The organism is Streptomyces sp. NPDC048257, from assembly GCF_043201855.1.
Taxonomy (GTDB): Bacteria; Actinomycetota; Actinomycetes; order Streptomycetales; family Streptomycetaceae; genus Streptomyces.
Genome location: NZ_JBICZI010000028.1, coordinates 1 through 56,356 on the forward strand (window position 1 = coordinate 1; position 56,356 = coordinate 56,356).

The 56,356-nt window shown below is 71.5% G+C and carries 51 protein-coding genes (1 of these 51 cut by a window edge); 29 read left to right on the forward strand and 22 right to left on the reverse strand.

Going from position 1 to position 56,356, the window contains the following annotated elements; translation table 11 throughout:
* The first annotated feature begins 1,335 nt into the window (after nt 1–1,335).
* Nucleotides 1,336–3,033 carry a lytic transglycosylase domain-containing protein gene (locus tag ACGFZK_RS32855; protein ID WP_393852508.1) on the forward strand — a complete coding sequence of 566 codons (1,698 nt, stop codon included), beginning with the start codon at nt 1,336–1,338 and terminating at the stop codon, nt 3,031–3,033.
* A gap of 177 nt (nt 3,034–3,210) precedes the next feature.
* Here the strand turns inward: ACGFZK_RS32855 and ACGFZK_RS32860 are convergent, their stop codons facing one another.
* Nucleotides 3,211–3,414: a cold-shock protein gene (locus ACGFZK_RS32860; RefSeq protein ID WP_030012116.1), complete on the reverse strand. Its 204-nt coding sequence runs from the start codon at nt 3,412–3,414 to the stop codon at nt 3,211–3,213.
* Nucleotides 3,415–3,651: 237 nt separating this feature from the next.
* Between ACGFZK_RS32860 and ACGFZK_RS32865 the strand changes: the two genes are divergently transcribed.
* The 4 genes from ACGFZK_RS32865 (at nt 3,652) to ACGFZK_RS32880 (ending at nt 8,511) form a co-directional block, all read left to right on the forward strand.
* Nucleotides 3,652–4,515: a menaquinone biosynthetic enzyme MqnA/MqnD family protein gene (locus tag ACGFZK_RS32865; protein ID WP_393852509.1), complete on the forward strand. Its 864-nt coding sequence runs from the start codon at nt 3,652–3,654 to the stop codon at nt 4,513–4,515.
* 209 nt (nt 4,516–4,724) lie between these two features.
* Nucleotides 4,725–6,572, forward strand: coding sequence for a serine/threonine-protein kinase (locus ACGFZK_RS32870; protein WP_393852510.1), 1,848 nt, complete (start codon nt 4,725–4,727; stop codon nt 6,570–6,572).
* Nucleotides 6,573–6,650: 78 nt separating this feature from the next.
* Nucleotides 6,651–7,850, forward strand: a complete 1,200-nt coding sequence (mqnC, locus tag ACGFZK_RS32875) for a cyclic dehypoxanthinyl futalosine synthase (protein WP_393852511.1) — start codon at nt 6,651–6,653, stop codon at nt 7,848–7,850.
* 16 nt (nt 7,851–7,866) lie between these two features.
* Complete coding sequence (locus ACGFZK_RS32880) at nt 7,867–8,511, forward strand: hypothetical protein (protein WP_393852512.1); 645 nt, start codon at nt 7,867–7,869, stop codon at nt 8,509–8,511.
* Here the strand turns inward: ACGFZK_RS32880 and ACGFZK_RS32885 are convergent.
* Both ACGFZK_RS32885 and ACGFZK_RS32890 read right to left on the reverse strand, forming a co-directional pair.
* Complete coding sequence (locus ACGFZK_RS32885; protein WP_393852513.1) at nt 8,477–8,929, reverse strand: LuxR C-terminal-related transcriptional regulator; 453 nt, start codon at nt 8,927–8,929, stop codon at nt 8,477–8,479. The genes ACGFZK_RS32880 and ACGFZK_RS32885 overlap by 35 nt on opposite strands.
* Nucleotides 8,930–8,975: 46 nt before the next feature.
* Nucleotides 8,976–9,875 (reverse strand): DUF3152 domain-containing protein, encoded by a 900-nt coding sequence (locus ACGFZK_RS32890; RefSeq protein WP_393852514.1) that lies wholly within the window; start codon nt 9,873–9,875, stop codon nt 8,976–8,978.
* A gap of 266 nt (nt 9,876–10,141) precedes the next feature.
* On the opposite strand from ACGFZK_RS32890, the gene ACGFZK_RS32895 reads away from it, so the two are divergent.
* Nucleotides 10,142–10,834: a demethylmenaquinone methyltransferase gene (locus ACGFZK_RS32895; RefSeq protein WP_393852515.1), complete on the forward strand. Its 693-nt coding sequence runs from the start codon at nt 10,142–10,144 to the stop codon at nt 10,832–10,834.
* A gap of 38 nt (nt 10,835–10,872) precedes the next feature.
* The gene (locus tag ACGFZK_RS32900; protein ID WP_393852578.1) at nt 10,873–11,769 is read left to right on the forward strand and encodes a glutaminase; all 897 of its coding nucleotides are present in this window, start codon (nt 10,873–10,875) and stop codon (nt 11,767–11,769) included.
* Nucleotides 11,770–11,811: 42 nt separating this feature from the next.
* Here ACGFZK_RS32900 and ACGFZK_RS32905 read toward each other — a convergent pair whose 3' ends face one another.
* The gene (locus ACGFZK_RS32905) at nt 11,812–12,396 is read right to left on the reverse strand and encodes a GNAT family N-acetyltransferase (RefSeq protein WP_393852516.1); all 585 of its coding nucleotides are present in this window, start codon (nt 12,394–12,396) and stop codon (nt 11,812–11,814) included.
* 59 nt (nt 12,397–12,455) lie between these two features.
* Here ACGFZK_RS32905 and ACGFZK_RS32910 point away from each other — a divergent pair, with 59 nt between their 5' ends.
* The gene (locus tag ACGFZK_RS32910; RefSeq protein WP_393852517.1) at nt 12,456–13,739 is read left to right on the forward strand and encodes a geranylgeranyl reductase family protein; all 1,284 of its coding nucleotides are present in this window, start codon (nt 12,456–12,458) and stop codon (nt 13,737–13,739) included.
* A 54-nt stretch (nt 13,740–13,793) separates the two neighbouring features.
* Here ACGFZK_RS32910 and ACGFZK_RS32915 read toward each other — a convergent pair whose 3' ends face one another.
* From ACGFZK_RS32915 to ACGFZK_RS32935, 5 genes are all read right to left on the reverse strand, one after another.
* Nucleotides 13,794–14,099 (reverse strand): hypothetical protein, encoded by a 306-nt coding sequence (locus tag ACGFZK_RS32915; protein WP_393852518.1) that lies wholly within the window; start codon nt 14,097–14,099, stop codon nt 13,794–13,796.
* A 61-nt stretch (nt 14,100–14,160) separates the two neighbouring features.
* A complete protein-coding gene (locus ACGFZK_RS32920; RefSeq protein WP_393852519.1) occupies nt 14,161–15,438 on the reverse strand; it encodes an ABC transporter permease in 1,278 nt (425 codons plus the stop codon).
* Nucleotides 15,435–16,148 carry an ABC transporter ATP-binding protein gene (locus ACGFZK_RS32925; protein ID WP_393852579.1) on the reverse strand — a complete coding sequence of 238 codons (714 nt, stop codon included), beginning with the start codon at nt 16,146–16,148 and terminating at the stop codon, nt 15,435–15,437. Before ACGFZK_RS32925 ends, ACGFZK_RS32920 begins: the two co-directional genes overlap by 4 nt.
* 5 nt (nt 16,149–16,153) lie before the next feature.
* Complete coding sequence (locus ACGFZK_RS32930; RefSeq protein WP_393852520.1) at nt 16,154–17,698, reverse strand: peptidoglycan-binding protein; 1,545 nt, start codon at nt 17,696–17,698, stop codon at nt 16,154–16,156.
* Nucleotides 17,695–18,147, reverse strand: coding sequence for a hypothetical protein (locus ACGFZK_RS32935; RefSeq protein ID WP_393852521.1), 453 nt, complete (start codon nt 18,145–18,147; stop codon nt 17,695–17,697). The genes ACGFZK_RS32930 and ACGFZK_RS32935 overlap by 4 nt, the downstream gene beginning before the upstream one ends.
* A gap of 252 nt (nt 18,148–18,399) precedes the next feature.
* Between ACGFZK_RS32935 and ACGFZK_RS32940 the strand changes: the two genes are divergently transcribed.
* Both ACGFZK_RS32940 and ACGFZK_RS32945 read left to right on the forward strand, forming a co-directional pair.
* A complete protein-coding gene (locus tag ACGFZK_RS32940; RefSeq protein WP_393852522.1) occupies nt 18,400–18,810 on the forward strand; it encodes a hypothetical protein in 411 nt (136 codons plus the stop codon).
* 23 nt (nt 18,811–18,833) lie between these two features.
* On the forward strand, nt 18,834–19,793 hold the full coding sequence (locus ACGFZK_RS32945) for a hypothetical protein (RefSeq protein ID WP_393852523.1): 960 nt from the start codon (nt 18,834–18,836) through the stop codon (nt 19,791–19,793).
* A 115-nt stretch (nt 19,794–19,908) separates the two neighbouring features.
* Here ACGFZK_RS32945 and ACGFZK_RS32950 read toward each other — a convergent pair whose 3' ends face one another.
* Nucleotides 19,909–20,736: a C40 family peptidase gene (locus ACGFZK_RS32950; RefSeq protein WP_393852524.1), complete on the reverse strand. Its 828-nt coding sequence runs from the start codon at nt 20,734–20,736 to the stop codon at nt 19,909–19,911.
* Between the two features lie 836 nt (nt 20,737–21,572).
* On the opposite strand from ACGFZK_RS32950, the gene ACGFZK_RS32955 reads away from it, so the two are divergent.
* From ACGFZK_RS32955 to nuoN, 14 genes are read left to right on the forward strand one after another with little or no spacing between them, the layout of a single operon-like run.
* Complete coding sequence (locus ACGFZK_RS32955; RefSeq protein ID WP_030010013.1) at nt 21,573–21,932, forward strand: NADH-quinone oxidoreductase subunit A; 360 nt, start codon at nt 21,573–21,575, stop codon at nt 21,930–21,932.
* A gap of 15 nt (nt 21,933–21,947) precedes the next feature.
* The gene (locus tag ACGFZK_RS32960) at nt 21,948–22,502 is read left to right on the forward strand and encodes an NADH-quinone oxidoreductase subunit B family protein (RefSeq protein ID WP_123079911.1); all 555 of its coding nucleotides are present in this window, start codon (nt 21,948–21,950) and stop codon (nt 22,500–22,502) included.
* Nucleotides 22,499–23,218, forward strand: coding sequence for an NADH-quinone oxidoreductase subunit C (locus ACGFZK_RS32965; RefSeq protein ID WP_393852525.1), 720 nt, complete (start codon nt 22,499–22,501; stop codon nt 23,216–23,218). Before ACGFZK_RS32960 ends, ACGFZK_RS32965 begins: the two co-directional genes overlap by 4 nt.
* A complete protein-coding gene (locus tag ACGFZK_RS32970; protein WP_393852526.1) occupies nt 23,218–24,558 on the forward strand; it encodes an NADH-quinone oxidoreductase subunit D in 1,341 nt (446 codons plus the stop codon). Before ACGFZK_RS32965 ends, ACGFZK_RS32970 begins: the two co-directional genes overlap by 1 nt.
* The gene (nuoE, locus tag ACGFZK_RS32975) at nt 24,555–25,310 is read left to right on the forward strand and encodes an NADH-quinone oxidoreductase subunit NuoE (protein ID WP_393852527.1); all 756 of its coding nucleotides are present in this window, start codon (nt 24,555–24,557) and stop codon (nt 25,308–25,310) included. Before ACGFZK_RS32970 ends, nuoE begins: the two co-directional genes overlap by 4 nt.
* Nucleotides 25,310–26,686, forward strand: coding sequence for an NADH-quinone oxidoreductase subunit NuoF (gene nuoF / locus ACGFZK_RS32980; RefSeq protein WP_393852528.1), 1,377 nt, complete (start codon nt 25,310–25,312; stop codon nt 26,684–26,686). Before nuoE ends, nuoF begins: the two co-directional genes overlap by 1 nt.
* Complete coding sequence (locus tag ACGFZK_RS32985) at nt 26,683–29,187, forward strand: NADH-quinone oxidoreductase subunit G (RefSeq protein WP_393852529.1); 2,505 nt, start codon at nt 26,683–26,685, stop codon at nt 29,185–29,187. The genes nuoF and ACGFZK_RS32985 overlap by 4 nt, the downstream gene beginning before the upstream one ends.
* Entirely contained in the window at nt 29,184–30,551 is a 1,368-nt protein-coding gene (nuoH, locus tag ACGFZK_RS32990) for an NADH-quinone oxidoreductase subunit NuoH (RefSeq protein WP_393852530.1), read from the forward strand. The genes ACGFZK_RS32985 and nuoH overlap by 4 nt, the downstream gene beginning before the upstream one ends.
* Nucleotides 30,552–30,554: 3 nt before the next feature.
* Complete coding sequence (nuoI, locus tag ACGFZK_RS32995) at nt 30,555–31,151, forward strand: NADH-quinone oxidoreductase subunit NuoI (RefSeq protein ID WP_393852531.1); 597 nt, start codon at nt 30,555–30,557, stop codon at nt 31,149–31,151.
* A complete protein-coding gene (locus tag ACGFZK_RS33000) occupies nt 31,148–31,954 on the forward strand; it encodes an NADH-quinone oxidoreductase subunit J (protein WP_393852532.1) in 807 nt (268 codons plus the stop codon). Before nuoI ends, ACGFZK_RS33000 begins: the two co-directional genes overlap by 4 nt.
* On the forward strand, nt 31,951–32,250 hold the full coding sequence (nuoK, locus tag ACGFZK_RS33005; RefSeq protein ID WP_030864698.1) for an NADH-quinone oxidoreductase subunit NuoK: 300 nt from the start codon (nt 31,951–31,953) through the stop codon (nt 32,248–32,250). The genes ACGFZK_RS33000 and nuoK overlap by 4 nt, the downstream gene beginning before the upstream one ends.
* Nucleotides 32,251–32,259: 9 nt before the next feature.
* Complete coding sequence (gene nuoL, locus ACGFZK_RS33010) at nt 32,260–34,173, forward strand: NADH-quinone oxidoreductase subunit L (RefSeq protein ID WP_393852533.1); 1,914 nt, start codon at nt 32,260–32,262, stop codon at nt 34,171–34,173.
* Between the two features lies 1 nt (nt 34,174).
* Complete coding sequence (locus ACGFZK_RS33015) at nt 34,175–35,767, forward strand: NADH-quinone oxidoreductase subunit M (RefSeq protein WP_393852534.1); 1,593 nt, start codon at nt 34,175–34,177, stop codon at nt 35,765–35,767.
* A gap of 5 nt (nt 35,768–35,772) precedes the next feature.
* Nucleotides 35,773–37,419 (forward strand): NADH-quinone oxidoreductase subunit NuoN, encoded by a 1,647-nt coding sequence (gene nuoN, locus ACGFZK_RS33020; RefSeq protein WP_393852580.1) that lies wholly within the window; start codon nt 35,773–35,775, stop codon nt 37,417–37,419.
* A gap of 68 nt (nt 37,420–37,487) precedes the next feature.
* Here the strand turns inward: nuoN and ACGFZK_RS33025 are convergent, their stop codons facing one another.
* The 9 genes from ACGFZK_RS33025 to fahA form a co-directional block, all read right to left on the reverse strand.
* Nucleotides 37,488–38,102 carry a Uma2 family endonuclease gene (locus ACGFZK_RS33025; protein ID WP_393852535.1) on the reverse strand — a complete coding sequence of 205 codons (615 nt, stop codon included), beginning with the start codon at nt 38,100–38,102 and terminating at the stop codon, nt 37,488–37,490.
* 129 nt (nt 38,103–38,231) lie between these two features.
* Nucleotides 38,232–38,837 (reverse strand): hypothetical protein, encoded by a 606-nt coding sequence (locus ACGFZK_RS33030; RefSeq protein ID WP_393852536.1) that lies wholly within the window; start codon nt 38,835–38,837, stop codon nt 38,232–38,234.
* Between the two features lie 122 nt (nt 38,838–38,959).
* On the reverse strand, nt 38,960–41,683 hold the full coding sequence (locus tag ACGFZK_RS33035; RefSeq protein WP_393852537.1) for a fumarate reductase/succinate dehydrogenase flavoprotein subunit: 2,724 nt from the start codon (nt 41,681–41,683) through the stop codon (nt 38,960–38,962).
* 11 nt (nt 41,684–41,694) lie between these two features.
* On the reverse strand, nt 41,695–42,444 hold the full coding sequence (locus ACGFZK_RS33040) for an ABC transporter ATP-binding protein (protein ID WP_393852538.1): 750 nt from the start codon (nt 42,442–42,444) through the stop codon (nt 41,695–41,697).
* Nucleotides 42,441–43,280, reverse strand: a complete 840-nt coding sequence (locus ACGFZK_RS33045) for an ABC transporter permease (protein ID WP_393852539.1) — start codon at nt 43,278–43,280, stop codon at nt 42,441–42,443. The genes ACGFZK_RS33040 and ACGFZK_RS33045 overlap by 4 nt, the downstream gene beginning before the upstream one ends.
* A complete protein-coding gene (locus ACGFZK_RS33050; RefSeq protein WP_393852540.1) occupies nt 43,277–44,623 on the reverse strand; it encodes an ABC transporter substrate-binding protein in 1,347 nt (448 codons plus the stop codon). Before ACGFZK_RS33050 ends, ACGFZK_RS33045 begins: the two co-directional genes overlap by 4 nt.
* A gap of 14 nt (nt 44,624–44,637) precedes the next feature.
* Nucleotides 44,638–44,865, reverse strand: coding sequence for a ferredoxin family protein (locus ACGFZK_RS33055; RefSeq protein WP_393852541.1), 228 nt, complete (start codon nt 44,863–44,865; stop codon nt 44,638–44,640).
* Nucleotides 44,866–44,910: 45 nt separating this feature from the next.
* Entirely contained in the window at nt 44,911–45,681 is a 771-nt protein-coding gene (locus ACGFZK_RS33060; protein WP_393852542.1) for a GntR family transcriptional regulator, read from the reverse strand.
* 139 nt (nt 45,682–45,820) lie between these two features.
* Nucleotides 45,821–47,044 carry a fumarylacetoacetase gene (gene fahA, locus ACGFZK_RS33065; protein ID WP_393852543.1) on the reverse strand — a complete coding sequence of 408 codons (1,224 nt, stop codon included), beginning with the start codon at nt 47,042–47,044 and terminating at the stop codon, nt 45,821–45,823.
* Nucleotides 47,045–47,383: 339 nt separating this feature from the next.
* On the opposite strand from fahA, the gene ACGFZK_RS33070 reads away from it, so the two are divergent.
* A complete protein-coding gene (locus tag ACGFZK_RS33070; RefSeq protein ID WP_393852544.1) occupies nt 47,384–48,202 on the forward strand; it encodes a Cof-type HAD-IIB family hydrolase in 819 nt (272 codons plus the stop codon).
* A 211-nt stretch (nt 48,203–48,413) separates the two neighbouring features.
* Here ACGFZK_RS33070 and ACGFZK_RS33075 read toward each other — a convergent pair whose 3' ends face one another.
* Nucleotides 48,414–50,417, reverse strand: coding sequence for a CocE/NonD family hydrolase (locus ACGFZK_RS33075; protein WP_393852545.1), 2,004 nt, complete (start codon nt 50,415–50,417; stop codon nt 48,414–48,416).
* Nucleotides 50,418–50,464: 47 nt separating this feature from the next.
* Nucleotides 50,465–51,961, reverse strand: coding sequence for a peptide MFS transporter (locus tag ACGFZK_RS33080; RefSeq protein WP_393852546.1), 1,497 nt, complete (start codon nt 51,959–51,961; stop codon nt 50,465–50,467).
* 211 nt (nt 51,962–52,172) lie between these two features.
* Here ACGFZK_RS33080 and ACGFZK_RS33085 point away from each other — a divergent pair, with 211 nt between their 5' ends.
* The 4 genes from ACGFZK_RS33085 (at nt 52,173) to ACGFZK_RS33100 (ending at nt 55,380) form a co-directional block, all read left to right on the forward strand.
* Nucleotides 52,173–53,183 carry a polyprenyl synthetase family protein gene (locus ACGFZK_RS33085; protein ID WP_393852547.1) on the forward strand — a complete coding sequence of 337 codons (1,011 nt, stop codon included), beginning with the start codon at nt 52,173–52,175 and terminating at the stop codon, nt 53,181–53,183.
* A 224-nt stretch (nt 53,184–53,407) separates the two neighbouring features.
* Nucleotides 53,408–54,616 (forward strand): outer membrane lipoprotein carrier protein LolA, encoded by a 1,209-nt coding sequence (locus tag ACGFZK_RS33090; protein ID WP_393852548.1) that lies wholly within the window; start codon nt 53,408–53,410, stop codon nt 54,614–54,616.
* Nucleotides 54,617–54,763: 147 nt separating this feature from the next.
* Nucleotides 54,764–54,967 carry a ribbon-helix-helix domain-containing protein gene (locus ACGFZK_RS33095; RefSeq protein WP_229337077.1) on the forward strand — a complete coding sequence of 68 codons (204 nt, stop codon included), beginning with the start codon at nt 54,764–54,766 and terminating at the stop codon, nt 54,965–54,967.
* Complete coding sequence (locus ACGFZK_RS33100) at nt 54,964–55,380, forward strand: hypothetical protein (protein WP_393852549.1); 417 nt, start codon at nt 54,964–54,966, stop codon at nt 55,378–55,380. The genes ACGFZK_RS33095 and ACGFZK_RS33100 overlap by 4 nt, the downstream gene beginning before the upstream one ends.
* Before the next feature lie 67 nt (nt 55,381–55,447).
* Here ACGFZK_RS33100 and ACGFZK_RS33105 read toward each other — a convergent pair whose 3' ends face one another.
* On the reverse strand, nt 55,448–56,356 hold the 3' portion of the coding sequence (locus tag ACGFZK_RS33105) for a M28 family metallopeptidase (protein ID WP_393852550.1). 408 nt of this gene lie beyond the right edge of the window; the window shows 909 of its 1,317 coding nt (coding positions 409–1,317); its start codon lies off the right edge, out of view; its stop codon occupies nt 55,448–55,450.

The following is a 56,356-nucleotide window of genomic DNA, read 5'->3' on the forward strand; positions in this document are numbered from 1 at the left end:
TTGGGGGGTGGAGGCGCGTCAGACGGCGGCTATGTCGAGGTGAGCTCGGGTCAGTGAGTGTGTGCGGCCCAGAAGGCTGACCGTTTGCCCCAATTACCCTTGTTTGTGGGTAGGTTTGTGGTGCCGTCCTCGCGTTGACCCGCCCCCACCTCGGCTGAGCCGAGGAACAAGCCGACCGCTCCTCTCAACGACCCCCTGACGGCTGCCGGTCGCAGTCAAAGAGAGAGTGCTGATGCTGCGGGCGGCTTTTGCCCAGCCACAGACGGTCGTCGGTCGCATGTCGCGCGTCGAGCCGAGGTCGTGGGCGGCTTTTGCCCAGCCACAGACGGTCGTCGGACGCATGTCGCGCGTCGAGCCGAGGTTGTGGGCGGCTTATGCCCAACCCAAGGCGGTCGTCGGACGCATGTCGCGCGTCGAGCCGAGGTTGTGGGCGGCTTATGCCCAACCCAAGGCGGTCGTCGGACGCATGTCGCGCGTCGAGCCGAGGTCGTGGGCGGCTTATGCCCAGCCCCAGGAGGGTCGCTGACGCTGAGAGGTGAGGAGCGCGTAGCGATTGGACGCGCTCACCGACCCGGCCGATGGCGGGCATGGGCCCCGCCTGTCGGTCGTGCCTCTTGCGCCCGACCGGGCCGGGCATCTCTGACCGCCCCGTCCCTGAAAGCTTGGACCGGCTCGTTCTTTTGGGGGCTTCCCGACAGTCTTCGACTTTCCGGGGCGGGACGGTCGGTCAAGGGTGGCCGAAGGCCATCGCGTAGCGACGCGAGGAACGAGCGCCCTTGAGGGACCGGCCCGAACCGGAGAGACGATGAGACTGACGGGAAACCCCCATACCCATCCCTGATGCCGATCAACTGGCTCCCGCCCACCCGAAGCCCCCGACCCACGTCATCACCCCGCCCGGCCGGCTCCTGCCCTCCGAAGCCCCGGGCCCCGCCTCTCGATGCCGCCCGGTTGGGACCCCGCCTCCGAAGCCCCGGGCCCTGTCTCCCGACCCCGCCCGGCCGGCTCCTGCCCTCCGAAGCCCCCGGGCCCCGCCCCGACCCCGCCCGCCCCGACCCCGCCCGCCCCGACCCCGCCCGCAGGGGTCCCGGTGAGTGAGTACGGTCACACCGTCGGCGGCTCGGTGGGGTGGAAATGGCGCCCATCGGGGTAATTCGGGCGGGGAGTTGGGAGGTCTGTTCGTTCGGCCATGAGATCCCGGTGAAGCCGAGACGAATGGTGCGTCACATATCCCGACGGGACGGCGAGTCGGGTTCGAATACCTGATAGACAGTGGATATTCACGGCTAGACCGGCCGTATACCTTTGACGGCTCCTTGGGGGGATCGCCGCACTGTGAAGCCGCTTCACCGTCACCTCGTCAACACCTCGCGCAAGGTCCTGTGCACGGCCGCGCTCGCGGCCAGCCTGACCACCGCCGCGGTCGTGACCAGCCCGTCGACCGCCGACGCGGGAGAGTCCGAGCCCACGCCGGACAGTCCGCAGGCCACCGACCGCGGTGACGCCCGGCTGGATCTGCCCGACATCGTCGCCGACCCGCCGCCCAGCGGGACGGGCGCGCAGGAGGGGGCCAGCGGGATACCCGCGACCGCCCTCGACGCCTATCACCGTGCCGAAGTGTCGGTGGCCGCCGCACTCCCCGGCTGCAAGCTGCCCTGGCAGCTGCTCGCGGGCATCGGCCGGGTCGAGTCCGTCCACGCCTCGGGCTACGGCCTCAAGGCCGACGGCTACACCGAGAAGCCCATCCGCGGCCCGCGCCTCGACGGCAACGGCTTCGCCGAGATCCGGGACACGGACAAGGGCGAGTGGGACGCGGACGCCGTGTACGACCGGGCCGTGGGCCCGATGCAGTTCATCCCGTCGACCTGGGCCACCTGGGGCGCCGACGGCAACGGCGACTCCAAGCGCGACCCGAACAACATCTACGACGCGGCGCTGGGCGCGGGTCTCTACCTGTGCGCGGGCGACCGGGACCTGTCGGTCGCGGCCAAGCTCGACGCGGCGATCCTCAGCTACAACAACTCCCGCGAGTACGTGAACACCGTGCTCGGCTACATGCGCCAGTACCAGGCCGGCGGCGCCGCCGAGGTGCCGAACCCGCCCGCCGGGGAGTACCCGGTGCAGCCGTCGGGCCCGCTGCCCACCCCGCGCGTGCCGTCGCACACGCCTCCGGTGACGCCCAAGCCGACGCCGACGCCCACGCCGACGCCCACGCCGACCCCCACGCCCACTCCGACTCCGACGCCGGAGCAGCCCAAGCCGCCCGCCCCGCGCCTGGCGGAGCTGACGGTCCTCGGCGGTCCCGGCCTCACGGCCGAGGCCGGCGGGTCCTTCGCGGAGGTCCCGCGGGTCAAGCTGCTCCTGAGCGACGGCAAGCCCGCCGTCAGCCGGGAGGTCGTCTTCGCGGTCGAGGGGGACACCACCGGAGGTACCCGCTTCGGGACGGCGGACTCCCTGGTGGTCAAGACGGACGCCGAGGGCATCGCCGCCGCGCCCGGGCTGAAGGCGGGCCCCAAGGCCGGCGCCTTCACGCTGCGGGCCGCGGCCTACGACCAGCAGGGCCGGTTCGCCGTGCAGTTCGACGGCAAGGTCACGGTGACGGTCGCGGACCGGCTGGCCCGCGCGGACGACGCGAAGCCGCTGGAGGCGGTCGCCGGTACGAGCGTCAAGGACGTGGAGGTCTTCGCGACCTCCGCCGGGAAGGCCGTCGCCGGTACGGAGACCGTGGCCGACCTGGTCGTGAAGGACTCGAACGGCAAGTGGGTCCCGGTGGACCCGGAGACCGCGAAGGGCCCGTACTTCAAGGACGAGGCCGGGAAGAAGGTCTTCGGCCGGCTGCTGGCCAAGACCGGCGCCGACGGCAAGATCGTCCTGCCGGAGCTCTTCACCACGGACGTGGCCCCGGGTACCTACTTCGTGCGCCTGACCACGAAGGAGAAGGTCACCCTGGTCCTGGAGCTCAAGATCACGGCTCCTCCGGTCACGACCCCGGCCCCGGACCCGGCCCCCGCGAAGACGGCGGCTCGCCCCTGAGGTCGCAAGCCGGTCACACCAGTGGCCCCCGGCGCCGTTCCCACGGCGCCGGGGGCCACTGCCTTTTCCCCGCCGCGGCGGGAAAAGGCAGGAGCCCTGCCGGGTCTGCTCGCGCAGAGGGGACAGGGCTCCTTGGGTACTGCATTTCCAACCCGCGATTTAGGTTGGCCCAGGCGACTAGGCCGGGGTGACGTTCTCCGCCTGCGGGCCCTTCGGACCCTGCGTGACGTCGAAGTTCACCGTCTGGTTCTCCTCAAGGGAGCGGAAGCCAGAGGCGTTGATCGCGGAGTAGTGGACGAAGACATCCGGGCCGCCGCCGTCCTGGGCGATGAAGCCGAAGCCCTTTTCAGCGTTGAACCACTTCACGGTTCCGGTAGCCATGAGCCCTCCTATGGGCCAAAGGGTCGCCCTGCTCCAGAACCTGCTAAGAAGTCTGAAAACTACAAAAGCCTGCGGGTCACATTCTCCGCAGGCCTCGTACTGCAAGGGAAACCAAACTGCAACTTGCGACGAGCCTAGCACGCACCCTGCGGCCGAGACCAGAGGGAAAGATCACGTCACCCGGACGTTTGAGACCCGCTGGAAGGCTGACGCGAACACGGGGGCTAGTGTCACGATGTGGACGTCTATCGCAGCCGGCCCCGCGTCGGCCACATTCAGTTCCTGAACTGCCTGCCCCTCTACTGGGGGCTGGCCAGAACCGGCACGCTGCTGGACCTGGAGCTGACCAAGGACTCCCCCGAGAAGCTCAGTGAGCGCCTCGTCCAGGGGGACCTGGACATCGCCCCGATCACCCTCGTGGAGTTCCTCCGCAACGCCGACCAACTCGTCGCCTTCCCCGACATCGCGGTCGGCTGCGACGGTCCGGTGATGTCCTGCGTGATCGTCTCGCAGGTCCCCCTGGAGCAGCTCGACGGAGCCCGCGTCGCGCTCGGTTCCACCTCTCGTACGTCCGTACGCCTCGCCCAGCTGCTGCTTTCCGAGCAGTACGGGGTGCAGCCCGACTACTACACCTGCCCGCCCGACCTGAGCGTGATGATGCAGGAGGCGGACGCGGCGGTACTGATCGGGGACGCCGCGCTGCGCGCCTCGCTGCACGACGCGCCCCGCCTGGGGCTGACCGTGCACGACCTGGGTCACATGTGGAAGGAGTGGACCGGGCTGCCGTTCGTCTTCGCGGTCTGGGCGGCCCGCAAGGACTACCTCGCCCGCGAGCCCGGCGTCGTGCGGGAGGTCCACGCGGCCTTCCTCTCCTCCCGGGACGTCTCCCTGGAAGAGGTCACCAAGGTGGCCGAGCAGGCGGCCCGCTGGGAGGCCTTCGACGCGGAGCTGCTGGAGCGGTACTTCACGACGCTCGACTTCCGCTTCGGTCCCGACCAGCTGGCCGGCGTACGGGAATTCGCACGCCGTACCGGACCGACGACGGGCTATCCCGCGGATGTCTCCGTGGAGCTGCTGAGCACGGTGGTCCAGGAGTGCTGACCGGGTTTACCCGGCCGTAGTCCGGAGGCCGGACGACCGAATGTGCGGTTTACCGGGAATTCCCCGCCTTTTTGCATTTCTCGCCTTGGGGTGGAAATGCAAAAGGGTGACCGTGCACCCTCCCCGCCACGCCCCGGACAGGGCCTAGGCTGCTGCTGCTCGGCGGGGCGCCACAAGGAGCCCGCGATCACGGGGAATTGGGGGACGCGATGCAGCCGCTCGAAGCCGGTGAGCCGCGGACCATCGGCGCGTACCGGTTGCTGGGCCGGCTCGGCGCGGGTGGCATGGGCCGGGTCTACCTGGGGCGCAGTGCGGGCGGCCGGACCGTCGCCGTCAAGATCGTGCACCCCCACTTCGCCACCGACGAGGAATTCCGGGCCCGGTTCCGCCGCGAGGTCGAGGCGGCCCGCCGGGTGGGCGGCGAGTGGACCGCGCCGGTGCTGGACGCGGACCCCGAGGCCCCGGTGCCGTGGGTGGCCACCGGGTACGTGGCCGGTCCCTCCCTGGACCGCGCGCTGGCCGGGCACGGCCCGCTCCCCGAGACCTCGGTCCGGGCCATCGGCGCGGGGCTGGCCCGCGCCCTGGTGGCGGTGCACGGCCTGGGCCTCGTACACCGGGACGTGAAGCCGTCGAACGTGATGCTCACCCTCGACGGGCCGCGCCTGATCGACTTCGGGATCGCGCGGGCCACGGACGGCACGGCCTCGCTCACCTCCACCGGGGTCTCCGTCGGCTCGCCCGGCTACATGTCGCCCGAGCAGATCCTCGGCAAGGGGATCACGGGGGCGGCCGACGTGTTCTCGCTCGGCGCGGTCATGGCCTTCGCGGCGACCGGGCGGCCGCCCTTCACCGGGGACAACTCGGCCACCCTCCTCTACAAGGTGGTCCACGAGCCGCCGGAGCTCGGCGCGCTCCCGGACGGCGAGCTGCGCGGGCTGATCGAGGCCTGTCTGGCCAAGACGGCGGCGGAGCGGCCGGCCCCCGAGGCGATCGCGGCGGCCCTCGGCGGGGCGCTGGGCGTCCCCGGCTGGCTCCCCGGGCCGCTGGTGGAGGAGGCCAGCCGGGCCGCCGTGGCGCTGCTGGACCTGGACGCGGATTCCTTCGAGGGCGGGTCCGGCGCACCGGCGGGCCGGGGCTTCGGTGCGCCCCACCAGCCGTACGCGGACGGCCCGTCCGGGCCGGTGCCGTTCACGGCTGCCTCGTACGGAGGCGCGGCCGGGGCCGGCTTCGGTCCTCCCGACCCCGCGTACGGGGGGCCGCGACCGGGCGCCGGCTCGCCGTACGGCGCCGCGGAGAGCGGCTCCGGCCCGGCCGGTACGGGCGGCGGGGCGGCCGGTGCCGCGACCGCGGGCTCGCCCGGCGGAGCCGGTCCGTACGCAAGCCCCGGCCGGGGAACCGGCGGTGGGGGGCTACCCGGACAGCGGGCCGGGGCGGAGGACTCGGGGCGGCAGGTCACCGTCAGGGCGGCCGGGCGCCGGTTCAGCTGCACGCTGGTCCTGGCCGCGGCGGCCGCGCTCGCGGTGCTGTCCGGCGGGCTGTTCTGGATGGACCTGCTGCCGGGCCAGGGCGGCAGGCAGCAGGACCTGGCCGACTCCGGGGCGAGGCCCTCCGCCTCCTCGCCCGCCCCCGCGGCCTCCTCGGCCCCGAACCCGGCCGGAACCCCGAGCGGGAGCGCGGCCGCGCCCAAGGGGACCAGGGAGGACGTCCCCAAGGAGTTCGTCGGCACCTGGAAGGGCGCGGTCACCACCGCCCGCCTCGGCCTCTCCTCGGAGTTCGAGATCACGATCAAGGCCGGCAAGGTCGGTGAGGTCGTGGCCCGGGACAAGTCGGTCCTGGCCCTCCTGGGCACCGACTGCAGCGGCGACTGGGAGCTGTCCTCCGCCACCGACCGCTCGCTGGTCCTGGACACCTCGGGCGGCCCCAACCCGGCCCCCGGGGTCTGCTCCAACGGCTCCGCCGACGAGCGCTTCAGCCTGAACGCCGACGGGACGCTGCACTACAAGTCGGGCGACACCCCGGCCGGAAACCCCGAGGGCGACCTCACGCGCAGCCCCTGAAATCCGCCGGTCCGCCCTGGCGTACGCTGGATCGGTCCGGACCTTGACACAGACACACCGCCGAAAGGTGACGCACCGGTGACCGACCAGGCCGATCTCCAGTCTGTCCTCGACCGCGCAGCCGCGGGGGGCCGGATCACCAGGGAAGAGGCGCTCGACCTCTACCGCCACGCGCCGCTGCACGCGCTCGGCCAGGCGGCCGACGCGGTGCGCCGCCGTCGCTACGCCGGTACCGAGCACATCGCGACGTACATCATCGAGCGGAACATCAACTACACCAACGTGTGCGTCACGGCGTGCAAGTTCTGTGCCTTCTACGCGGCTCCCAAGGACGCGAAGAAGGGCTGGTCCCGCGACCTCGACGACATCCTGCGCCGCTGCGCGGAGACCGTCGAACTCGGCGGCACGCAGATCATGTTCCAGGGCGGGCACCACCCGGACTACGGCGTCGAGTACTACGAGCACCACTTCGCCGCCATCAAGAAGGACTTCCCGCAGCTGGTCATCCACTCCCTCGGCGCGTCCGAGGTCGAGCACATGGCCCGCATCTCGGGCGTCTCGGCGGAGGAGGCCATCCAGCGCATCCACGCGGCCGGCCTCGACTCCTTCGCGGGCGCCGGCGCCGAACTGCTGCCGGCCCGCCCGCGCAAGGCGATCGCCCCGCTCAAGGAGTCGGGCGAGCGCTGGCTGGAGATCATGGAGATCGCCCACAAGCTGGGCGTGGAGTCCACCTCCACCATGCTGATGGGCACCGGCGAGACCAATGCCGAGCGCATCGAGCACATCGCGATGATCCGGGACACGCAGGACCGTACGGGCGGCTTCCGCGCCTTCATCCCGTACACCTACCAGCCCGAGAACAACCACCTCAAGGGCCGCACCCAGGCGACGATCTTCGAGTACCTGCGCATGATCGCCATCGCGCGCCTCTTCCTCGACAACATCGCCCACATCCAGGGCTCCTGGCTGACCGTGGGCAAGGAGGCGGGCCAGCTCTCGCTGCACTACGGCGCGGACGACCTCGGCTCGATCATGCTGGAGGAGAACGTCGTCTCCTCGGCCGGGGCCAAGCACCGCTCCAACCGCCAGGAGATCATCGACCTGATCCGCAAGGCGGGCCGGACCCCGGCGCAGCGCGCGACGACGTACGAGCACCTGCTCGTGCACGACGACCCGGCGAACGACCCGGTGGACGAGCGCGTGGTCTCGCACATCTCCTCCACCGCCCTCGAAGGCGGCACGGCGCACCCCGAGCTGAAGCTCATCTCCACGAACTGACGACGCCCGCCGACCGATGCTGACGCTTCACACCGCCGAACTTCTCGTCCCCGGGCGGGGTTCCGCGCCGCTCCCGGGCGGTGCGGTCCTCGTCGACGGCGACCGGATAGCCCGCGTGGGGCCGTACGAGGAGGTCGCCGCGGCCCACCCGCACGCCCGCACCCGCCGCTGGCCCGGGGTGATCACCCCGGGGCTGCTGGTGCGCGGGGCGGACGAGCTGCTGGAGCGCACCTACTATCCGGACGACCCGTACGAGGTCACCGAGCTCGGCGCCGACCCGATCCGGGGCGAGGCCGCGCTGGACGCGCTGAAGATGACCGAGCCGCGGTGGGGCAACAGCGCCCGGCGGGGCACGCAGCGGCTGCTGGCCCGCGGGGTGGTGGCGGTCTGCGGCCGCTTCACGATCCCGGCGGTGCGCACGGCGGTGTCCCGGTCGGGGCTCACCATCCTGCCGCCGGCCGCCTACGAGGGGCTGCCCGCCCTGGATCCGTTCGCGGGGCGGGACGCGGCCGCGGAGGCCTTCCACGGGGTCCTGGAGGCGGGGGTTCCGGCGCGCTTCGCGGCTTTCGCGGTGGCGGACGAGGCCGAGCTGCTGGCCCGGGGCGCGACCACCTGCGTGGCCACGGTCATCGGCGGGCGGCTGCTCCACCGCCGTCGCTGAGCCCGGTCCGTGCGCAGTGCCCGGATCCGGCGGTGCGCAGGGTCTCCTCCCGGGCGAGGGCGGCCAGCAGGCAGGCCTGGAGGCGGCTGATGCCGCCCAGCTTGGCCCGTATGTTGACGACGTGGAACTTGACCGTGCTGACGGAGAGTTGGAGCTCGACGGCCAGTTCCCGGTTGGAGGCGCCGGTGGCCAGGCACAGGAACACCGCCGACTCCTGCTCGGTCAGCTGGGCGTCGGCGGTCCGGTCCGAGGTGGTCCGGTCCGAGGCGGGGCCGTCCGTGGTCGGCCGGTCCGAGGCGGGGCGGTCCGTCGCCGGTCTGTCCCCGCTCGGTGCGTCCTCCGGCGGCGCCTGCTCCTGCACACCCGGCTCCTCGTACGAGGGGAACCACGCGGGGACGCTGAAGCTGACGACGCGCACGGTTTCTCCTAGCCCCCGGGCGCCCGTCCTGTGGCCGCCTCTCGCCCTATAGGACGGACGGACCGGACAGGTAGGTTCCATTCGAGTCGAACGGCCAGGCGTTGGACTTGCAGCCCAGGAGCCCCTTGATCTGCTGCATCATCGCCGGAGCGGGCTTGCCGGGACCCGGGCACGTCTCGTGCTCGCGGCCGAGCTCGTGCCCGACCTCGTGGTTGATGATCAGTGCCCGGTACTCCTCGGGCGTGCCGCTGAACTGCGGCGAACCCTCCTGCCAGCGCTTGAGGTTGACCACGACGGTGTGCCCCGCGCGGCAGTTGGTCTCGCCGATCAGCTCGGGCGTGACCACCTCGCACAGGCGGTCGGTGGTCTTGGGCGTCGCGATCTTGACGGTGAAGTCGACCGGCTGTCCCGCTCCGACGAGCTGGAAGCCGTACTGGGGGTCCTTGGTCCAGCCGCGCGGGTCCCCGAGGATCGACTCGACCGAGCGGGCGGCCGCCTCCGGGTCGACCCCACTGCCCTCCTCGACCTCGATCCGCCAGCGGCGTGCGGGCCCCTTGCCCTGCGCGTTGCCGGAGGCGGCGGAGGCCTTGAAGACACCCGGCCGGGCGGCCGTGGCGGAGGGCTGCGGCGAGGGCGAGTCCTTGGCCTGCACCGAGGGCGAGGCGGAGGGCTGCGGGGAGGGGGACTTCTGGCCGCCCTGCGGGACCGTGTTCCCGGAGCCGTCGGCGGACTCCGCGTCCGTCGGGTCCGGCTGGACGGCGGTCCGGCCCGCGGCGGTGTTCGCGCCGTCGTCCCCGGGCAGCAGCGTGTACGCGGTCGCCGAGACCACGACCAGTGCCGCCGATCCGATGAGGATCGTGCGCCGCAGCCGCTTGCGCCGCTCCGCCCGGCGCTGGGCGCGCGGGCTGCTGCGGCGGGAGCGACCGGTGGAATGGCCTGCCGGCATCGTGAAGCTTTCTGTTCGCGGCGGCCACTGCCGGACCGGCCACGATTCGGGTGCCGGTCCGGTGGGTGACCCTCACCGGGCCGCACCCTGTCAGTCAACGGGTCCGCGGTGCCGCGGCGTAACTGTCCTTCGGACCAGTTTCCGCCATCCACCCGGCGGCGGTCACAGCGGGTAGCCGTGGAGCCCCCGCGGCCCGGAGGGGCCGCGGCCTGAGAAGATGTCTGCGTACCCGCCGATCCGCATCGCACACCGAGGGGCGAACGCCAGTGACAAGGGCTTCCCTGGACAAGCAGCCGCACGAAGTCGCCTCCATGTTCGACGGCATCGCGGCGAAATACGACCTCACCAACGACGTCATCTCACTGGGCCAGGCCCGGCTGTGGCGCAAGGAGGTCGCCAAGGCGGTCGGCGCGCGCCCCGGGCACACGGTCCTGGACCTGGCCGCCGGAACCGCGACCTCCTCGCTGCCCTTCGCCGCCACCGGCGCGTACGTCGTCCCCTGCGACTTCTCCCTGGGCATGCTCATGGAGGGCAAGAAGAGGCACGCCTGGCTGCCGCTGACCGCCGGGGACGCGACGAAGCTGCCGTTCAAGGACGACACCTTCGACACCGTCACGATCTCCTTCGGGCTGCGCAACGTCCAGGACACCGATGCCGCGCTGCGCGAGCTGTACCGGGTCACGAAGCCCGGCGGGCAGGTCGTCATCTGCGAGTTCTCACAGCCCACCTGGGCGCCGTTCCGCAAGGTGTACATGGAGTACCTGATGCGTGCGCTGCCGCCGGTGGCCCGCACGGTGGTGCCCGACCCCGACCCGTACGTCTACCTCGCCGAGTCCATCCGCGAATGGCCCGACCAGCCGGCGCTGGCCGCCCTGCTGCAGAAGGCCGGCTGGTCCAAGGTGGCCTGGCGCAACCTGAGCGGCGGCATCGTCGCGCTGCACCGGGGCATCAAGGACTGACCGCCGTGCCGGACGTCGACCCCACGGACTACGGGCCCCTGCTGGAGCGGATCGCGGCCGACATCGCCCCGCTGATGGGCAGCGGTACCCCGGCCGAGTACATCCCGGCGCTCGCCGCGGTGGACCGGCGGCAGTTCGGGATGGCCGTCGCCGACCTCGACGGCAACGTCTTCGGGGTCGGGGACTGGCAGGTGCCCTTCTCCGCGCAGTCCATCACCAAGGTCTTCGCACTCGCCCTGGCCCTGGCCGAGGGCGGTGACAGCCTGTGGGAGCGGGTCGGCCGGGAGCCCTCCGGCAACCCGTTCAACTCGCTCGTGCAACTGGAGTACGAAAACGGCATTCCGCGCAATCCCTTCATCAACGCGGGCGCCCTCGTGGTCACCGACCGGCTCCAGACCCTGACGGGCGACGCGAGCAGCGAACTGCTGGAGTTCCTGCGGCAGGAGAGTCAGAACCCGGACATCGGCTTCGACGCCGAGGTCGCGGCCTCCGAGCAGGAGCACGGGGACCGCAACGCCGCCGTCGCCCACTTCATGGCCTCGTACGGGAACATCGACAACCCGGTGCCCGCGCTGCTGGAGCACTACTTCTGGCAGTGCTCCATCGAGATGAGCTGCGCCGACCTGGCCCGCGCCGGGCGCTTCCTGGCCCGGCACGGGCTCCGCGCGGACGGGACGCGGCTGCTGACGCGCAGCGAGGCCAAGCAGATCAACGCGGTGATGCTGACCTGTGGGACGTACGACGCGGCGGGCGAGTTCGCCTACCGCGTCGGGCTGCCCGGCAAGAGCGGGGTGGGCGGCGGCATCGTCGCCGTGGTCCCGGGCCAGTGCACGCTCGCGGTGTGGAGCCCGGGCCTGGACGCCCGGGGCAACTCGGTGGCGGGCGTGGCGGCACTGGACCGCTTCACGACGCTGACGGGCCTGTCCGTCTTCTGAGGCACGGGTTCCGGGGCGGAGCCCCGGGACCGGGCGAGCCCGTCACTCGCCCCGCAGGGAAAGCGCGTAGCGGCGTCCCGGGTTGCCGCCCGGTGTGGTGAACTCCTGGGCGAGGGCCATCCCGAGCCGCTCCGCCACCGCCACCGAACGGGTGTTCCGGGCGTCGATCATCGCCACCACGTGCGGAACCCCGGCTTCGCGCACCCGCTCCAGCGTCGCCAGCGCGGCGGCGGACGCGTAACCCTGCCCCCACGCCGTGCGGGCGAGGCGCCAGCCGATCTCGATCTCCCCGACCGGGCCCCACTCCTTCTCCCGGGGCCACGGCTGCGCACCGGTGAAGCCGATCACCGTGCCCTGCGCGTCCAGGAGGGTCCACAGGCAGTAGCCGAGCTGCGCGTCGTGCATGCGCTGGCGCGCGGTGAACTCCTCGTACGCGGACAGTTCCGCGGGACCGCCGAGGAACTCCATCACGTCGGGATCGGCGAAGACCTCGTGCCAGGCGTGGGCGTCCTCGTCGGTGGGCACGCGGAGCTGAACGGCAGGGAGCGGCCGGGTCGGCGAGGTCGACGAGGTCTGCGAGCTAGTCAACGTGGGTGGCCCTTCTGATCGCGATCTCTCTCGCTGCATAGACTGCACATGTCCGGTGCCGCCTGGCACCCTATATCGAGCCTTCGGGAGACCCCGCAGTGACCGAGCTCCTCTCCGAACACTCCGCGGACGTGATCGTCGTCGGGGCCGGGCCCGCCGGCTCGACCACCGCCTACTACCTCGCCAAGGCCGGATTGGACGTCCTGCTGCTGGAGAAGACGGCGTTCCCGCGCGAGAAGGTCTGCGGCGACGGCCTGACTCCGCGCGCCACCAAGCAGCTGGTGGCGATGGGCATCGACATCTCCGAAGAGGCCGGCTGGCTGCGGAACAAGGGTCTGCGGATCATCGGTGGCGGGCAGCGGCTCCAGCTGGACTGGCCGGAACTCGCCTCCTACCCGGACTACGGACTCGTCCGTAAGCGGGACGACTTCGACGAGACCCTGGCCCGCCAGGCGCAGAAGGCCGGCGCCCGGCTGTACGAGCGCTGCACCGTCGGCGAGCCCGTGCGCGACGCGCGCACCGGCCACATCACCGGCGTGCAGGCGAAGCTGGGCGAGGAGAAGACCCCGGTCACCTTCCACGCCCCGCTGGTCGTCGCGGCCGACGGGAACTCCTCCCGGCTGTCCCTGGCGATGGGCCTGCACCGGCGCGAGGACCGCCCGATGGGCGTGGCCGTGCGGACGTACTTCACCTCGCCGCGGCACGACGACGACTACCTGGAGTCCTGGCTGGAGCTGTGGGACCGGCGCGGCCCGCAGGACCGGCTGCTGCCCGGCTACGGCTGGATCTTCGGCATGGGCGACGGCACCTCCAACGTCGGCCTCGGCATCCTCAACTCCTCCTCCGCCTTCAAGGAGCTGGACTGGCGCGAGGTCCTCAAGGCCTGGTGCGCCTCGATGCCGGAGGACTGGGGCTACACCCCGGAGAACATGACGCAGCCGATCCGCGGTGCGGCCCTGCCGATGGCCTTCAACCGGCAGCCGCACTACACCAAGGGCCTGCTGCTGGTCGGTGACGCGGGCGGCCTCGTCAACCCGTTCAACGGCGAGGGCATCGCGTACGCCATGGAGTCGGGCCGGATCGCGGCCGACGTCATCGTGCAGGCGCAGGCCCGGGCCACCCCGGCGCAGCGCGAGCTGGCGCTGCACAACTACCCGAAGGTGCTCAAGGAGACCTACGGCGGCTACTACACGCTGGGCCGCGCCTTCGTGAAGCTGATCGGCAACCCGAAGGTGATGAAGATCGCGGCTCAGCGCGGTCTGACCCACCCGGTGCTGATGCGCTTCACCCTGAAGATGCTGGCCAACCTGACCGACCCGACGGGCGGTGACGCGATGGACCGCATCATCAACGGCCTCTCCAAGGTGGCCCCGAAGGCCTGAGCCGGGGCCGGGCGGTGGTGGCGGCGTCCGCGTGGGCGCCGCCGGGCCGGCCGCTCAGCCGGCCGTGTCCGTGCCGGTGCCGGGGTGCGCTCCGGTGCCGGATTCCGGGCCCGTTCCCGTTTCGGTGTCCGGGCGGCCGTGGACGGTACGTACGCACCTGGCCAGCAGGATCAGCCCGCACACCAGCAGCGCCCCGGAGGCGGTCCAGCCGAGGCCCAGCGTGAGCGGGTGGCCGGGCTTCTGCCAGGGGCGGGCGGTCGTCAGCAGCCAGCCGCCGACGGCGAGCAGGCCGAGGCCGAGCGCGGCCGGGACGGCGGTGGGGTCGCCGGCGCCGTGGGATTCGTACGACTTCGGGTTCACGGGGACCACCACCTCCGGGGGCGGGTCGGGTCGGCTCTGACGGTCAGGGGCGCGCCGCCCGCTATCTTCGCAGGGCTTCGGCCGGTTCCACACGGGCCGCCCGCCAGGCGGGGTAGAGCCCGGCCAGCAGTCCGGTGACCAGGCCGGTGAGCGGGGCCGCGGCGACGGTGACCGGATGGATCACCGGGGTCCAGTCCCGGGCGAGGGAGACGGCGACCACGGTCAGCTCGCCGAGCGAGGTCCCGACCAGGCCGCCGAGGGCCCCGAGGGCCGCGGACTCGGTGAGGAACTGGGCCGAGACGTGCCGGCCCCGGGCACCGAGCGCACGGCGCAGCCCGATCTCGCCGGTCCGTTCCAGTACGGCGACCAGGGTGGTGTTGGCGATCCCCACCGCGCCGATGACCAGGCAGATCCCGGCGAGCAGCAGGAAGAGCGCGCTCAGGTCGGCGGTGACACCGGAGCGCAGCATCCGCGGGTCGGGCGGCGGGACGGCCTTGAGGTACTCGGGGTGGTCGGGGCGCAGGGCGAGCGGGGCGAGGCCGGCGACCTGCCGGGCGGCGCCGAGTTCGGTGGCGATCAGCATGTTCGCGGCCCCGGGTGCCGGTGGCCCCCAGAGCTGTTCGGCGGTGGCGCGCGGGACGAGGACGGACATCAGGTGCTCGGGCCGGCGTTCGAGGTCGGCGACGATGCCCGCCACGGTGAAGGGCTCCTGGCCGATGTAGAGGGCGGGCCGGGTGGCCAGGGTGGTGATGCCGAGGCGGGCGGCGAGCCCGCTGCCGATGACGACGACGCGCTCGTGGCCGCGCTCGGCGAAGTCGTCGTAGAGCCGCCCCTGTTGGAGGGTCGGTACGAGGGCGGCGACGGCCCCGGGAGAGGCGGCGACGACGGCCGCGCCGGTGGTGGGGTCCCCGGCCCCGGAGGGCAGGGAGCCGACCGTGGTCCGCGAGTCGAGCCGCACCGTCCACAGCACCCCGGCGTGCTCGATGCCGGAGACGGCGCGCAGCCGCTGCTCGGCGTCGGCGGGGAAGCCGGGTCCGGAGAACTCGTTCTGCTGGGCGGCGACGTCCTCGATGCTGACCTCGGTGGCGGTCAGGACGTTGAACCTGCCGTCGATCTGCGAGGAGATGGTGGCGGTGAGGCCGAGTACGGCCACGAAGCTGCCGACGCCGAGGACGGTGCCGAGGGCGGTGAGCACGGCCCGGCCGGGGCGGCGCAGCATGCCGGCGACGGCCTCGGCCAGGGCGTCGCGCACGGACAGCCGGGTCGGTGCGACGGCGCTGCGTGCGGCGGTGCTGCGTGCGGGGGCGACCGGGGCGCTCGGGGCGCCGGGGGCGCTCACGGGTGGAGCCGCCCGTCGCGGATGGTGACCGTCCGGTGTCCGCGCCGGGCCACCTCGGGGTCGTGGGTGATCACGAGGACGGTCATTCCGGCTCCGTGCAGTTCGTCCAGCAGCCCGAGGACGGAAGCGGCGTTGGCGGAGTCGAGATTGCCGGTCGGCTCGTCGCACAGCAGCAGCGAGGGCCGCCCGACCAGGGCGCGGGCGATGGCCACGCGCTGGCGCTCGCCGCCCGACAGCCGCCCCGGCACGGCCCCGGCCCGGTGCCCGAGACCGACCTGGTCCAGAGCCTCGCGGGCGCGTACGAGGCGCTCGGCGCGCGGGATTCCGGTGTAGAGCATGGCGAGGGTGACGTTCTCCAGGGCGGACCGGTGGGGCAGCAGGTGGAAGGACTGGAAGACGAAGCCGATCCGGCGGCCGCGCAGAGCGGTGCGCTCCCGGTCGGGGAGGGCGGCGGTGTCGATCCCGTCGAGGAGGTACCGGCCGCTGGTGGGGGAGTCGAGCAGTCCGGCGACGTTGAGGAAGGTGGACTTCCCGGAGCCGGAGGGGCCGACGACGGTGATGAACTCGCCGCGCCGGACGGTCAGGTCGCAGGGCTGCAGGGCCTCGACGGGCGGCGGCCCGGGGTAGGTGAGGCCGACCCCGCGGAGCTCGATCACGGGGCTGTCGCCGTCGCCCGGAGACCGGGGGCTCTGCCGAGGCTGCGGCCGCAGGAGCCTCACCCGGACTTCCCCGGGGTCTGCCGGGGCGCGGCGCCGATCACCACTCTGGTCCCGGCGGCCAGTGCGCCCGCCCGGGCCGGGGTGACGGCCACGAAGCCGTCGCCGCTGGTGCCGGTACGCACCTCGATGCGCCGCTGGGTGCCGTCGGCGGAGACGGCGGTGACGACCGTACGTCCGTCCGCGCCCGCCGAGACGGCGGTGACCGGGACGACGAGGGCCTCGCCGTCGGTGGCGGCGGACTCGATGGTCAGCCGGACGTCCTGCCCGGCGAAGCCTGCGGGCAGCGGCTGGTCGGGGCGCACCACCATCCGGTAGCCGAGGTCGGCGCCGCCGCCCCCGGCGGAGCTGCCGCCGCCCTTGGGGTCCTGGCCCTGCTGCGGTTGCTCTCCGGAGGGCTGTGCGGCGGACCGCTCGGTGGCGACCAAAGCCACCTTGCCGCGGGCATCGGTGCCGGAGACCTCGGAGGAGATCACCACGGCCATGCCGGCGCGCAGCAGCTGCCGCTTGTCGTCCTTGAGGTAGGCCTCGACGACGAGTTCCCCGGCGGAGAGCGTGAGCACCGGCCCGGACACGGGGGATCCCGCGCGGGCACCGAGGGAGCTGACCCGGGCCGGGAGGGAGCCCAGGAAGACGGTCTCGGCGGCGGGCAGCATCGGCCCGTCGGCGGCCTCGGCGGCCGCGAGTGCTGCCTGGGCCTCGCCGAGCGCCTGCCGCGCCCGCGCAAGCTCCCGGCCGGACCCGGACCCGGAGCCTGTCCCGGGGCTCGGCGTGGCCGTCGCCCCGCCTTTGCCGGAGCCGGGCTCCGCGGGTGTGCCGACCGGGGCGCTCGCGTCCTCCACGGCCCACGTGGCGGACCGTACGGCCTCCCGCGCCGACTTGAGCGCCGCGCCCCCGTCGGCGACCGCGGGCAGCGGCTCGTACCCGATGGCCCGGTAGCGGGCGGCGAGCGCGGCCTTGGTACCGGCCCCGAAGACCCCCTTCGCGTCGGCCCCGACGCCGTGCCCGAGCTCGCGCAGCGCCTGCTGCAGCTGCGTGACGTCGTCGCCGGTGGCCCCCGGCTTCAGGTCCCGGTACATCGGCTGCGCGCCGTGCAGGGTGAACACCGGGCGCCCGGACACCTCGGCGATCAGCTGCCCCGCCGTGACCGGGTCCCCGGCCTTCAGCGGCAGTTTGGTCACCACCGCGGCCCCGGCGCCCTCGCCGGAGCGCATGCCCTGCGGGGACACGGCGACGCTCTGGTCGGCGGCCACGGTCCCGCGCATCACCACGGTCTGCGCGAGCACCCGCCGCTCGACCTCGGCGGTCAGGGCCCCCTGTGCGGGCGGTCCGGTCTCCGCGGCCACCTGCGCCGGGGACTTCACCAGCGTGGTGGCCAGCAGTCCGCCGACCGCCATCAGCGCGGCCCCGCCGACGACTCCGAGGACCACGCGCCGCCCCCGCGCCAGCCCGCTCCGGTCGTCCCGGTCGTCGCCGGGGGCGGCGCGGTCCCCGGGTTCCGCCGGGGACTCGGTGTGCCGCACGACGTGTTCCAGTTCGGTCATTTGTGCGTCCGGCACTTCTTCAACGCCTCGACGTGGTCGCGCTTGAGCGCGCTCCACTGCTCGGGAGTGCCCTTGGTCTGGTCGATCTCGGCGGTGACCGGGTCCGGGTCCGGGTACCAGGAGACACCTTCGGCCCGCAGGCACGCGGCTTCCTTCTGCGCTGCGGCGAGTTGTTCGGGGGCGACCGGATCCGGCTTCGGCCGCGGCGGCAGCATCGACTCGCAGGCCTTGTGCGCCGCTTCGTTCCAGGGCTTCGTCTTGTCCACGCGAGGCGCGCCGTAATCGGTGTAGACGATGGCGACGCCCTGCTTCTTCAGGCAGTCGTGGTAAGCGATTTCCTCGGCGGTGGGGGGCGGACTATCGCTTGCCTTGGGCTCCTTTTCCCCGCCGCCGCACGCCGTGAGTGAAATGCATATGAGGAGCAGTGGAGCGAAATGGCGTGCGCGCACGACGGGAGTTCCCTTGCGGCCGGAGAAGTGGGATCGGCGCGCCCGTACGAGAAGTGCGAGGAGAGCGCGCCGGGCGATAGTAGATAGCCGCCCGTGCGGACACAAGTTCCTGGACAGTAACTACATGTGACTGTCCATCAGGTGAGAAAGGGGTTGGTTTCAGGGCGCCCGGACCTGTTGAATCCGGCCGGACGGGGAGTCGTGACCGCAACTCGGCTCGGCGTCGCTCATTCACCTGCAGAGGAGCAGATCATGAACAAGGTATTCCGTTCGCTGACCACGGGCGGCGTCGCCGCCGTATCGGTGGCCGCGATTCTCCTGGGTGCGGCCGGACCTGCGGCGGCCTACGGTAAGGACGGAAATCTGGAAGTCGACGAGTTCGGTCTTTTCTACAACCAGTACCAGGCCGGTTGTGTCTTCGACCTGTACGGCGAGGACCTGAACTTCAACGACAACTACTTCAAGAGCGGGTGCACGGGCGGCACGTCCCTCGTGAACGACAACACGGAGTCCTACAAGAACCGTGACGTCTACGCCTGGAAGGTCGCCACCGACGCGAACATCGACGGCAATGTCGGTGAGATCCCGTCCGGCTACTCCGGAAACGCCTCGACCAACTTCAAGAACAAGATCAGCTCGGCCACCTTCACCCTCCACCCCTGATCCGGATGAAGGAGTTCCACGCGATGCGTCCCGCCAGGCGTCTCCGCTCGGCCGCCCCGGCCGTCCTGCTGACCGCAGTGCTCGCCGGGTGCTCCGGCGCCACCGGCGAGGAGGGTGGTGAGCCGGACCTCGGTCCCGTCGGGGTCAGTCCGCCGACGGCCACGCTGACCTTCCCCATGGACGCGTACACGGACTCCGAAGCGGAGCGGAGCCGCATGGGCCAGGCCCAGCAGATGCTGGTGTCCCGGTGCATGGCCCGGTACGGATTCACGTACGAGGGGGTGAAGGCGGCCGCACCCTCCGGCGGAGGGGCGGCCGAGGACCGGCACCGGTACTTGTTCGGCCTGGCCGATCCCGTGTACGCGGCGGCCCACGGGTACGACAAGTCCGCGGGGGAGGGGGCGCCGGCCAAGCCCCCGGCCCCGCAGCTGAGCGACAGCGCGCACGTCGTGATGTACGGCGAGCAGCGGGGAGCGTCGGGGGCCCCGGCCCCCGACGCGAACACCGAGGAGGAGGCCGCGACGGTCGACAGCGGTCTGACGGCGGCCGGGCAGAAGGTGCCGGCCGGCGGGTGCGGGCGGGAGGGGTACCGCAAGCTGTACGCACCGACCAAGGACAGCGTGGACCTGCTCTTCACGTTCGGGCTGGCCTCGGAGGCGCACGAGCGGTCCCGGCAGGACTCCCGGGTCGTCGACGTGCTGAAGAAATGGTCGACTTGCATGGACAAGTCGGGATACGGCGGGGTCGGCACGCCGTACGAGGTCATCGAGAAGCTGGGCCTGGAGAACGACAAGGGTGGGCCGAAGGCCGTCACGGCGGCCAAGGCCGATGTCGCGTGCAAGCGCGAGGTGAACCTCGTCGGGATCTGGGCCGCCGTCGAGAAGGCCTACCAGGAGCGCCTCGTCGAGGAGCACGCCGAGACCCTCGCGCTCTACGAGCGGCAGCGGGAGGCCCGCTTCAAGCTGGCGGCCTCCCTGGGCTGAGCGCAGGGCCCGGCGCCGCGGGAAGCGCGAAGAACGGCCCAGGGGCCGGCACTCCACCCCCGAGCGGGGGAGTACCGGCCCCTGGCCGTGTCAGGTGCCGGGAACCGAGCGGGGCTCAGAGGACGCGGACGGCGCCCGTCGGCTTGTCGTAGCTGAGGTTGCGCTCGACGATGCCGGTGCTGGGGTTCTGCGCGCCGACGAACTTGCCGCCGCCGACGTAGATGGCGACGTGGTAGGCGCTGCCCTTGGAGCCCCAGTACAGGATGTCACCCGGCTGCAGGGCGTTCAGCGACACGGAGGTGCCGGCCGAGGACTGGGCCTGGGACATGCGCGGCAGGGAGATGCCGGCCTGGCGGTAGGCGGCCTGGACGAGACCGGAGCAGTCGAACGAGGACGGGCCGGTGCCGCCCATCACGTACGCCTTGCCGACCTGCGCGCGGGCGAAGTTGACGATGGCCGCGGCCGAGCCGGTGGCCGGAGCGGAGACGGTGCCGGAACCCTGCGGAGCGGAAGCGCTCTTCAGCGAGGTGCGGTCGGAGTCGCGGCTGGAACGCTCGGCCTCGGCCTTGCGGTCGGCCTCGTCCTTCGCCTTCTTCTCGGCGTCAGCCTTCTTCTGGGCCTCTTCCTTGGCCTGCTTGGCCTCGGCGGCGGCGCCGGTACGGGCGCTCTCCTCCAGGGCCGTCAGTTCGCCCTCGACGGCCGCGAGGCGGGTGTTCTCGGCGGCCTTGGTGACGGCGGAGGAGACCTCGGCGCCCAGATCCAGGTTGAGGACCGGCATTTCGAGCGTCGTCTCGGCCACGGGCTCGGCGGACGGGGACGCGCTCGCGGTGCCGGCCATGGCGAGGGTGCTGAGGACGCCACCGGCAACTCCGGCGCGGACCGCGAGCTTCGAGGCGCTGCGGCGGGGCTTCCGGTGGCTGGGTATGTGAGCGGTGTGGGACATGAGGACAACCGCTATCAGGGCGTGCGGGTTCCCTTCAAGAAACGTGGGTTGCGCCACAGTTGCGCGCGAAGGCCGCTAACCGGGCGCGTCTCGCTTCTTATTGACGCCGTAACGGGCGAAACGGACAGGCCCTCACAGGGCTGTGATCATGGGGTTTCGGTATTAAGTCCGAAATGATCTGTGACCTACCATCCCGTCACACAGATGGCCAAGCCCTCTTTCGGAACGCCTGATTCGGAGTGGCGCAGGTCACAGCAACGTCACGCCATGCGGACGCTGTGCCCCTCCCGTGACCTTCCTGTGAAGAGGTCCGGGGGTTCGTGAACGGATGCACGCACTCGGCCGGTCCCCGCGCGATCCCGCGTGCAGTCCCACTCGCGGCCGCCGGAGCTCCCGTGCGCCCCGCATTCGATCCGCTTATGCCCCATGTCCATCTCCGTACGCATGGGGTCCCCCGACCGGGCGACGCGGATCCCTTTATCATCCGTGCGCCCCGCTTGCCAATTTGCCTGCACGGGGCATCGTTGATAGGGCGATCGGCCTTCTACCTGCGGTAACGAGCACGGATGTCACCTTTGGTGATCATGTGGATGCTTCGCGTATGAAGATCACCACTCATCGGGCTTCATGATCGTTCGTCAGGTGGTGGAGATCACAAACTCGGTGTTGCAACCCGTGTCGCAGATCACAGACGAGCGGGCATAGGATGCGCAGCAGTCCGGCTTGTGAACTGCCTCACATGCAAGCGCTTGATCGAAAGCGTGATCTTCGCGAGGCGGGGCACGCGGCGCCGGCAGCGGTCCAACGGTCAAGGACGACTGGAAGGAGCGAGGAGCGTGAATGCGTACGCGCCCATCCTCGTGCTCGGCGCCCTCGGCGCAGGGTTTGCGATCTTCTCCGTGGTCATGGCCACGCTGATCGGCCCAAAACGGTACAACCGGGCAAAGCTTGAAGCCTACGAGTGCGGCATCGAGCCGACGCCGATGCCGGCCGGCGGTGGCCGCTTCCCCATCAAGTACTACCTGACGGCGATGCTCTTCATCGTCTTCGACATCGAGGTTGTCTTCCTCTACCCCTGGGCCGTCACCTTCGACTCCCTGGGGATCTTCGGGCTCGTCGAGATGCTGCTCTTCGTGCTCACCGTCTTCGTCGCCTACGCCTACGTGTGGCGCCGCGGCGGCCTGGAATGGGACTGAGGGGCTGAATTTTCCATGGGACTGGAAGAGAAGCTGCCGAGCGGCTTTCTGCTGACCACCGTCGAACAGGCCGCGGGATGGGTGCGCAAGTCGTCCGTCTTCCCGGCGACCTTCGGCCTGGCCTGCTGCGCCATCGAGATGATGACCACCGGAGCGGGCCGGTACGACCTGGCCCGCTTCGGCATGGAGGTCTTCCGCGGCTCCCCGCGCCAGGCCGATCTGATGATCGTGGCCGGTCGCGTCAGCCAGAAGATGGCGCCGGTGCTGCGGCAGGTGTACGACCAGATGCCCGCTCCCAAATGGGTCATCTCCATGGGTGTTTGTGCATCTTCGGGCGGAATGTTCAACAACTACGCGATCGTCCAGGGCGTCGACCACATCGTCCCGGTGGACATCTATCTGCCCGGCTGCCCGCCGCGCCCCGAGATGCTGTTGGACGCGATCCTCAAGCTCCACCAGAAGATCCAGGGATCCAAGCTCGGCGTGAACCGGGAAGAGGCGGCCCGTGAGGCGGAGGAGGCGGCCCTCAAGGCCCTCCCCACCATCGAGATGAAGGGGCTGCTCCGGTGAGCGAGACCCAAGAGCCGGAGAACGGCAGCAACGTCCCTGCGCCGCGCGGGCAGGGCCCCGAGGTCATCGGCGTCCGCAAGGGCATGTTCGGTGCCGCGAACGGCGGCGACACCAGCGGCTACGGCGGCCTGGTGCGGACCGTGGTCATGCCCGGCGCGACGAGCCGGCCCTACGGTTCCTGGTTCGACGAGGTGGCCGACGAGCTCGAAGGCGCCCTGGAGGAGCAGGACCTGGTCCCCGAGAACGCCATCGAGAAGACGGTGGTCGACCGGGGCGAGCTCACCTTCCACATCGCCCGCGAGCACCTCGTGCGGGTTGCGCGCACCCTGCGCGACGACCCGGCCCTGCGCTTCGAGCTCTGCACCGGCGTCTCCGGGGTGCACTTCCCGGACGAGAAGGGCCGCGAGCTGCACGCCGTCTACCACCTGCGCTCGCTCACGCACGGCCGGATCCTGCGGCTGGAGGTGTCCGTCCCGGACAGCGACCCGCACGTCCCCTCGCTCGTCGCCGTTTACCCGACCAACGACTGGCACGAGCGCGAGACGTACGACTTCTTCGGCCTGATCTTCGACGGGCACCCGGCCCTCACCCGGATCATGATGCCGGACGACTGGCAGGGCTTCCCGCAGCGCAAGGACTACCCGCTCGGCGGCATCCCCGTCGAGTACAAGGGCGCCCAGATCCCGGCTCCCGACCAGCGGAGGTCGTACAGCTGATGTCCACGTCAAACAACGCCTCCGCCGATCACGCCTCCGCGCGCGAGACGACCGAGGGCACCGTCTACACCGTCACCGGCGGCGACTGGGACGAGATCGTCCAGTCCGCGGCCAAGGCCGACGACGAGCGGATCGTCGTCAACATGGGTCCGCAGCACCCGTCCACCCACGGCGTGCTGCGCCTGATCCTGGAGATCGACGGCGAGACGGTCACCGAGGCCCGCTGCGGCATCGGCTACCTGCACACCGGCATCGAGAAGAACCTCGAATTCCGGAACTGGACGCAGGGCACCACGTTCGTGACGCGCATGGACTACCTGACGCCGTTCTTCAACGAGACGGCGTACTGCCTCGGCGTCGAGAGGCTGCTCGGCATCACCGACCAGATCCCGGACCGCGCCACCGTCATCCGCGTCCTGCTGATGGAGCTCAACCGGCTCTCCTCCCACCTGGTGTGCATCGCCACCGGCGGCATGGAGCTGGGCGCGACCACGATCATGATCTACGGCTTCCGCGACCGCGAGCTGATCCTCGACGTCTTCGAGCTGATCACCGGGCTGCGCATGAACCACGCGTTCGTCCGCCCCGGCGGCCTCGCGCAGGACCTGCCCCCGGGCGCCGTCGACCAGCTGCGCGAGTTCGTCAAGACCATGAAGAAGAACCTGCCGGAGTACGACAAGCTCGCCACCGGCAACCCCATCTTCAAGGCCCGCATGCAGGACGTCGGCTACCTCGACCTCACCGGCTGCATGGCGCTCGGCGCCACCGGCCCGATCCTGCGCTCCGCCGGCCTGCCGCACGACCTGCGCAAGTCGGACCCGTACTGCGGCTACGAGAACTACGAGTTCGACGTGCCGACCACCGACACCTGCGACTCCTACGGGCGGTTCCTGATCCGCCTGGAGGAGATGCGCCAGTCGCTGCGGATCGTCGAGCAGTGCCTGGAGCGCCTGGAGCCGGGACCGGTGATGGTCGCCGACAAGAAGATCGCCTGGCCGGCGCAGCTGGCGATGGGCCCCGACGGCCTCGGCAACTCGCTCGACCACATCAGGAACATCATGGGCACCTCCATGGAGGCCCTCATCCACCACTTCAAGCTGGTGACCGAGGGCTTCCGGGTCCCGGCCGGCCAGGCGTACGCGGCCGTCGAGTCGCCCAAGGGAGAGCTCGGCGTCCACGTGGTCTCCGACGGCGGAACCCGCCCCTACCGGGTCCACTTCCGCGACCCGTCCTTCACCAACCTGCAGGCCATGGCCGCGATGTGCGAGGGCGGCCAGGTCGCCGACGTCATCGTCGCCGTCGCCTCCATCGACCCCGTGATGGGAGGCGTCGACCGATGACCGCCAGTCCTTCGAACCAAGGGGTCTCACTGGGCATGCCCCAGCTGCCGGCCCCCGACTTTCCGGCGGAGGTACGCGAGCGCCTCGAAGCCGACGCCAGGGAAGTCATCGCCCGCTACCCCGACAGCCGCTCCGCGCTGCTGCCGCTGCTGCACCTGACCCAGTCGCAGGAGGGCTACGTCTCGCGCACGGGCATCCGCTTCTGCGCCGAGGTGCTGGGCCTGACCACCGCCGAGGTCACGGCCGTGGCGACCTTCTACACGATGTACCGGCGGCGGCCCTCCGGCGACTACCAGGTCGGAGTCTGTACGAACACCCTGTGCGCGGTCATGGGCGGCGACGCCATCTTCGAGGAGCTCCAGGAGCACCTCGGGGTCGGCAACAACGAGACCACCCCCGACGGCAAGGTCACCCTCGAACACATCGAGTGCAACGCGGCCTGCGACTTCGCCCCCGTGGTGATGGTCAACTGGGAGTTCTTCGACAACCAGACCCCCGCATCCGCCAAGGCCATGGTCGACGACCTGCTGGCCGGGCGCGAGGTCTCGCCGACCCGGGGCGCGCCGCTGTGCACCTACAAGGAGACCGCCCGGATCCTCGCCGGCTTCCCGGACGAGCGGGAGGGCGCCGTCGAGGCGACCGGCGGCGCCGGGCCCGCCTCCCTGATCGGGCTGCGCATCGCGCGCGGCGAGTCCGCGCACACCTCGATCGTCCACCCGCGTGGCGAGGCCGCCGCCGAGGGAGGGGAGTGATGTCCGTGTCTTCCGAGCTGAGCAACGGGGGTGCCTCCCGGCCGGAGGCCGGGGGCGGGACGAGCCCGGAGAAGCTCCTCGCGCCCGTGCTGTCCTCCTTCTGGGACGAGCCGCGGTCGTGGACGCTGGAGACCTACCGGCGGCACGAGGGGTACGAGGGCCTGCGCAAGGCGCTCGCGATGACCCCGGACGACCTCATCGCGTACGTGAAGGACTCGGGTCTGCGCGGCCGCGGCGGCGCGGGCTTCCCCACCGGGATGAAGTGGCAGTTCATCCCGCAGGGCGACGGCAAGCCGCACTACCTCGTGGTGAACGCGGACGAGTCGGAGCCGGGAACCTGCAAGGACATCCCCCTCCTCTTCGCCAACCCGCACTCCCTCATCGAGGGAATGATCATCGCCTGCTACGCGATCCGCTCGGAGCACGCCTTCATCTACCTGCGCGGGGAGACGGTGCCCGTACTGCGGCGCCTGCACGAGGCCGTGCGCGAGGCGTACGCGGCCGGATACCTCGGCAAGGACATCGACGGCACCGGGCGCAACCTCGACATCACGGTGCACGCGGGCGCGGGCGCGTACATCTGCGGCGAGGAGACGGCGCTGCTCGACTCCCTCGAAGGCCGACGCGGTCAGCCGCGGCTGCGTCCCCCCTTCCCTGCCGTCGAGGGGCTCTACGCGTGCCCCACTGTCGTCAACAACGTGGAGTCCATCGCCTCGGTTCCCGCGATCCTGAACAAGGGCAAGGACTGGTTCAAGTCGATGGGGACCGAGAAGTCCCCCGGCTTCACGCTGTACTCGCTCTCCGGGCACGTCGTCGGACCCGGCCAGTACGAGGCCCCGCTCGGCATCACCCTGCGCCAGCTGCTCGACATGAGCGGCGGGATGCGGCCCGGGCACCGGCTGAAGTTCTGGACCCCCGGCGGCTCCTCCACCCCGATGTTCACCGACGAGCACCTCGACGTGCCGCTCGACTACGAGGGCGTCGGCGCCGCCGGCTCGATGCTCGGCACCAAGGCCCTCCAGTGCTTCGACGAGACGACCTGCGTGGTGCGGGCCGTCACCCGCTGGACCGAGTTCTACGCCCACGAGTCCTGCGGCAAGTGCACCCCCTGCCGCGAAGGCACCTACTGGCTGGTCCAGTTGCTGCGCGACATCGAGGCCGGCAAGGGCGTCATGTCCGACCTCGACAAGCTGAACGACATCGCCGACAACATCAACGGCAAGTCCTTCTGCGCGCTCGGTGACGGCGCGGCCAGCCCGATCTTCTCCTCGCTCAAGTACTTCCGTGAGGAGTACGAGCAGCACATCACGGGCAAGGGCTGCCCCTTCGACCCCAGGAAGTCGACCCTCTGGGCCGACACGGAGGTGAACGCATGACCGTCACCACTACGGCGGCCTCCGGGGGCGGAGCGGCGGTTCCGCCGGAGAACACCGTCTCCCTCACCATCGACGGCGTCGAGCTGTCCGTGCCCAAGGGCACGCTCGTGATCCGGGCCGCCGAACAGCTCGGCATCGAGATCCCCCGGTTCTGCGACCACCCGCTCCTCTCCCCGGCCGGCGCCTGCCGCCAGTGCATCGTCGAGGTCGAGGGCCAGCGCAAGCCGATGGCCTCCTGCACCATCACCTGCACCGACGGCATGGTCGTCAAGACCCAGCTGACCTCCGAGGTCGCCGACAAGGCCCAGCGCGGGGTGATGGAGCTGCTGCTCATCAACCACCCGCTGGACTGCCCGGTCTGCGACAAGGGCGGCGAGTGCCCGCTGCAGAACCAGGCGATGTCGCACGGCAACGCCGAATCGCGGTTCGAGGGCAAGAAGCGCACCTACGAGAAGCCGGTCCCGATCTCCACCCAGGTACTGCTGGACCGCGAGCGGTGCGTGCTGTGCGCGCGCTGCACCCGCTTCTCCAACGAGATCGCCGGCGACCCGATGATCGAGCTGCTGGAGCGGGGCGCGCTCCAGCAGGTCGGCACCGGCGAGGGCGACCCCTTCGAGTCGTACTTCTCCGGCAACACCATCCAGATCTGCCCCGTCGGCGCCCTCACCTCGGCCGCCTACCGGTTCCGCTCCCGCCCCTTCGACCTCGTCTCCTCCCCGAGCGTGTGCGAGCACTGCGCGGGCGGCTGCGCGACCCGTACCGACCACCGGCGCGGCAAGGTGCTGCGCCGCCTCGCCGCCGAGGACCCCGAGGTCAACGAGGAATGGCTCTGCGACAAGGGCCGCTTCGGGTTCCGCTACGCGCAGCGCCCGGACCGGCTGACCACCCCGCTGGTGCGCAACGCCGCCGGGGTGCTGGAGCCGGCGAGCTGGCCCGAGGCCCTGGAGGCCGCGGCGAACGGCCTCGCCGCCGCGCGCGGCCGGGCCGGGGTACTGACCGGCGGCCGCCTCCCCGTCGAGGACGCCTACGCGTACGCCAAGTTCGCGCGGGTGGTGCTCGACACCAACGACATCGACTTCCGGGCCCGCGTGCACAGCGCCGAGGAGGCCGAGTTCCTGGCCTCGGAGGTCGCCGGATACGGGGTCGACCTCGGCGGACGGTGGCTCTCGTACACCGCCCTGGAAGCCGCCCCGGCGGTGCTGCTCGTCGGCATCGAGGCGGAGGAAGAGGCCCCGGGCGTCTTCCTGCGGCTGCGCAAGGCCCACCGCAAGCACAAGCAGCGGACCTTCTCCGTCGCCCCCTTCGCCACCCGCGGCCTGGACAAGGCGGGCGGCACCCTGCTGGCCGCCGCCCCCGGCACCGAGCCCGAGTGGCTCGACGCGCTGGCCTCCCGGACCGGCCTGGAGACCGGAGGCACCGAAGCCGCCGACGCGCTGCGCCTGCCCGGCGCGGTCATCCTCGTCGGGGAGCGCCTCGCCGGCGTGCCGGGCGCGCTGACCGCAGCCGTACGAGCCGCCGGCGTCACCGGGGCCGCCCTGGTGTGGATCCCGCGCCGGGCCGGTGAGCGGGCGGCCGTCGAGGCGGGCGCGCTGCCGTCGCTGCTGCCGGGTGGCCGTCCGGCCACCGACCCGCGGGCGCGCGCCGAGGTCGCCGCCGCCTGGGGGCTGGACGAACTGCCGCACCGCTACGGCCGCGACACCGGCCAGATCATCGAGGCCGCGGCGACCCGGGAGCTCTCGGCCCTGCTCGTCGCGGGCGTCGAGGTCACCGACCTGCCGGACCCGGCCCGCGCGCGCACCGCCCTCCAGGAGGCCTTCGTGGTCTCCCTGGAACTGCGGCCCAGCGAGGTCACCGCCCACGCGGACGTGGTCCTGCCGGTCGCCGCGGTCGCCGAGAAGGCGGGCGCCTTCATCAACTGGGAGGGCAGGGTCCGGCCGTTCGAGGCCGCGCTCAAGCCCGACCAGATGACCCGCCGGCTCGCCCCGGCCGACGCCCGCGTGCTGCACATGCTGGCCGACGCCGCCGACCGGCCGATCGCCCTGCCCGACGTGCACGCCGTACGCCGGGAGATCGACCGGCTCGGCCCGTGGGGCGGGGAGCGAGCCGCCGAACAGAGCGCGGACACCGCGCGGCTGCCCCGCCCGGGCAGCGGCGAGGCGGTCCTCGCCGGCCACCGGCTCCTGCTCGACCTGGGCCGGCTGCAGGACGGCGACGACGCCCTGGCCGGCACCCGGCACGAGGCGAGCGCCCGGCTGTCGGCCGCCACGGCCGCCGAGACCGGCGTCAAGAACGGCGACCTCCTCGCGGTCACCGGTCCGGCCGGCACCGTGGAACTCCCGCTCCGGATCACCGAGATGCCCGACCGCGTGGTCTGGCTCCCGCTGAACTCCACCGGCTCCGGCGTCCTCGCCGACGCCGGAGCCCGCCCGGGCACCCTCGTACGCATCGGCCCGGCGACCCCGGCCGGCGCAGGCGGCACCACTGCGGAGGTGGACGCGTGAACGCGGTACACGGTGACTTCGTGCAAGTGGCCGCCGAGGACCTGTCCCTGTTCGGCCAGGACGTCTGGTGGCTCGTCCTCCTCAAGGCGGTCTTCTGCTTCGCCTTCCTGATGGTGACCGTGCTCTTCTCCATCGTGTGGGAGCGCAAGGTCGTCGCCTGGATGCAGCTGCGCATCGGCCCGAACCGGCACGGCCCCTGGGGCATGCTCCAGTCGCTCGCCGACGGCGTGAAGCTGATGCTCAAGGAAGACCTGATCGTCAAGCGGGCCGACAAGGTCATCTACGTCCTGGCCCCGATCATCGCGGCGATCCCGGCCTTCATGGCCATCGCGGTGATCCCCTTCGGGCCGCCGGGCGACGAGGTCTCCATCTTCGGCCAGCGCACCACGATGCAGCTGACCGACCTGCCCATCGCGATGCTCTACATCCTCGCGGTGGCCTCGGTCGGCATCTACGGCATCGTGCTGGCCGGCTGGTCCTCCGGCTCGACCTACCCGCTCCTCGGCGGCCTGCGCTCCTGCGCGCAGATGATCTCCTACGAGATCGCGATGGGCGCGGCCTTCGCCTCGGTCTTCCTCTACTCCGGGTCGATGTCGACCTCGGCGATCGTGGAGGCCCAGGAGGGCCGCTGGTTCATCGTGCTGCTGCCGGTGTCCTTCATCATCTACGTCATCACGATGGTCGGCGAGACGAACCGCGCCCCCTTCGACATGCCCGAGTCCGAGGGCGACCTGGTCGGCGGCTTCAACACCGAGTACTCGTCCATCAAGTTCGCGCTGTTCATGCTGGCGGAGTACGTCAACATGGTCACCGTCTCGGCGGTCTCGGTCACCCTCTTCCTGGGCGGCTGGCGGGCCCCGTACCCGATCAGCTCCTTCTGGGAGGGCGCGAACCACGGCTGGTGGCCGATGCTCTGGTTCGTCATCAAGGTGCAGCTGCTGCTGTTCTTCTTCATCTGGCTGCGCGGCACGCTGCCCCGCGTGCGCTACGACCAGTTGATGAAGCTCGGCTGGAAGGTCCTGATCCCGGTCTCGGTGGTCTGGCTGATGCTGGTGGCCACCGTCCGGGCGCTGCGCAACGAGGCGTACGACTTCAGCGAGATCGTCCTCTACGTCGGCGGCGCCGTCGTGGCGATCCTGCTGCTCTCCTTCGTCGCGGACCTCTTCCGCGACAAGCGGGAGAAGGCGGCGGCCGCGGAGGCCGTGAACGACGCCGAGCCCTTCGACCCGCTGGCGGGCGGATTCCCCGTACCGCCGAAGCCCGGCCAGCACCTGGCACCCGTACCCCGCAGGCGGCCCCGCAACGAGCGGGAGCTGATTGTCAGTGGCGGGACGAATACTGACAGTGACCGAGAGGAGGCTTGAGAGATGTCCGACGAGAAGTGGCAGAACCCGGTGGCGGGCTTCGGCGTGACCTTCAAGGCCATGTTCAAGAAGCGCCTCACCGAGCAGTACCCGGAGCAGCAGAAGACGACCGCCCCCCGCTTCCACGGACGGCATCAGCTCAACCGGCACCCCGACGGTCTGGAGAAGTGCATCGGGTGCGAGCTGTGTGCCTGGGCCTGTCCCGCCGACGCCATCTACGTGGAGGGCGCGGACAACACCGAGGAGGAGCGCTACTCCCCGGGTGAGCGGTACGGCCGCGTCTACCAGATCAACTACGCCCGCTGCATCCTGTGCGGGCTGTGCGTGGAGGCGTGCCCGACGAGGGCGCTGACCATGACGAACGAGTTCGAACTGGCCGACTCCAGCCGCGAATCGCTCATCTACACCAAGGAGCAGCTGCTCTCCGGTCTCACCGAGGGCATGGTCGAGGCACCGCACTCGATCTTCCCCGGTACGGACGACACGGACTACTACCGCGGACTGGTGACCGGGGCCGCCCCGGGCACGGTCCGCCAGGTCGCCGTCTCCAAGGGCGAAGTCGCCCCGGAGAACGGGCAGTCCGAGGAGGTGGGCGCATGAGCACCGTCGCCGCCTCCATGACCTCCACGGGCGAGGCGATCCAGTTCTGGATCCTCGGCACGGTCGCCGTCATCGGCGCCCTGGCCACGATCCTGATGAAGAAGGCCGTGCACAGCGCCCTCAGCCTGGCCGGGACGATGATCATCCTGGCCGTCTTCTACCTCGCCAACGGGGCGTACTTCCTGGGCGTCGTCCAGGTCATCGTCTACACCGGCGCCATCATGATGCTCTTCCTCTTCGTGGTCATGCTCGTCGGCGTCACCGCCGCCGACTCCCTGAAGGAGACCATCAAGGGCCAGCGCTGGTGGGCCGTGCTGTGCGGTCTCGGCTTCGGCGCCCTGCTGATCGCCGGCATCGCCAACGCCGGGCTCACCCACTTCACCGGGCTCGGCCGGGTCAACTCCGGCGGGCACATCGAAGGCCTGGCCCAGCTGATCTTCACCAAGTACGTCTTCGCCTTCGAGATCACCGGCGCACTGCTGATCACGGCGGCCGTCGGCGCGATGGTGCTCACCCACCGCGAGCGCACCGAACGGGCCGCCACCCAGCGCGAGCTCGCCGAGAAGCGCGTCCGCGAGGGCGTCCAGCTCCCGCCGCTCCCCGCGCCCGGCGTCTACGCCCGGCACAACGCGGTGGACGTCGCCGGTCTGCTGCCGGACGGCACCCCGTCCGAGCTGACCGTCAACCGGACGCTGCGTGCCCGGGGCCAGATCCGGGACGTCTCCAGCGAGGCGCTCGACGACCTCAAGGCGCTGGAGCAGGCCTCCTCGGAGCGCCTCGGCCGTGAGGAGGCCTCGAAGTGAATCCGGTCAACTACCTGTACCTGGCGGCCCTGCTGTTCACCATCGGTGCCGCAGGGGTCCTGATCCGCAAGAACGCGATCGTGCTGTTCATGTGCGTCGAGCTGATGCTCAACGCCTGCAACCTCGCCTTCGTCGCGTTCTCCCGGATGCACGGCAACCTCGACGGCCAGATCATCGCGTTCTTCACGATGGTCGTCGCCGCCGCGGAGGTCGTGGTCGGCCTGGCGATCATCGTGTCGCTGTTCCGTACCCGCCACTCGGCCTCGGTCGACGACGCCAGCCTGATGAAGCTGTAAGGGGTCGCTGTGGAGAACCTGATTGCGCTGCTGGTGGCAGCGCCCCTGCTCGGAGCGGTGGTGCTGCTGTGCGGCGGCCGGCGCCTCGACAAGGTCGGTCACTGGATCGGCACCCTGTTCGCGGCCGTCTCCTTCGGGATCGGCGCCGCGCTGTTCGCCGACATGCTGGGGCGCACGGCCGAGGACCGGACCCTGACCCAGAACCTGTACACCTGGATCCCCGTCGAGGGCTTCCAGGCGGACATGGCCTTCCAGCTGGACCAGCTGTCGATGACCTTCGTCCTGCTGATCTCCGGGGTGGGCACGCTCATCCACGTGTACTCGATCGGGTACATGGAGCACGACGAGCGCCGCCGCCGCTTCTTCGGCTACCTGAACCTGTTCGTCGCGGCGATGCTCCTGCTGGTCCTCGCCGACAACTACCTGCTGCTGTACTTCGGCTGGGAGGGCGTGGGCCTCGCCTCGTACCTCCTGATCGGTTTCTGGCAGCACAAGCCCAGCGCGGCCACCGCGGCGAAGAAGGCCTTCCTGGTCAACCGCGTCGGCGACATCGGCCTGTCGATCGCCATCATGCTGATGTTCACCACCTTCGGGACCTTCGCCTTCGAGCCGGTGTTCGCGTCGGTGGGCGAGACCTCCGAGGGCACGCTGACGGCGATCGGCCTGATGCTGCTGCTGGCCGCCTGCGGCAAGTCGGCGCAGGTCCCGCTGCAGTCCTGGCTCGGGGACGCGATGGAAGGCCCGACCCCGGTCTCGGCCCTGATCCACGCGGCCACCATGGTGACGGCGGGCGTGTACCTGATCGTCCGCTCCGCCGCCGTCTTCAACGGGGCGCCGGACGCACAGCTGGTGGTCACCGTCGTGGGCGCGGTCACGCTGCTCTTCGGTGCGATCGTCGGTTGCGCGAAGGACGACATCAAGAAGGCCCTGGCGGGCTCGACGATGTCGCAGATCGGCTACATGATCCTCGCCGCGGGCCTCGGCCCGATCGGCTACGTCTTCGCGATCATGCACCTGGTGACGCACGGCTTCTTCAAGGCGGGTCTCTTCCTCGGCGCCGGTTCCGTGATGCACGGGATGAACGACGAGGTCGACATGCGCAAGTACGGCGCCCTGCGCACGTACATGCCGGTCACCTTCGTGACCTTCGGACTCGGGTACCTGGCCATCATCGGCTTCCCGGGCCTGTCGGGCTTCTTCTCCAAGGACATGATCATCGAGGCGGCCTTCGCGAAGGGCGGCACCGAGGGCTGGATCCTGGGCGGGGTGACCCTGCTGGGCGCCGGCATCACCGCCTTCTACATGACCCGCGTCATGCTCCTCACCTTCTTCGGTGAGAAGCGCTGGCAGCCCACCGTGTCCGACAGCGGCTCCGCCGAGGGCGACCTGCCGCAGCCGCACGAGTCCCCGAAGTCGATGACCATCCCGATGGTCATCCTGGCCTTCGGCTCGGTCTTCGCCGGTGGCTTCTTCGAGATCGGGGAGCGCTTCCTCAAGTGGCTGGAGCCCGTCACCGGTTACGAGCACGGCAACCCGCCGGTCAGCGCCATGACGGTCACCGCGGCCACCATGGTGGTCCTCGTCATCGGCGTCGCCATCGCCTGGACCATGTACGGCCGTAAGCCCGTCCCGGTCGTCGCCCCGCGCGGCTCGCTCCTCACCCGGGCGGCCCGCAAGGACCTCTACCAGGACGACTTCAACCACGTCGTGCTGGTGCGCGGCGGGGAGCACCTGACCCGTTCGCTCGTGTACCTCGACCACAGCGTGGTCGACGGGGTGGTCAACGGGACGGCCGCCTCGGTCGGCGGGCTCTCGGGCCGCCTGCGCAAGCTGCAGAACGGCTACGCCCGCAGCTACGCGGTCTCGATGTTCGGGGGCACGGCGATCCTGATCGCCGCGACCCTGCTGATGAGGGCGGTGTGAGATGAATTTCCCGCTTCTGACGGTGACGGCCGCGGTCCCCGCGGTCGGCGCGATCCTGACGGCGGCCGTCCCGGCCGCCCGCCGGACCGCCGCCAAGTGGCTCGCGCTGCTCTTCTCGCTGGCGACCCTGGCCCTGGCCGTGCTCGTCGCGGTCCGCTTCGACCCCGGTGGCGACCGCTACCAGCTCACCGAATCCCGCTCCTGGATCGCCGACTTCGGCGTCCGCTACGAGCTGGGCGTGGACGGGATCGGGGTGGTGCTCATCGGGCTCACCGCGCTGCTGATCCCCTTCGTGATCGCGGCCGGCTGGCACGACGCCGACCCGCTGGAGACCAAGAGCTCCCGGTGGCGGCCGACCCAGGGCTTCTTCGCCCTGATCCTGCTGGTCGAGGCGATGGTGATCATCTCCTTCGAGGCCACCGACGTCTTCCTCTTCTACATCTTCTTCGAAGCCATGCTCATCCCGATGTACTTCCTCATCGGCGGCTTCGGGGACCGGGCCCACAGTGGCTCCGACGAGAACGCGGCCGCGCAGCGCTCGTACGCGGCGGTCAAGTTCCTCCTCTACAACCTGGTCGGCGGCCTGATCATGCTGGCGGCCGTCATCGGCCTCTACGTGGTCGCCGGGAACTTCTCGCTCCAGGAGATCACCGCCGCCCGCGCCGCGGGCACGCTCGACATGGCGACCAACACCGAGCGGCTGCTGTTCCTCGGCTTCTTCTTCGCCTTCGCGGTGAAGGCCCCGCTGTGGCCGCTGCACACCTGGCTGCCGAACGCGATGGGGGAGTCCACCGCTCCGGTCGCCGTACTGATCACCGCGGTCGTCGACAAGGTCGGCACCTTCGCGATGCTCCGTTTCTGCCTCGGGCTCTTCCCCGACGCCAGCAAGTGGGCCACGCCGGTGATCCTCGTCCTGGCCCTGATCAGCATCGTCTACGGCGCGCTGGTCGCGGTCGGCCAGCGGGACATCAAGCGGCTGGTCGCCTACGCCTCGATCTCGCACTTCGGCTTCATCATCCTGGGCATCTTCGCGATGACCTCCCAGGGCCAGTCCGGCGCCACCCTCTACATGGTCAACCACGGCCTGTCGACGGCGGCGCTGATGCTGGTGGCCGGCTTCCTGATCTCGCGGCGCGGCTCGCGGCTCATCGCCGACTACGGCGGCGTCCAGAAGGTGGCCCCGGTCCTCGCCGGCACCTTCCTGATCGGCGGCCTCGCCACCCTCTCGCTGCCGGGCCTCGCGCCCTTCGTCAGTGAGTTCCTCGTCCTGGTCGGCACGTTCGCCCGGTACCCGGTCGTCGGCATCATCGCGACCACCGGCATCGTGCTGGCCGCGCTCTACACGCTGGTGCTCTACCAGCGCACGATGACCGGCCCCGTGAAGGAGGAGGTCCGCACCATGCCGGACCTGCGCCTGCGCGAGGTGCTGGTGGTCGCCCCGCTGATCGCCCTGCTGATCGGGCTGGGCGTCTACCCGAAGGTGCTCACCGACATCGTCAACCCGGCGGTGGAGCACACCATGTCGGACGTGAAGCAGACGGACCCGAAGCCCGAGGTCGACGTCGAAGCCAAGAACGGGGAGGCGGCGAAGTGAGCACACTGACTTCCGCCCACAGCCTGTGGACACTGGCGGCCGAGGGGCCGGTCGACCGGATCCCCGCGCCGACCATCGAGTACGCGCAGCTCGCGCCCACGCTGATCGTGGTGGGCGCGGCGGTGCTCGGGATCCTCGTCGAGGCCTTCGTGCCCCGCAAGTCCCGTTACTACGTACAGGTGTTCCTCACCGTCGCCGCGCTGGCCTCGGCCTTCGCCGCGGTCGTCGGCCTCGCCGCCGGCGGGTACGGCTCGGGCAAGGCCCACATCGCCGCGATGGGCGCCATCGCCGTGGACGGCCCGGCGCTCTTCCTCCAGGGCACCATCCTGCTGGCCTCGGTCGTCGCGGTCTTCACCTTCGCCGAGCGGCGGCTGGACCCCGCGGCGCACGGCAACCGGGTGGACTCCTTCGCCGCCCAGGCGGCGTCCGTACCGGGCAGCGACAGCGAGAAGGCCGCCGTCAAGGCGGGCTTCACCACCACCGAGGTCTTCCCGCTGGCCCTGTTCGCGATCGCCGGCATGCTGATCTTCCCGGCGGCCAACGACCTGCTGACGCTGTTCATCGCCCTTGAGGTGTTCTCCCTCCCGCTCTACCTGCTCTGCGCCCTGGCCCGCCGCCAGCGGCTGATGTCGCAGGAGGCCGCGGTGAAGTACTTCCTGCTGGGCGCCTTCTCCTCCGCCTTCCTCCTCTTCGGCATCGCGCTGCTCTACGGGTACGCGGGCTCGGTTTCGTACGCGGTGATCGCGGACGTGGTCGACGGCACGGTCGGGAAGATCGACCCGGCGCTGGCCTCCACCATGGGCAACGACGCGCTGCTGCTGATCGGCGGCGCGCTGATCCTGACCGGCCTGCTCTTCAAGGTCGGCGCGGTCCCCTTCCACATGTGGACCCCGGACGTCTACCAGGGCGCCCCGACCCCGATCACCGGCTTCATGGCGGCGGCGACGAAGGTGGCCGCCTTCGGCGCCCTCCTGCGGCTGCTCTACGTGGTCCTGCCGGGGCTGCGGTGGGACTGGCGTCCGGTGATGTGGGCGGTGGCCATCGTCACGATGCTGGCGGGTGCGGTGATCGCCGTGACCCAGACGGACGTCAAGCGACTGCTGGCGTACTCCTCGATCGCGCACGCCGGCTTCATCCTGGCCGGTGTGATCGCGACCTCGGCGGAGGGCGTCCAGTCCGTCCTCTTCTACCTGGGCGCGTACTCCTTCGTGACGATCGGCGCCTTCGCGGTGGTCACGCTGGTGCGCGACGCGGGCGGCGAGGCCACGCACCTGTCCAAGTGGGCTGGTCTGGGACGGCGTTCGCCGCTGACGGCGGCCGTCTTCGCGGTGTTCCTGCTGGCCTTCGCGGGCATCCCGCTGACCTCGGGCTTCACCGGCAAGTTCGCCGTGTTCAAGGCGGCGGCGGAGAGCGGCGCCGGGGTGCTGGTCGTGGTCGGTGTCATCTCGTCCGCGATCGCCGCGTTCTTCTACATCCGGGTGATCGTCCTGATGTTCTTCAGCGAGCCGAAGGCCGACGGCCCGACGGTGGCGGTCCCCTCGCCGCTGACGATGACCACCATCGCGGTGGGCGTCGCGGTCACGCTGATCCTGGGTCTGGCCCCGCAGTACTTCCTGGACCTGGCGGGGCAGGCGAGCACCTTCGTCCGCTGACCGGTTCGCGCAATGGCCGAGGGCCCGGTCCCCTTCAGGGGGAGCCGGGCCCTTGGTTGTGTGCGGGTCTACTCCGGTAGCCCCTTCGGTTTGATGGTGGTGAGGTCCAGGTCGATGGGGAAGGGGACCGCGACCTTCAGCCGGTCGTGGAAGATGCCCGTTGCGACGTAGACATGCGTGGCCGGTTCGAGTTCGAACACGTAGACGACTGCCCGGTCGTTCTTGTTCTCGACCCGCCAGTAGTGGGGGATTCCTGCCCGGGCGTATTTGGCCGGCTTGGTCTCGCGGTCCCGGCCGATCGAATCAGGAGAGACGACCTCGATGGCCAGCCGGACGGACGCGGCGGGGATCCGTGTCTGTTGCTCGGGGCCCCGGGCCAGTTCCTCATCGACGACGAGGACGTCCGGCTCGGGCCGGTTCAGTCGGTCGATGTCGATGGTGAACTCTCTCATCACTTCGAGTCCGTCCGGAACCAGTGATTCGAGTTGCCATTCGAAGAATCGCAGGGCTCGCATGTGGAAACGGGTTTGCGGACTCACGAAAATCAGGCTCCCGTCGATCAGCTCCGTGTGCGGAGGCAGGTTGGGAAGCCGGTCAAGGTCGTCGGCCGTCCACCCGCCCGCGGGTGGGACGGGCCAGCGCGGGGCGGGCTCCTGCTCGGGGGTCTCGGGATCGACGCTCATCGGTAGTGCTCCCATGCCACGGAGTCTCGCGAGTTCGACCAGCGTATCGCCCGGGATTCCCGGAGAAGCCGCCCTTATGGGTGAGTCATATGCGCATGGCACTTGACTCCACAGCACAGGCCGGGCGGACTAGCGGTCGTGCCCGTGCGCGGGGTTCGCCGGGGTGGGCGCCTTCTTCGGGCAGGTCAGCGCCGGGTTCCAGTTGTGGAAGCGGCCCGCCGGGTTCTCCTTGTACGCCCACATGTGCAGGTCGTAGTGCCTGGGCATGCCCGCCCAGTGGCCCGGCATCGGCCCGTCGAAGGGCAGCCCGAACATGCTCGGACGGTCGTCGGTGGTCTTCAGGTCCTGGTCCCGGTCGGTCGACATCCATTCCACGGTCTGGAGCTTGCGACGGCCGTTGCGGTCCTTCTCCTTGCTGTAGAGGAGCGCGGTCGGCCTGGCGGGGTCCTTCGAACCCCAGTTGGCCTGCTTCACATAGTGGTAGCCCATGGCGCCCACCCCGAACGGGTTGGTCATGCACTCCTCGCCGTGGGGGACGTACCCGTCCTTGAGCGCCTCCCGCTCGTCCGCGTACTTGGCCGTCACCGCGATCGCCGTCGCCATGTCCCGCATGGCCTTCGCGTCGCGGGGATCGGGAGCCGGCCCCTCGACCCCGTGGGCCGGGGCCACGGCGGCCAGACCCAGCGACACGGCGGCTGCACAGGCCAGGACGGTCTTCAGACTGCGGACGGACATGGCGGCGGCTCCTCGCGGTGGGGGTACGGGGTACGGGTTCCCGCTTCCATTCGTCCGTCCACCATCCCGGCCCCGCCCGCCGGGCGCACGCGGCGCGCCTCCGAACGGGGGCCGTGGCTCCCTCAGCCGCGGGCGGCGTACGCGCGGACGTCCGCGTCCGGGTCCGTGACCGCCGTGGCGAGGGCCGCCCGGGCCTCCGCGGTGTCCCGGTGGGCCAGCAGGGCCAGTACCGCGGCCTTGCGGACGTCCGCGTTGGCGTCGGCCAGGGCCTTGGCCAGAGCCGGTACGGCCGCCTCCGCGGCCGCGGCCGACAGCCCGGCCGCCGCGCCCGCCCGGACCTGCCAGGCGGCGTCGGCCAGGGCCGCCACCGCGGTACGGGCGTACCCGTCCGGGCAGCCGGCCGAGGCCAGTGCGCCGAGCGCGGCGCCCCGCACCAGCGGGTCCGGGTCGGCCAGCAGCGGGTCCAGCGGGGCCGGGGCCGGGGCGTGCACCGAGGCCAGGCCCTTGGCCACCGCCACCCGGACCTCGCGGGCCGGGTCCGCGGCGGCCGCGGCCAGCTCCGGGACCGCGTCCACCGAGACCAGCCCCCGCACCGCGTGGATCCGGACCTCCGGGTCGGCGTCGGCCAGCGAGGCGGCGTACAGCCCCGCCTCGCCCAGCCGCAGCGCCCGCAGGGCTTCGAGCGCGGCGGAGCGCACCGCCGCGTCGGGCACCGCGAGGGCGGCGCGCAGGCCCGCCCCCAGCTCCGGCCCGCCCGGCAGGACCTCCACGAGCTCGCGCAGCGCGGCCGCGGCGGCCGCCCGTACGGCCGGATCCGCGTCCGCGAGGCGCGCGGCCAGCGCGGGCCCGGCGCCGGCCGGGACGGTCTCGCCGAGCGCGGCCACGGCGGCGGCCCGTACCGCCGGATCGGGGTCGGTCAGGTAGGGCGACAGGGCGGCCAGATCGGGTGACTCCTCGGCCAGGGCGAGCAGTTCGAGGATCCGGGGCGAGGCTCCGCCGGCGCGGAGGGGGGTCGCCGCCGGATGTGCCGCGTCCGGGACCGGCCCGGCCTGCGCGCGGGCCGCCGGAGCCGCCTCACGGGGGCCCGCCGTGGCCACCGGCACCAGGTCGACCTCGCCCAGGTGCCGCGAGGGACCGCCGGCCGGGGCGAAACCGTCGACCGGCACCAGGTACGGCTCCACCGGCCGGGCGGTGAACTCCATCGCCCCGGAGGCCGACTTGCGCAGGTCCAGGTGGTGCAGCCAGCCGGTGTCGTCGCGCTCCGGGTGGTCGAGCCGCTCGTGGTAGAGGCCCCAGCGGGACTCCGTGCGGGCCAGCGAGGACCGGGCCGCCATCTCCGCGCAGTCCCGGATGAAGGACACCTCCGCGCACCGCATCAGCTCGTGCGCGGTGGTCGCGCCCATTTCCGCGATCTCGCCGGTCATCCGGTCGAAGGCCGCCACGGCGAGCGAGAGCTTCGCGCCCGTCTTCGGCGGGGCCACGTAGTCGTTCACGAACCGCCGCAGCTTGTACTCCACCTGCGGCTGTGGCGGCCCGTCCGGGTTGCGCAGGGGGCGGTAGATCAGCTCGTGGGCCGCCGCCAGCTGGTCGGCCGGCAGCGTGCCCTCGTACGCCGTGTACCGCGACGCGTCCCCGCCCGCCAGATCGCCGAAGACGAACGCCCCGATCATGTAGTTGTGCGGTACGGACGCCAGGTCCCCGGCCGCGTAGAGCCGCGGCACCGTGGTGCGCGCGTGGTCGTCCACCCGGACCCCCGACGCCGAGTGGCCGCCGCACAGCCCGATCTCCGAGATGTGCATCTCGATGTCGTGCGTGCGGTAGTCGTGGCCGCGGCCCGCGTGGAAGGTCCCGCGCGTCGGCCGTTCGGTGGTGTGCAGGATCGATTCCAGGGAGGCCACCGACTCCTCCGGGAGGTGGCTGAGCTTGAGGTACACCGGACCCCGGTCGGAGGCGAGTTCGGCCGCGAACTCCGCCATCATCTGCCCCGACCAGTAGTCGGAGTCCACGAAGCGCTCGCCGTGCCGGTTGACCTGGTAGCCGCCGAAGGGGTTCGCGACGTACGCGCACGCCGGCCCGTTGTAGTCCTTGATCAGCGGGTTGATCTGGAAGCACTCGATCCCGGTCAGGGCGGCGCCCGCGTGGTAGGCCATGGCGTAGCCGTCGCCCGCGTTCGTCGGGTTCTCGTACGTGCCGTACAGGTATCCGGACGCCGGCAGTCCGAGCCGCCCGCACGGGCCGGTCGCCAGGATCACCGCCCCGGCGCGCACGGTCACGAAAGCGCCGGTGCGGGTGTTGAAGGCGGCCGCGCCGATCGCCCGGCCGTCCTCGGGCGAGGTGAGGACGCGTACCGGCATCACCCGGTTCTCGATCCGGATCCGCTCGCGCATCTCACGGCGCCGCAGCTGCCGGTAGAGGACCTTCTTGACGTCCTTGCCCTCGGGCATGGGCAGCACGTAGGCGCCCGAGCGGTGGACCTGGCGCACCGCGTACTCGCCGTGCTCGTCCTTCTCGAACTTCACCCCGTACGACTCCAGGCGCTGCACCATCGCGAAGCCGCGGGTCGCGGTCTGGCGGACCGTGGACTGGTCGACGATGCCGTCGTTGGCCCGGGTGATCTCGGCGACGTAGTCGTCGGGCTCGGCGCGGCCGGGGACGACGGCGTTGTTGACCCCGTCCATGCCCATGGCGAGCGCCCCGGAGTGGCGGACGTGCGCCTTCTCCAGGAGCAGGACCCGCGCGCCCCGCTCGGCGGCGGTCAGGGCCGCCATCGTGCCGGCGGTGCCGCCGCCGATGACGAGGACGTCGCAGGAGAGTTCCTCGGTGTCGCCGATCGCGGGGATGTCCATGGTGCGGCCCTTCAGAGTGAGTTGATGATCTGCTGCCGGAGCCCGGCGTACGAGGCCCCGCGGTCGCGCGGCTGCGGTACGGGGACCACTTGCGCGGTGCCGAGCAGTGCGACGCGGTCGCCGAGGAACAGCGCCTCGTCCACGTCGTGGGTGACGAAGACGACGGTCGCGCCGGTGCCCGCGAGGACGTCCACGAGGAGGTCCTGCATCTCGGCGCGGGTCTGGGCGTCGAGCGCCCCGAAGGGTTCGTCCATCAGGACGGCGCGGGGGCGTGCGGCGAGGGCGCGGGCCAGCTGCACGCGCTGGCGCTGCCCGCCCGAGAGCTGGTGCGGGAACTTGTCCGCGTGCCCGGCCAGGCCCACCCGCTCCAGCCACTCACCGGCGGTCCGCCGCCGCGCGGCGCGGGCGGTGCCTCGGATGGCGAGGGGGAGTTCCACATTGGCCCGGACGGTGCGCCAGGGGAGCAGGGCGTCGTCCTGGAAGACCAGCGTCCGGGCGGCGTCCGGGCCCGAGACCGGGACGCCGTCCTGTTCCACCGTGCCGCCGAGCGGCGCCAGCAGGCCGGCCAGGGTGCGCAGGAGAGTGGACTTCCCGCAGCCGGACGGGCCGACGACGGTCAGCACCTCGCCCTCCTCGACGGTCAGGTCGACCCCGTCGAGCACCACGTTCCCGCGGTGGCCCAGCCGTACCTCCTTCAGCGCGAGCCGGGCCCCGCGGGACGCGGTACCGGTCGGTGTCGTCGCGACGTCGGTCGCGCTCATGAACTCACCTCTTCCGTGCGGGCCGGACGAGCCGTGCGGGCCGGGCGGGACGTACGGGCCGCCGGGGCGGCCGTCCGCGCGGGGAGCCAGCGGGTCAGGCGGCGGCCCGCGCGTTCCACGGCCGTGGAGGTCAGCCAGCCCAGCGCGCCGATGGTGACCATGCCGACGAAGACGCCGGGGTAGTCGATCACCGTGTAGTCCTGCCAGGTCCGGTAGCCGACCCCGTACTCGCCGGAGATCATCTCGGCCGAGATCACGCAGATCCAGGCCACCCCGATGCCGACCGACAGGCCGCCGAAGATGCCCGGCAGGGCTCCCGGCAGGACCACGGAGAACAGGATCCGCGCCCGCCCGCCGCCCATGGTCAGCACCGCTTCCTCCCACACCGGGGTCAGCGCCCCCACCGCGTGCCGCGTCGAGACCACCACCGGGAAGAAGGCGGCCGTGCAGGTGATGAAGACGATCCCCTGCTCGTTGGAGGGGAACAGCAGGATCGCCACCGGGACCAGGGCGATGGCCGGGATGGGCCGCAGGACCTCCAGCAGCGGGCCCAGCACGTCGGCCGCGATCCGCGACCGGGCGATCGCCGTGCCCACCGCCACGCCCAGGACGGCGGCGAGCGCGAAGCCCGTCACGATCCGGCGCAGGCTGGAGACCAGGTCCTGCCAGTAGGGCCCGGTCCCGGCCCGCTCCGTGAAGGTCGAGGCGACCTCGCCCACCGTCGGGAACTGCTCGAAGCGCAGCCACACGTTCACGTCCAGCGAGGTCAGCCCCTGCCACACGAGCAGGGCCACGCCGAGCGAAGCCGCCCTCAGCAGCCGGCGCCCGCCCGTCATGACGCCAGGGCCCCGGCTTCGGCGAAGCTCACGATCCGCGCCCCGGATCCCTGGTGCTGGGCGACGTACGACTTCGCGCCCGCGGGCGTGACGAAGGCGCGCAGCTCCGGCCCCTCGGCGACCCACACCGCCTTGTCCGCGAACCAGAGCGTCCCGGTCACCGCGTCGGGCACGTACGCCGCCCGGACGTCCGCGCCGCGCGCCGCCTTCAGCAGCTCGCGCGGGGAGTCGAAGGACCGGGTCCGGGTCTGGCCCTTCAGCCACAGCTCGGGGCGGGCGCCGACGGCCGCGGGGTAGGGGGCGGTCCCGGCCGCCACCCGCTGCAGGGGCTCGGGGTCCACGAAGGCGTCCACGTCCACGTCGCCGACCAGCTTGGCGTCCTTCAGCACCGGCACGTCCTGCTTCAGCGCATCGATCAGCTCCGGTCGCAGGGCCGGGTCGAAGGTCGCGATGCCGTTCGCCCCGTTGTAGAGGTACACCACCTCGGCGGGCAGCCCGGTCTCCTTCGCCACCGACTCGGCGGCCGCGACCGGCTCCGTGCGCAGGTGGTCGGTGGCCCGGCGCTGCGCCCGCAGGAAGTCGTCCAGTACGCCGGCCCGCTCGCGGGCGAACTTCTCGCGCACGGTGACCCCGTGGAAGGTCGGCAGGTTCAACTCGGCGCCGTCGTACAGGGCCTTGGCCCGGCCCTCGAAGGCCAGCTGCCCCGGCCACGCCACGAACTGCGACAGCGCGTCGATGCTGCCCGCCTGGAGCGCCGAAGCGCCCACACTGGGCTGCTGGTTGAGCTTCTCGATGCCGCCCGACGGGTCGATCCCGGCGCGCTGCAGAGCCCGTACGAGCGTCCCGTCGGCGGCGGAGCCGACGCTGGTCGACACCTTCTTGCCGCGCAGGTCGGCCAGGGACTCCAGCTTCGAGTCCGGGGCGGTGACCACGGTGTTGAGGCCGCCGCGCAGGTTGTAGCCGGTCACGGAGACCAGGTGGGTGGGCTGCTTGAGCTCCTTGCCGCGCACGGCGTTGATGAGGAGCGGGAAGTCGCCCATCGAGCCGATGTCGATCTTCCCGGCGGTCATCTGGGCGGTGATGGGGGCGCCGGTCGCGTAGTCCTGCCAGTCGACCTTGTAGGTGATGCCGTCCTGCTTGCCGCGCGCGGCGAGCTCCTGCTCGAAGTAGCCGAGGGAGCGCAGCAGGGTGCCGGCGGTGACCGTGTTGATGGTCTTGGACTGGTAGCCGACGGTCACGGTGACCGTCTTGGAGTCCGCCGCCCCGGCGGAGCCCGAGCAGGCCGTGGCCAGTGGCGCGAGCACCAGGGCGAGCGCGGCGGGCGCGAGTGCCTTCGTACGCATGGAGGTGGGACCTTTCACCGGAGCAGGTAGGGCATGTTGACGGTGACCGCGCCGGTGGGACAGCGGGCGGCGCACGGGCCGCAGTACCAGCACTCGTCGACGTGCATGTGGGCCTTGCCGTTGTCCTCGCGGATCGCGAGCGAGTCGAGCGGACACATGTCGACGCAGAGGGTGCAGCCGTCGATGCACAGGGACTCGTCGATGGTCACGGGCACGTCGCCGCGCTGGGGGACCACAGGCATGGCTGTCTCCAGAAAGGTGGGAACGCAAGGGGACGGAGGGAGCGGTCAGAGGGAGCGGCGCAGCAGGCCGCTCATGGTGATCCGGTCGCCGCGGAAGCGGATGAACTCCAGGTCCACGGGCCGGCCGTCGGCCAGATGGGTGAGCCGCTCCAGCATCAGGACGGCGGCCCCGCGCGGGGCCTGGAGGACGGCGGCGGAGTGCGCGTCGGCGTTGACGGCCTCGAGGGTGATCTCGGCGTGGCCGAGCGGCTGCCCGGTCAGCTCTTCCAGGAGCCGGAAGACGTCGGTGTTCTCCAGGTCGCAGCCCAGCAGTCCGGCGCCGATGTCCATGGGGATGTAGGTGAGGTCGAGGGAGAGCGGCAGCCCGTTCAGGCGCCGCAGCCGTTCGACGTAGAGCACGTCCGTGTGCTCGGGCAGGCCGAGCCGCCCGGCGACCGGGGCGGGAGCGCGGACGGGGCCGACGGTGCGGACCTCGTTGGTCACCCGGCCGTGCTCGTTCAGGGTCTCGGCCAGGCCCTGCAGGCGGTCCAGGCCGTGCGGGTACTTCTCGCAGACCACGACGGTGCCCACACCGGGGCGGCGTTCCACGAGCTGCTCGCCGCGCAGCAGGTCGAGGGCCTGTCGGACGGTGTTGCGGCCGGCGCCGTAGTCGTCGGCGAGCCGGCTCTCCAAGGGGAGGACCCCGTCGGGGTAGCCGCCGGCCAGGATCTGGTGGCGCAGCAGGTCGGCGAGTTGCCGTGCCTGGTCCGCGCGCAGTCGCCGCCGGCGCGCGGCGGCGACCGGGACGGTGTGCGTGGCGGTTCGTTCGGCTGGCATGGCAGGGAACGTACCGGCGGCCCGGCGTCGATGGTGTTGCCGCAGTGTTGCGCCACCTGGCGGCGCTTGTGCAGGGCTCTGACCTGCGGTTCCGGCGGGGTGGCGGAAAGATCCGCCACCCCGCCGACCGAGGGGTGGACTAGCGCGATCCCACGATGCGGCCGGTGACCTCGCCGAGGCCGACGCGCGTGCCGTCCGGGCCGGGGGCCCAGGCGGTGAGGGTGACGGTGTCCCCGTCCTCCAGGAAGGTGCGCTTGCCGTCGGTGAGCTCGATGGCGTCGCGGCCGTTCCAGGTCAGCTCCAGCAGCGAGCCGCGCTGGCCGACCTCGGGACCGCTGACGGTGCCGGAGCCGTAGACGTCGCCGGTGCGCAGGGAGGCGCCGTTGACGGTCATGTGGGCGAGCTGCTGGGCGGCCGTCCAGTACATGGAGGCGAAGGGCGGCTGCGCCACTTCCTGACCGTTGATGGAGACGGTGATGCGCAGGTCGAAGCCGCCGGGGCGGTCGAGGGCGGCGTCGTCCAGGTAGGGCAGGAGCGGGAAGTCCCGGGCGGGCGGGGTGACGCGGGCGGAGTCCAGGGCCTCCAGCGGGGTGACCCAGGCGGAGACGGAGGTGGCGAAGGACTTGCCGAGGAAGGGGCCGAGCGGTACGTACTCCCAGGCCTGGATGTCCCGCGCCGACCAGTCGTTGAGCAGGAACAGCCCGAAGACGTGGTCCTCGAACGCGCCCAGCGGCACCGGGGTGCCCAGCTCGGAGGGGGCGCCGACGACGAAGCCGACCTCGGCCTCGATGTCGAGCTTGACGGACGGGCCGAAGACCGGTGCCGGGTCGGTGGGCGCCTTGCGCTGGCCGGAGGGGCGTACGACATCGGTGCCGGAGACCACGATCGTGCCGGAGCGGCCGTGGTAACCGATGGGGAGGTGCTTCCAGTTGGGCGTCAGCGCGTCGCCGTCCGGGCGGAACATCCTGCCGACGTTGGTGGCGTGGTGCTCGCTGGCGTAGAAGTCGACGTAGTCGGCGACCTCGTACGGCAGGTGCAGGGTGACCTCGTCGAGCGGCAGCAGGTGCGGCTCGACGGTGGGGCGGTGGCCGGGGTCGGTCACCCAGGCGGTCAGTGCGCGGCGGACGTCGCGCCAGGCGGTGCGCCCGGCGGCCAGCAGCGGGTTGAGGGAGGCCTGCCCGAGCAGCCCGGCGTACGGGGAACCGAGCGCGGCCGCGGCCGCCCCCGCGTCGAGCACGTGCCCGCCGATGCGCACGCCGATCCGGCGGCGGCCTTCCGCGGCGGTCGAGAAGACGCCGTAGGGGAGGTTGTGCGGCCCGAACGGGTCGCCCTCGGGGACATCGAGGGGGCTCTGCTGGGGCATGGGGTGCTGCCTCGCTTTCGACGCGGTCCGGGGGTGTCCCGGTAGACACGGTGCGGGACACGCTACTCAGGATCCGGCGCGAAAGCGCGGGTACCCCGGCGGAGAAGGAACACACCCCGGAACGACGCCTGTGGTCAGGTATCCACAGTTCCGGTCATATCTGATCTTTTGGTACGTGCTGTCGATCGAGGCCTCTACGGTCGGAGTTGTGCACTTCCCTGCCCCGTCCCTGCCCCCGCCCGTCGCAGGAGCGGGTCAAGTGACGGATGGGGCGTGCGGGAGGCCGGATTCGGGCTCTATTTGTAGGACTTGTCCAAAGGGGTCCGTATCCTTGGCGCCGTGACTTCCGCCCCGCCTCCGGCCCTTCCCTATGCCTTGATCGCCACTGACCTGGACGGGACTCTGCTGCAAGCCGGGGACACCGTCTCCACCCGTTCGTACGAGGCGCTGGCGACCGCGCGCGCGGCCGGCGCCGAGCACATCATCGTCACCGGACGCCCCGTCCCCCAGGTCCGACACGTCCTGGACGGGCTCGGCTACACGGGGCTCGCGGTGTGCGGACAGGGCGCGCAGGTGTACGACGCGGCGCGCGGGCGCCTGCTGCACTCCGTTTCCATGGACCGGGAGCTCGCCGACGTGGCCCTCGGCAAGATCGAGGCGGAGATCGGCGAGGTCTACGCGGCGGTCAACCAGGAGGGGCTGGACGCGGAGATGCTGATAGGGCCGGGCTACCGGATGTGGCACCCCCACCTGCCGACGGTCCGCGTCCCGCGGCGCGCGGACCTGTGGTCGGCGCCGATCAACAAGGTGCTGCTCCAGCACCCGGAGCTGGACGACGACGAACTGACGCGGGTGGCGCGGTCGGTGGTCGGGCACCTGGTGAACGTCACGATGGCGGGCGAGCACACGGTGGAACTCCAGCCACCGGGCATCGACAAGGCCAGTGGGCTCGCGCGGGCGGCGGAGGTCCTGGGCGTCTCCCCGGCCGGGACGATCGCCTTCGGAGACATGCCGAACGACATCCCGATGTTCGCGTGGTCGGCCCACGGAGTGGCCATGGCCAACGCCCACCGCGAGCTGGTGGCCGTCGCCGACGAGCTGACGCTGTCCAACGAGGACGACGGCATCGCGGTGGTCCTGGAGCGGCTGTTCGGCTGACCGCCGGCCCCGGGGGCCCCGCCCCCGCACCCCGCACCCCGCACCCCCGCGCCTCAAGCGCCGGCGGGGCTGGGAGTTCAGCCCCGTCGGCGTTGAGCCCCGGGGCCGCCCGCCAGGGTGGTCCGGCCCGCTCAGCCCGCGACCCGCTCAGCCCGCGGCCCGCTCAGCCCGCGGCCCGCTCAGCCCGCGGCCCGCTCAGCCCGCGGCCCGCTCAGCCCGCGGCCCGCGGAAGGCGGCGTTCCCACGTGCGGTGGAAGACCACCTCGTCCCCGTCCCGGCACACCACCTCGTTCGACGTCAGGAAGCCGCCCTCGTCGCACGAGATCTCCGACCGGGTCTCCACCCGTGCGTCCCAGCCCAGTTCCGGCCGGTGGAGCCGGATCCGCCACCGCGACACCGTCCGCGCCGACAGCGCGTCCGCGTCCTGGATCTCGTACACCTCCTCCGCGTCCTCGCTGAACTCCAGGCCGTCCGGGTACACCCGGGTGCCCCCGTACCGCGGGTCCACCTCCAGCCGCCACGTCCCGCGCGCGACGTCCCGTACGACCAGCCGCTCCGGCCGGGGTTCGTCCAGCGTGGCCGGGACGACGACACCCAGCGGCTGCGACTGCTCCGGGGCCTCGAAGACGATCCCCCCGTCCGCCGCCGACCCCGCCCGCACCGGCAGGGTCAGCGCGCTGCCCGCCGGATCCAGCGTCCAGCCGGCCTCCGACCCGGCCCGCGGCCAGATCCACGGCCAGTACGCGGAGGACACCGCGAGCCGGATCCGGTGCCCCGGCGCGAAGGCGTGGCCGATGCCGTTCAGCTCGAAGGTGACGTCCTCGTACGCGCCCACCGGCCAGGGCAGCGCCCGGTCCCGGCCCCGGCGGGCGGAGAGGTTCAGCGCGCCCCGCGTGACCAGCGTCGAGGAGCCGTCCGGGGCGACGTCGCACAGCCGGGCCACGACCTGCCCGTACGGCACGTCGAGCCGCAGCCGCAGGGTCACCGACGGCCGCCCCAGGATCTCCACCGGCTCCTCGCGCCCCACCGGGAACTCGAAGCAGGCGGACTTCGCGTCCTCCTCCCGCTGGTCCGGCGGCAGGTCGGCGTCGTTGCCGAAGGGGAAGAACCGGCCCGCGTCCAGCCCCGTGTGCTGCGGGGAGGCGACCGTCACCGGCGCGCCCTGGAAGACGTAGGGGACGGGGATGACGGACGCCGAGGGCCAGGCCTTCTCGCCGACCCAGCGGCCCGGGAGCTCCTCGTACACCGTCGCGGGCGGGTGCGAGTCGCTGATCCAGGTGCGCAGCAGCGGCTCCTCCATCACCCCGTTGTCCACTCCCTTCAGCCAGTGGTCCCACCAGCGCAGGGTCTCCTGCAGGAAGCCGATGGCCGGTCCGGGCGGCAGCCCGCGGTCCGGGTACTGGTGCGACCAGGGCCCGATCAGGCCGCGGACCCGCGCGGACGGCAGGTGTTCGACCAGCCGCAGCACCGTGTCCCGGTACGGGTCGTGCCAGCCGCCGACCGCCAGGACCGCGGCGCCGATGGCCGAGTAGTCCTCACAGACGCTGCCGTGGCGCCAGTAGTCGTCGCGCGTCTGGTGCGAGAGCCAGGTGTGGACGAGCGGTTCCACGGCCTCCAGCCGCTCCAGCCACTGCCCGCGCCAGCCGTCGCCGACGAACTGCGGGTCCGGCGGCCGGGAGGCGAAGGCCAGCATGGTCGCCGCCCACGCGTGCATGTCCACGGCGAGCACCGAGCCGCCCATGTAGTGGACGTCGTTGTCGAACCGGTCGTCCGTCGAGCAGACGGTGACGACCGCCTTCAGCGGCTCGGGGGCCAGCGCCGCGATCTGGAGGGAGTTGAACCCGCCCCACGAGATCCCGAACATCCCCACCGACCCCGTGCACCACGGCTGCGCCGCCAGCCACTCCACCACCGCGGTCCCGTCGGCCAGCTCGCGGGCGTCGTACTCGTCGCCGGGCAGGCCGCCGCTGCAGCCGTGGCCGCGCACGTCCACCCGTACCGAGGCGTAGCCGTGGCCCGCGTACCAGGGGTGGCGCTGCCAGTCGCGCGGCGCGGTCCAGTCGGTGAGCCGGTACGGGAGGTACTCCAGCAGGGCCGGAACCGGCTCGTCCGTCACCGGCCGCCAGATCCGCGCGTACAGCTCGACGCCGTCGGGCAGCGGGATCCGGACATCTTCGTGGGTGGTGCCGTAGGGGAAGTCGGTACGGATGATCATCTGGTCTCAGCCGCCAATCGCCTCGGACAAATCTCCTCGACCCGGCCTCAGTGGACGGGGTGCATCGTGCGCCGCAGCCACGGCGCCATCGCCATCACGACCAGGCCCGCCGCCACCGCGACGGCGCCGTTGAGGCCGAAGTACACGGGATTCGACACCTGGCCGTAGACCTTGACCACCTGGGCCTGGATGCCGTTGGCCAGCGCGAGGGAGAGGAACCAGAGCGCCATCGTCTGGCTGCTGAAGGCCTTCGGCGCGAGCTTGCTGGTGGCCGACATGCCCGAGGTCTCCAGCAGGACGTCGCCGAGGCCGAGCAGCAGGTACGAGCCGACGATCCACCAGGCGGCCATCTTGTACGTGTCGTCGGCGTGCCCCGAGGTCGGGATCACCATCAGCAGGAAGGACAGGCCGCCCAGGATCACGCCGATGGCGATCTTGTTGGAGGCGTGCGGCTGGCGGGGGCCCATCCTGACCCACAGTGCGGCGACGACCGGGGCCAGCGCCACCTCGAAGGCGCCCAGCGCGGAGGCGTACCAGCTCGCCGGGAAGTCGAAGCCCAGGATCGTGGTCCGGGCGTTGGTCGAGGCCAGCAGCATCATCGTCGAGTAGGCCTGGAAGAGGATGAAGTTGAAGGCGACCGAGGCCAGGAAGAGGACCACGTACGGGCGCAGCCGCCCGCGCTCCTCGCCCGTCACCCTCGGGCTGCGGAACATCACCGCGAAGTAGACGACCGGGGCGATCACGGAGACGAGGGTGAGCAGGTCGACGAAGCGGCCCATGGTCAGCCGGCCGATGCCCGCCAGAAGGGTGGCGAGCGCGGCGAAGGCGAGGCAGCCGCCGATGATCCTCCACACGGCGCGGCGCATCGCGGCGGGCGCGAGGGCGTACTCGGCCGAGTGCTTGCGTCCGGCCAGATGGCGGCGGCCCAGGACGTACTGGACCAGGCCCGCGGTCATACCGATCGCGGCGGCCGAGAAGCCCCAGTGCCATCCCTCGTGCTCGCCGAGCCAGCCGGTGATCAGCGGTCCGGCGAAGGCGCCGATGTTGATGGCCATGTAGTAGAGGGCGAAGCCCGCGTCGCGCCGGTCGTCGTCCGTCCGGTAGAGCTTGCCGACCATGGTGGCCACGTTCGGCTTGAGCAGGCCGGTGCCCGCGCTGATCAGGCCGAGGCCGACCCAGGTCATGGCGGCGGTCGGCACGGCCATGGCGTAGTGGCCGCAGGCGATCAGGATGCCGCCCCACAGCACGGCCCGGTACGAACCGAGGATCCGGTCGGCGAGCCATCCGCCGGCGACGGACACGAGGTAGACCATGGTCCCGTAGGCCGCCGAGACGGAGGCCGCGGTGCCCGGGTCCATCCCCAGGCCGCCGTTGGCCACCGTGTCCGCGAAATAGAGGACGAGGATGGCCTGCATCCCCAGGAACGAGAAGCGCTCCCAGACCTCCAGCCCGGAGAGCGTGGCCAGTCCCCGGGGGTGGCCGAGGAAGGCGTGGTCGTCGCCGGGCGGCGGCTGGTCGGCCTCCGGGTCCGCAGGCTCGTCCATATCGGTCGAAGATCTGGGCAAAACGTATTCTCCGGTTGATTCGGCTTATCCAGAACATACCGGTGTGGATCGGGCAGTGCGCGGGAGGTGGCCGGGAAGGCGCTCTCGGTGATCGAAAACAGACCCGATACGCTGGCTTGAGTGATGGCAGCGACACATCGACAATCCATGTGATCGTCAGCGTGATCGTCAGCAGACAGGAGTACCCCTCGTGACCGTCGTCGGGCCGTTCGGACTGAGCGTGCGGGACCAGGCTCTTGAGACCGATGTCCAGGCCGGACTGGCCGCCGTCGAGGCGGGTCTGCTGGAAGCCACCAAGAGCGAAGTCCCCTTCATCACCGAGGCCGCACAGCATCTGGTCCGGGCCGGAGGCAAGCGGTTCCGGCCGCTGCTGGTGATGCTCGCGTCGCGGTTCGGTGATCCGTACGCGCCCGGCATCGTGCCGTCCGCCGTCGTGGTCGAGCTGACGCACCTCGCCACCCTCTACCACGACGACGTCATGGACGAGGCGGACGTACGCCGCGGGGTGGACAGCGCCAACGCCCGCTGGGGCAACTCGGTGGCCGTCCTCACGGGTGACTTCCTGTTCGCCCGTGCCTCGCACATCCTGGCCGACCTCGGGCCGGAGGCCGTACGCGTCCAGGCCGAGGCCTTCGAGCGGCTGGTGACGGGCCAGATCCTGGAGACGGCCGGTCCGCGCGACGGCCGCGACCCCGTCGCCCACTACCTCGACGTCATCGCCGGCAAGACCGGCTCGCTGATCGCGGTCTCCGGCCGCTTCGGCGCGCTCATGTCCGGCGCCGACGAGTCGGTCGTCGACATCCTGACCCAGTACGGCGAGCGGCTCGGCACCGCCTTCCAGCTCGCCGACGACGTCCTCGACATCGCCTCCGACGCGCACGAGTCCGGCAAGACCCCGGGCACCGACCTGCGCGAGGGCATCCCGACACTGCCCGTCCTGCGGCTGCGCGAGATGGCGGCCCAGGGCGGCGACCCGGCCGACCTGGAGCTCGTACGGCTCCTGGACGGCGACCTGACGGACGACGCCCGCCACGCCGAGGTGCTCACCCGGCTGCGGGCGCACCCCGCCCTGGAGCGGGCCCGCCGCGACACCATCCAGTACGCCGAGGACGCGCGGGCCACGCTCGCTCCGCTGCCCGAGTGCTTCGCCAAGTCGGCGCTCGAGGAGCTCTGCGACGCGGTGGTGCACCGCGCCGGCTGACGGCCGTGACTCCGGAACGGGCCCTTCCGCCCCGAGCGACCCCTACGGGTCGGGGGGAGGAGGGCCCGTTGCGTGTCATCCCACGGGCGTACGCCGAGTTGCGTCCGGGGACTGACGCCCTCGCGCCGCGGATTTGGTCAGATGGAGTCATCAAACCCCACCAGATCGGGTGAGCGCGGCGACACGGTGGTCACCGCAGTCGACACAGAGGGCAGGGCACTGACATGGCACCGAACACCAAGACTTCTCGCAAGGCCGCCCGGTACGCCGTACCGGTAGCGGTGGCGGGTGTGGCCGCGGCGACCGTTGCGATGGTCCCGGCCTTCGCGAACGCCGGCGGGCCGGACCTTCCGAAGGTGACGGCGCAGCAGCTCATCGAGAAGGTCGCGGCCTCGGACGTACAGCAGCTGTCCGGCACCGCCCGGATCACCACCGACCTGGGCCTGCCGAAGATCGCGACCGGGCTGCTCGGCGGCGGCGGCGTCGCGGGCGGCTCCGCCAACCCGGAGGACAAGGTCGCGCAGCTGGCGAACGGCAGCCACACCCTGCGCGTCGCCACCGACGGCCCGGACCGCCAGCGGCTGACCTTCCTCGACGGCAAGGACGAGTACAGCCTCATCCACAGCGGCGGCGAGGTGTGGGGCTACGACTCCAAGTCGAACGAGGTCTTCCACGAGAAGAACGCCGACGCCGGCAAGGGCAAGGACGGCGGCAAGGAGCACAAGACCGGCGACCGGCTCGCCGCCTCGCCGCAGAAGCTGGCCGAGGAGATCCTGGCGGCCGCCGGCCCCACCACGGACGTCAGCGTGGGCGGGACCGCCCAGGTCGCCGGGCGGGACGCCTACCAGCTGGTGCTCAAGCCCAAGCAGAGCGGCTCCACGGTCGGCTCGGTCCAGATCGCGGTGGACGCGAAGAACGGCGTGCCGCTGCGCGTGCAGCTGCTCTCCGCCCAGGGCGGCAAGCCGATCGTGGACGCCGGGTTCACCAAGGTGGACTTCGCCCGGCCCGCCGCGGACACCTTCGCCTTCACCCCGCCCAAGGGCGCCAAGGTGACCGAGGGCGCGGACGAGGCGGGCAAGGGCGGCAAGGACGAGCAGTGGAAGGCCCTGGAGTCCTTCCCGGGCCTCGGCGGTCTGGCCGGCGGCGCGGACGGCAAGGGCGACGTGAAGGTGCTCGGCGAGGGCTGGTCGACCATCGCCCGGATCGACTCGGGCTCGGAGCGGAGCCTGAAGAACCTGGAGAACGACAAGAACGCTCCGAAGGAGGCCAAGCAGTTCCTCGACTCCCTCGGGGACAAGGTCAACGGGAAGTTCGGTGAGGGCCGCGTCCTGTCGACCCGCCTGGTCAACGCCCTGATCACGGACGACGGCAAGGTGTACGTCGGTGCGGTCACCAAGGACGCGCTGGTGAAGGCGGCCGACGCCAACAAGTAGTCGCACGAGCTCCCGCACGGGCAGCCGCACAAGCGGGAGCGGCCGCCCGACGGGCGGGCGCCGCAAGGGTGGGCCGGGACTGTGTCCCTGCCCACCCTTGCGGCATTCCCGCTGTCCGTACAGCACGCCCGCTGTACGGTGTGGGACATGTCGAGACACGTCACCATCCGCCTGGACGAAGAGTTCCACGAACGCCTCAAGGCGCGTGCGGCGGCGCTGGGCACGACGGTCACCGCACTGATCACCGAGGTCACGGAGCGCGAACTCGACGAGGACCGGAAGAACTTCCTCTCCGGCATAGAGGAGTTCGCCGATCACTGGAGCTACTTCCAGGAGCGGTTCGGCAATTGAAGATCACCATGGAGTGGGCCTGGACCGCTCTGGCCCACCATCTCCCCTCCGATCCCGCCGTGTGGGATCCCTCCGGGGTGGCCGCCGCGGTCGCCCGGCACCAGAACGACCTCGTTTTGGTACCCGAACAGCCCGCCCCGGACACCGCGTGGCGGGCCGCCGCGTTTCTGCACACCCTCGCGGTGTGCCCCGCGCTGGAATCCCCGATGAACGAGTTCTACGCCGCCGCCGCGACCCGCTCGTACCTGCGGGTGGCCGGGGCGCGGCAGCTGCCCTCGCCGGAGGAACTCGGCGACCTGGTGGAGGCGGCGAAACTGGGCCGCGCGGACATCGCGGCGGTGGCCTCGCAGCTGCGCGCCCGGATCGAGGAGCCCCTTCGGGCGTCGTCGCGGGGCCGCTCCGAGGACGCCTGAGCTCCGGCACGATCCGATCGGATCATGCCGGAGCCCCTGGAGATCCGGACCCCTCGGGGACGAGGGCCTAGAAGGTGATCTTCCAGCTGTTGATGTAGCCGACGTCCTGCGCCGCCGCGTCCTTGGCCCGGAGCTTCCAGACGCCGTTGGCGACCTCGCTGGAGACGTTGACGGTGTACGTCTGGACGAGGTTGTCGGCGCTGCCGCCGCTGCGGTTGTGCAGGTTGTAGACGGTGCCGTCGGGGGCGAGCAGGTCGACCACCAGGTCACCGCGGTAGGTGTGGACGATGTTCACGTCGACCTTGGTGGTGGCGGGCGCGTTGCCCGTTACGCCGGAGACCGTGATCGACGAGGTCACCGCCGCCGCGGGGGAGTCCGGGATGTTCACGTCCGCCGTGTTCTCGAAGGACTGGCCGGGCGGGACCGGGGTGGCCGCCCCGAGCGTCCAGATCGCGTAGGCGACGGCGTCGGAGTTGCGGTCCAGGGCGGTGTCGTTGATGTTCGTCAGGCTGTCGCACGAGGAGTGGTAGCAGCGGTCGAAGGCCTGACCGGAGGTGCCGCCCCACTTCTGGGCCTGCGCGGCCGTCTTGGTGTAGTCGGCGCCGGAGAACAGGCCGCCGACGGGGATGCCCGCGCTCTTGAACGGGGCGTGGTCGGAGCGCCCGTCACCCTCGGTCTCGATCTCGGTCGGGACGCCGAGGCCCGCGTAGTAGTTCTTGAAGGTCTGCTCGATCGTCGGGTCGTCGTCGTAGACGAAGTAGCCCGGGTTCGGCGAGCCGATCATGTCGAAGTTCAGGTAGCCGGAGAGCTTCGCCTTCTCGGCCGCCGGCAGGTTGTTGACGTAGTACTTCGAGCCGATCAGGCCCAGCTCCTCCGCGCCCCACCAGCCGAAGCGCAGGTGCTTGGTGGGCTGCAGACCGGCCCTGGAGACGGCGAGGGCCGTCTCCAGGACGGCCGCGCTGCCGGAGCCGTTGTC

What these genes read in the sequence shown, in the direction of transcription:
- ACGFZK_RS33090 (WP_393852548.1), top strand. Translation starts at nt 53,408, where the DNA reads ATGGCACCGAACACCAAGACTTCTCGCAAGGCCGCCCGGTACGCCGTA.
- ACGFZK_RS33015 (WP_393852534.1), top strand. Translation starts at nt 34,175, where the DNA reads ATGAATTTCCCGCTTCTGACGGTGACGGCCGCGGTCCCCGCGGTCGGC.
- ACGFZK_RS32970 (WP_393852526.1), top strand. Translation starts at nt 23,218, where the DNA reads ATGTCCACGTCAAACAACGCCTCCGCCGATCACGCCTCCGCGCGCGAG.
- ACGFZK_RS32945 (WP_393852523.1), top strand. Translation starts at nt 18,834, where the DNA reads ATGCGTCCCGCCAGGCGTCTCCGCTCGGCCGCCCCGGCCGTCCTGCTG.
- ACGFZK_RS32985 (WP_393852529.1), top strand. Translation starts at nt 26,683, where the DNA reads ATGACCGTCACCACTACGGCGGCCTCCGGGGGCGGAGCGGCGGTTCCG.
- ACGFZK_RS32880 (WP_393852512.1), top strand. Translation starts at nt 7,867, where the DNA reads ATGCTGACGCTTCACACCGCCGAACTTCTCGTCCCCGGGCGGGGTTCC.
- ACGFZK_RS33030 (WP_393852536.1), bottom strand. Translation starts at nt 38,837, where the DNA reads ATGTCCGTCCGCAGTCTGAAGACCGTCCTGGCCTGTGCAGCCGCCGTG.
- ACGFZK_RS33040 (WP_393852538.1), bottom strand. Translation starts at nt 42,444, where the DNA reads ATGAGCGCGACCGACGTCGCGACGACACCGACCGGTACCGCGTCCCGC.
- fahA (WP_393852543.1), bottom strand. Translation starts at nt 47,044, where the DNA reads ATGCCCCAGCAGAGCCCCCTCGATGTCCCCGAGGGCGACCCGTTCGGG.
- nuoE (WP_393852527.1), top strand. Translation starts at nt 24,555, where the DNA reads ATGACCGCCAGTCCTTCGAACCAAGGGGTCTCACTGGGCATGCCCCAG.
- ACGFZK_RS32905 (WP_393852516.1), bottom strand. Translation starts at nt 12,396, where the DNA reads ATGCAGCGAGAGAGATCGCGATCAGAAGGGCCACCCACGTTGACTAGC.
- nuoI (WP_393852531.1), top strand. Translation starts at nt 30,555, where the DNA reads ATGTCCGACGAGAAGTGGCAGAACCCGGTGGCGGGCTTCGGCGTGACC.
- ACGFZK_RS33075 (WP_393852545.1), bottom strand. Translation starts at nt 50,417, where the DNA reads ATGATCATCCGTACCGACTTCCCCTACGGCACCACCCACGAAGATGTC.
- ACGFZK_RS32950 (WP_393852524.1), bottom strand. Translation starts at nt 20,736, where the DNA reads ATGTCCCACACCGCTCACATACCCAGCCACCGGAAGCCCCGCCGCAGC.
- ACGFZK_RS32890 (WP_393852514.1), bottom strand. Translation starts at nt 9,875, where the DNA reads ATGCCGGCAGGCCATTCCACCGGTCGCTCCCGCCGCAGCAGCCCGCGC.
- ACGFZK_RS32860 (WP_030012116.1), bottom strand. Translation starts at nt 3,414, where the DNA reads ATGGCTACCGGAACCGTGAAGTGGTTCAACGCTGAAAAGGGCTTCGGC.
- ACGFZK_RS33055 (WP_393852541.1), bottom strand. Translation starts at nt 44,865, where the DNA reads ATGCCTGTGGTCCCCCAGCGCGGCGACGTGCCCGTGACCATCGACGAG.
- ACGFZK_RS33050 (WP_393852540.1), bottom strand. Translation starts at nt 44,623, where the DNA reads ATGCGTACGAAGGCACTCGCGCCCGCCGCGCTCGCCCTGGTGCTCGCG.
- ACGFZK_RS33035 (WP_393852537.1), bottom strand. Translation starts at nt 41,683, where the DNA reads ATGGACATCCCCGCGATCGGCGACACCGAGGAACTCTCCTGCGACGTC.
- ACGFZK_RS33095 (WP_229337077.1), top strand. Translation starts at nt 54,764, where the DNA reads ATGTCGAGACACGTCACCATCCGCCTGGACGAAGAGTTCCACGAACGC.
- ACGFZK_RS32870 (WP_393852510.1), top strand. Translation starts at nt 4,725, where the DNA reads ATGCAGCCGCTCGAAGCCGGTGAGCCGCGGACCATCGGCGCGTACCGG.
- ACGFZK_RS33000 (WP_393852532.1), top strand. Translation starts at nt 31,148, where the DNA reads ATGAGCACCGTCGCCGCCTCCATGACCTCCACGGGCGAGGCGATCCAG.
- ACGFZK_RS33060 (WP_393852542.1), bottom strand. Translation starts at nt 45,681, where the DNA reads ATGCCAGCCGAACGAACCGCCACGCACACCGTCCCGGTCGCCGCCGCG.
- ACGFZK_RS32930 (WP_393852520.1), bottom strand. Translation starts at nt 17,698, where the DNA reads ATGACCGAACTGGAACACGTCGTGCGGCACACCGAGTCCCCGGCGGAA.
- ACGFZK_RS32960 (WP_123079911.1), top strand. Translation starts at nt 21,948, where the DNA reads ATGGGACTGGAAGAGAAGCTGCCGAGCGGCTTTCTGCTGACCACCGTC.
- ACGFZK_RS32940 (WP_393852522.1), top strand. Translation starts at nt 18,400, where the DNA reads ATGAACAAGGTATTCCGTTCGCTGACCACGGGCGGCGTCGCCGCCGTA.
- ACGFZK_RS33025 (WP_393852535.1), bottom strand. Translation starts at nt 38,102, where the DNA reads ATGAGCGTCGATCCCGAGACCCCCGAGCAGGAGCCCGCCCCGCGCTGG.
- ACGFZK_RS33080 (WP_393852546.1), bottom strand. Translation starts at nt 51,961, where the DNA reads ATGGACGAGCCTGCGGACCCGGAGGCCGACCAGCCGCCGCCCGGCGAC.
- ACGFZK_RS33045 (WP_393852539.1), bottom strand. Translation starts at nt 43,280, where the DNA reads ATGACGGGCGGGCGCCGGCTGCTGAGGGCGGCTTCGCTCGGCGTGGCC.
- nuoF (WP_393852528.1), top strand. Translation starts at nt 25,310, where the DNA reads ATGTCCGTGTCTTCCGAGCTGAGCAACGGGGGTGCCTCCCGGCCGGAG.